Source organism: Vibrio sp. 2134-1, from assembly GCF_033339495.1.
Map to the genome: position 1 here is coordinate 1 of NZ_JAWOUS010000008.1, position 56633 is coordinate 56633.

The 56633-nt window shown below is 45.6% G+C and carries 60 protein-coding genes (1 of these 60 running past the window's edge); 33 read left to right on the forward strand and 27 right to left on the reverse strand.

Annotated elements, in window-relative coordinates:
- Positions 1–119 precede the first annotated feature (119 nt).
- The 3 genes from R7R78_RS10985 to R7R78_RS10995 all read right to left on the reverse strand — a co-directional run bounded on the left by R7R78_RS10985 (position 120) and on the right by R7R78_RS10995 (position 3926).
- On the reverse strand, positions 120–1256 hold the full coding sequence (locus tag R7R78_RS10985; RefSeq protein ID WP_225473551.1) for a glycerate kinase: 1137 nt from the start codon (positions 1254–1256) through the stop codon (positions 120–122).
- A 16-nt stretch (positions 1257–1272) separates the two neighbouring features.
- Entirely contained in the window at positions 1273–2625 is a 1353-nt protein-coding gene (locus R7R78_RS10990; protein WP_017634362.1) for a GntP family permease, read from the reverse strand.
- 158 nt (positions 2626–2783) lie between these two features.
- The gene (locus tag R7R78_RS10995; protein ID WP_005374330.1) at positions 2784–3926 is read right to left on the reverse strand and encodes a sugar diacid recognition domain-containing protein; all 1143 of its coding nucleotides are present in this window, start codon (positions 3924–3926) and stop codon (positions 2784–2786) included.
- Between the two features lie 234 nt (positions 3927–4160).
- On the opposite strand from R7R78_RS10995, the gene R7R78_RS11000 reads away from it, so the two are divergent.
- Entirely contained in the window at positions 4161–4334 is a 174-nt protein-coding gene (locus R7R78_RS11000; RefSeq protein ID WP_141135655.1) for a hypothetical protein, read from the forward strand.
- 69 nt (positions 4335–4403) lie between these two features.
- Here R7R78_RS11000 and R7R78_RS11005 read toward each other — a convergent pair whose 3' ends face one another.
- Positions 4404–4766, reverse strand: a complete 363-nt coding sequence (locus tag R7R78_RS11005) for a hypothetical protein (RefSeq protein WP_151515197.1) — start codon at positions 4764–4766, stop codon at positions 4404–4406.
- 276 nt (positions 4767–5042) lie between these two features.
- Between R7R78_RS11005 and R7R78_RS11010 the strand changes: the two genes are divergently transcribed.
- From R7R78_RS11010 to R7R78_RS11030, 5 genes are all read left to right on the forward strand, one after another.
- On the forward strand, positions 5043–6890 hold the full coding sequence (locus R7R78_RS11010; protein WP_225473553.1) for a M3 family metallopeptidase: 1848 nt from the start codon (positions 5043–5045) through the stop codon (positions 6888–6890).
- 69 nt (positions 6891–6959) lie between these two features.
- On the forward strand, positions 6960–7496 hold the full coding sequence (locus tag R7R78_RS11015; RefSeq protein ID WP_017634367.1) for a DUF924 family protein: 537 nt from the start codon (positions 6960–6962) through the stop codon (positions 7494–7496).
- 24 nt (positions 7497–7520) lie between these two features.
- Positions 7521–7850: a DUF4144 domain-containing protein gene (locus R7R78_RS11020; protein ID WP_017634368.1), complete on the forward strand. Its 330-nt coding sequence runs from the start codon at positions 7521–7523 to the stop codon at positions 7848–7850.
- 139 nt (positions 7851–7989) lie between these two features.
- A complete protein-coding gene (locus R7R78_RS11025; protein WP_025768760.1) occupies positions 7990–8475 on the forward strand; it encodes a VOC family protein in 486 nt (161 codons plus the stop codon).
- Positions 8476–8649: 174 nt separating this feature from the next.
- Complete coding sequence (locus R7R78_RS11030; RefSeq protein WP_017634369.1) at positions 8650–9075, forward strand: VOC family protein; 426 nt, start codon at positions 8650–8652, stop codon at positions 9073–9075.
- Positions 9076–9152: 77 nt separating this feature from the next.
- Here R7R78_RS11030 and R7R78_RS11035 read toward each other — a convergent pair whose 3' ends face one another.
- The gene (locus R7R78_RS11035; protein ID WP_054576493.1) at positions 9153–10289 is read right to left on the reverse strand and encodes an MBL fold metallo-hydrolase; all 1137 of its coding nucleotides are present in this window, start codon (positions 10287–10289) and stop codon (positions 9153–9155) included.
- A 180-nt stretch (positions 10290–10469) separates the two neighbouring features.
- Here R7R78_RS11035 and R7R78_RS11040 point away from each other — a divergent pair, with 180 nt between their 5' ends.
- Positions 10470–10715 carry a Rho-binding antiterminator gene (locus R7R78_RS11040; RefSeq protein WP_005460845.1) on the forward strand — a complete coding sequence of 82 codons (246 nt, stop codon included), beginning with the start codon at positions 10470–10472 and terminating at the stop codon, positions 10713–10715.
- Between the two features lie 96 nt (positions 10716–10811).
- On the opposite strand, the gene R7R78_RS11045 is transcribed toward R7R78_RS11040, so the two are convergent.
- From R7R78_RS11045 to ompW, 3 genes are all read right to left on the reverse strand, one after another.
- Entirely contained in the window at positions 10812–12302 is a 1491-nt protein-coding gene (locus R7R78_RS11045; protein WP_225473555.1) for an MDR family MFS transporter, read from the reverse strand.
- Complete coding sequence (locus R7R78_RS11050) at positions 12299–13324, reverse strand: HlyD family secretion protein (protein ID WP_225473557.1); 1026 nt, start codon at positions 13322–13324, stop codon at positions 12299–12301. Before R7R78_RS11050 ends, R7R78_RS11045 begins: the two co-directional genes overlap by 4 nt.
- A 214-nt stretch (positions 13325–13538) precedes the next feature.
- The gene (ompW, locus tag R7R78_RS11055; protein ID WP_054576497.1) at positions 13539–14183 is read right to left on the reverse strand and encodes an outer membrane protein OmpW; all 645 of its coding nucleotides are present in this window, start codon (positions 14181–14183) and stop codon (positions 13539–13541) included.
- 495 nt (positions 14184–14678) lie between these two features.
- Here ompW and R7R78_RS11060 point away from each other — a divergent pair, with 495 nt between their 5' ends.
- From R7R78_RS11060 to R7R78_RS11070, 3 genes are read left to right on the forward strand one after another with little or no spacing between them, the layout of a single operon-like run.
- Complete coding sequence (locus tag R7R78_RS11060; protein ID WP_005374358.1) at positions 14679–15329, forward strand: Qnr family pentapeptide repeat protein; 651 nt, start codon at positions 14679–14681, stop codon at positions 15327–15329.
- Positions 15330–15338: 9 nt separating this feature from the next.
- The gene (locus R7R78_RS11065; protein ID WP_005374359.1) at positions 15339–15650 is read left to right on the forward strand and encodes a cupin domain-containing protein; all 312 of its coding nucleotides are present in this window, start codon (positions 15339–15341) and stop codon (positions 15648–15650) included.
- A 38-nt stretch (positions 15651–15688) separates the two neighbouring features.
- On the forward strand, positions 15689–16309 hold the full coding sequence (locus R7R78_RS11070; RefSeq protein WP_031778857.1) for an HAD-IB family hydrolase: 621 nt from the start codon (positions 15689–15691) through the stop codon (positions 16307–16309).
- Positions 16310–16425: 116 nt separating this feature from the next.
- On the opposite strand, the gene R7R78_RS11075 is transcribed toward R7R78_RS11070, so the two are convergent.
- Positions 16426–17604 (reverse strand): lytic polysaccharide monooxygenase, encoded by a 1179-nt coding sequence (locus tag R7R78_RS11075; RefSeq protein ID WP_054578559.1) that lies wholly within the window; start codon positions 17602–17604, stop codon positions 16426–16428.
- Positions 17605–17818: 214 nt separating this feature from the next.
- Positions 17819–18259: an Lrp/AsnC family transcriptional regulator gene (locus R7R78_RS11080; protein ID WP_005374369.1), complete on the reverse strand. Its 441-nt coding sequence runs from the start codon at positions 18257–18259 to the stop codon at positions 17819–17821.
- A 114-nt stretch (positions 18260–18373) separates the two neighbouring features.
- On the opposite strand from R7R78_RS11080, the gene R7R78_RS11085 reads away from it, so the two are divergent.
- Together R7R78_RS11085 and R7R78_RS11090 are read left to right on the forward strand one after the other, a co-directional pair.
- Positions 18374–18958: a LysE family translocator gene (locus R7R78_RS11085; protein WP_054578560.1), complete on the forward strand. Its 585-nt coding sequence runs from the start codon at positions 18374–18376 to the stop codon at positions 18956–18958.
- Positions 18959–19137: 179 nt separating this feature from the next.
- Positions 19138–19911, forward strand: coding sequence for a siderophore-interacting protein (locus R7R78_RS11090; protein ID WP_053303996.1), 774 nt, complete (start codon positions 19138–19140; stop codon positions 19909–19911).
- 99 nt (positions 19912–20010) lie between these two features.
- Here R7R78_RS11090 and R7R78_RS11095 read toward each other — a convergent pair whose 3' ends face one another.
- Both R7R78_RS11095 and R7R78_RS11100 read right to left on the reverse strand, forming a co-directional pair.
- Positions 20011–20883: a LysR family transcriptional regulator gene (locus R7R78_RS11095; RefSeq protein WP_017633836.1), complete on the reverse strand. Its 873-nt coding sequence runs from the start codon at positions 20881–20883 to the stop codon at positions 20011–20013.
- 80 nt (positions 20884–20963) lie between these two features.
- Complete coding sequence (locus R7R78_RS11100) at positions 20964–21770, reverse strand: arylamine N-acetyltransferase family protein (protein ID WP_017821026.1); 807 nt, start codon at positions 21768–21770, stop codon at positions 20964–20966.
- 293 nt (positions 21771–22063) lie between these two features.
- On the opposite strand from R7R78_RS11100, the gene R7R78_RS11105 reads away from it, so the two are divergent.
- The 5 genes from R7R78_RS11105 to R7R78_RS11125 all read left to right on the forward strand — a co-directional run bounded on the left by R7R78_RS11105 (position 22064) and on the right by R7R78_RS11125 (position 26531).
- A complete protein-coding gene (locus R7R78_RS11105; protein ID WP_017821027.1) occupies positions 22064–23212 on the forward strand; it encodes an S-(hydroxymethyl)glutathione dehydrogenase/class III alcohol dehydrogenase in 1149 nt (382 codons plus the stop codon).
- Between the two features lie 62 nt (positions 23213–23274).
- Positions 23275–24114 carry an S-formylglutathione hydrolase gene (gene fghA, locus R7R78_RS11110; RefSeq protein ID WP_005374382.1) on the forward strand — a complete coding sequence of 280 codons (840 nt, stop codon included), beginning with the start codon at positions 23275–23277 and terminating at the stop codon, positions 24112–24114.
- Between the two features lie 444 nt (positions 24115–24558).
- Positions 24559–25014 carry an oxidoreductase gene (locus R7R78_RS11115; protein WP_225473640.1) on the forward strand — a complete coding sequence of 152 codons (456 nt, stop codon included), beginning with the start codon at positions 24559–24561 and terminating at the stop codon, positions 25012–25014.
- A gap of 5 nt (positions 25015–25019) precedes the next feature.
- On the forward strand, positions 25020–26117 hold the full coding sequence (locus R7R78_RS11120; RefSeq protein ID WP_005383270.1) for a GGDEF domain-containing protein: 1098 nt from the start codon (positions 25020–25022) through the stop codon (positions 26115–26117).
- Positions 26118–26141: 24 nt separating this feature from the next.
- Positions 26142–26531, forward strand: coding sequence for a hypothetical protein (locus R7R78_RS11125; RefSeq protein WP_225473559.1), 390 nt, complete (start codon positions 26142–26144; stop codon positions 26529–26531).
- 93 nt (positions 26532–26624) lie between these two features.
- On the opposite strand, the gene R7R78_RS11130 is transcribed toward R7R78_RS11125, so the two are convergent.
- Together R7R78_RS11130 and R7R78_RS11135 are read right to left on the reverse strand one after the other, a co-directional pair.
- Positions 26625–27428 carry a Cof-type HAD-IIB family hydrolase gene (locus tag R7R78_RS11130; protein WP_053303993.1) on the reverse strand — a complete coding sequence of 268 codons (804 nt, stop codon included), beginning with the start codon at positions 27426–27428 and terminating at the stop codon, positions 26625–26627.
- Between the two features lie 94 nt (positions 27429–27522).
- Positions 27523–28410 (reverse strand): LysR family transcriptional regulator, encoded by an 888-nt coding sequence (locus R7R78_RS11135; RefSeq protein ID WP_225473562.1) that lies wholly within the window; start codon positions 28408–28410, stop codon positions 27523–27525.
- A gap of 126 nt (positions 28411–28536) precedes the next feature.
- On the opposite strand from R7R78_RS11135, the gene R7R78_RS11140 reads away from it, so the two are divergent.
- The 3 genes from R7R78_RS11140 to R7R78_RS11150 all read left to right on the forward strand — a co-directional run bounded on the left by R7R78_RS11140 (position 28537) and on the right by R7R78_RS11150 (position 31814).
- A complete protein-coding gene (locus R7R78_RS11140) occupies positions 28537–29403 on the forward strand; it encodes an MBL fold metallo-hydrolase (protein WP_176311395.1) in 867 nt (288 codons plus the stop codon).
- Complete coding sequence (locus R7R78_RS11145) at positions 29397–30017, forward strand: DsbA family protein (RefSeq protein ID WP_021484323.1); 621 nt, start codon at positions 29397–29399, stop codon at positions 30015–30017. The genes R7R78_RS11140 and R7R78_RS11145 overlap by 7 nt, the downstream gene beginning before the upstream one ends.
- A 117-nt stretch (positions 30018–30134) precedes the next feature.
- On the forward strand, positions 30135–31814 hold the full coding sequence (locus tag R7R78_RS11150; protein WP_225473564.1) for an RluA family pseudouridine synthase: 1680 nt from the start codon (positions 30135–30137) through the stop codon (positions 31812–31814).
- A 98-nt stretch (positions 31815–31912) separates the two neighbouring features.
- Here the strand turns inward: R7R78_RS11150 and R7R78_RS11155 are convergent, their stop codons facing one another.
- Positions 31913–33253 (reverse strand): MATE family efflux transporter, encoded by a 1341-nt coding sequence (locus R7R78_RS11155; RefSeq protein ID WP_017633826.1) that lies wholly within the window; start codon positions 33251–33253, stop codon positions 31913–31915.
- 507 nt (positions 33254–33760) lie between these two features.
- Between R7R78_RS11155 and R7R78_RS11160 the strand changes: the two genes are divergently transcribed.
- The gene (locus R7R78_RS11160) at positions 33761–34909 is read left to right on the forward strand and encodes a GGDEF domain-containing protein (protein ID WP_053308037.1); all 1149 of its coding nucleotides are present in this window, start codon (positions 33761–33763) and stop codon (positions 34907–34909) included.
- A 3-nt stretch (positions 34910–34912) separates the two neighbouring features.
- Here R7R78_RS11160 and R7R78_RS11165 read toward each other — a convergent pair whose 3' ends face one another.
- The gene (locus tag R7R78_RS11165; RefSeq protein WP_005374405.1) at positions 34913–35194 is read right to left on the reverse strand and encodes a hypothetical protein; all 282 of its coding nucleotides are present in this window, start codon (positions 35192–35194) and stop codon (positions 34913–34915) included.
- A gap of 132 nt (positions 35195–35326) precedes the next feature.
- Complete coding sequence (locus R7R78_RS11170) at positions 35327–35611, reverse strand: pyrimidine/purine nucleoside phosphorylase (RefSeq protein WP_132936197.1); 285 nt, start codon at positions 35609–35611, stop codon at positions 35327–35329.
- Positions 35612–35939: 328 nt separating this feature from the next.
- Between R7R78_RS11170 and R7R78_RS11175 the strand changes: the two genes are divergently transcribed.
- On the forward strand, positions 35940–36443 hold the full coding sequence (locus tag R7R78_RS11175; RefSeq protein WP_005374408.1) for a DUF2850 domain-containing protein: 504 nt from the start codon (positions 35940–35942) through the stop codon (positions 36441–36443).
- A gap of 369 nt (positions 36444–36812) precedes the next feature.
- Positions 36813–39359, forward strand: coding sequence for a glycosyl hydrolase family 18 protein (locus R7R78_RS11180; protein WP_213871344.1), 2547 nt, complete (start codon positions 36813–36815; stop codon positions 39357–39359).
- Between the two features lie 168 nt (positions 39360–39527).
- Here the strand turns inward: R7R78_RS11180 and R7R78_RS11185 are convergent, their stop codons facing one another.
- Together R7R78_RS11185 and R7R78_RS11190 are read right to left on the reverse strand one after the other, a co-directional pair.
- Positions 39528–40385: an alpha/beta fold hydrolase gene (locus tag R7R78_RS11185; RefSeq protein ID WP_065275584.1), complete on the reverse strand. Its 858-nt coding sequence runs from the start codon at positions 40383–40385 to the stop codon at positions 39528–39530.
- Positions 40386–40513: 128 nt separating this feature from the next.
- A complete protein-coding gene (locus R7R78_RS11190; RefSeq protein ID WP_005374416.1) occupies positions 40514–41104 on the reverse strand; it encodes a TetR/AcrR family transcriptional regulator in 591 nt (196 codons plus the stop codon).
- 250 nt (positions 41105–41354) lie between these two features.
- Here R7R78_RS11190 and R7R78_RS11195 point away from each other — a divergent pair, with 250 nt between their 5' ends.
- Both R7R78_RS11195 and nhaD read left to right on the forward strand, forming a co-directional pair.
- Positions 41355–42380 (forward strand): acyltransferase, encoded by a 1026-nt coding sequence (locus R7R78_RS11195; RefSeq protein ID WP_158173319.1) that lies wholly within the window; start codon positions 41355–41357, stop codon positions 42378–42380.
- Between the two features lie 420 nt (positions 42381–42800).
- The gene (gene nhaD / locus R7R78_RS11200; protein ID WP_017633821.1) at positions 42801–44231 is read left to right on the forward strand and encodes a sodium:proton antiporter NhaD; all 1431 of its coding nucleotides are present in this window, start codon (positions 42801–42803) and stop codon (positions 44229–44231) included.
- Between the two features lie 37 nt (positions 44232–44268).
- Here the strand turns inward: nhaD and R7R78_RS11205 are convergent, their stop codons facing one another.
- The gene (locus R7R78_RS11205) at positions 44269–44664 is read right to left on the reverse strand and encodes a GFA family protein (RefSeq protein ID WP_053308033.1); all 396 of its coding nucleotides are present in this window, start codon (positions 44662–44664) and stop codon (positions 44269–44271) included.
- Positions 44665–44865: 201 nt separating this feature from the next.
- On the opposite strand from R7R78_RS11205, the gene R7R78_RS11210 reads away from it, so the two are divergent.
- Entirely contained in the window at positions 44866–45474 is a 609-nt protein-coding gene (locus tag R7R78_RS11210) for a YitT family protein (protein ID WP_225473566.1), read from the forward strand.
- Positions 45475–45545: 71 nt separating this feature from the next.
- Here the strand turns inward: R7R78_RS11210 and R7R78_RS11215 are convergent, their stop codons facing one another.
- The 3 genes from R7R78_RS11215 to R7R78_RS11225 all read right to left on the reverse strand — a co-directional run bounded on the left by R7R78_RS11215 (position 45546) and on the right by R7R78_RS11225 (position 48311).
- Positions 45546–46364, reverse strand: a complete 819-nt coding sequence (locus R7R78_RS11215; RefSeq protein WP_225473568.1) for a hypothetical protein — start codon at positions 46362–46364, stop codon at positions 45546–45548.
- 100 nt (positions 46365–46464) lie between these two features.
- Positions 46465–46947, reverse strand: coding sequence for a methylated-DNA--[protein]-cysteine S-methyltransferase (locus R7R78_RS11220; RefSeq protein ID WP_053809746.1), 483 nt, complete (start codon positions 46945–46947; stop codon positions 46465–46467).
- Complete coding sequence (locus R7R78_RS11225) at positions 46944–48311, reverse strand: AlkA N-terminal domain-containing protein (RefSeq protein WP_225473569.1); 1368 nt, start codon at positions 48309–48311, stop codon at positions 46944–46946. Before R7R78_RS11225 ends, R7R78_RS11220 begins: the two co-directional genes overlap by 4 nt.
- A gap of 194 nt (positions 48312–48505) precedes the next feature.
- Between R7R78_RS11225 and R7R78_RS11230 the strand changes: the two genes are divergently transcribed.
- The 3 genes from R7R78_RS11230 to R7R78_RS11240 all read left to right on the forward strand — a co-directional run bounded on the left by R7R78_RS11230 (position 48506) and on the right by R7R78_RS11240 (position 50183).
- Positions 48506–48709 carry a hypothetical protein gene (locus R7R78_RS11230; protein ID WP_017633816.1) on the forward strand — a complete coding sequence of 68 codons (204 nt, stop codon included), beginning with the start codon at positions 48506–48508 and terminating at the stop codon, positions 48707–48709.
- A gap of 325 nt (positions 48710–49034) precedes the next feature.
- Entirely contained in the window at positions 49035–49478 is a 444-nt protein-coding gene (locus R7R78_RS11235) for a DoxX family protein (protein WP_017821042.1), read from the forward strand.
- A gap of 9 nt (positions 49479–49487) precedes the next feature.
- Positions 49488–50183, forward strand: a complete 696-nt coding sequence (locus tag R7R78_RS11240; RefSeq protein WP_017821043.1) for a pirin family protein — start codon at positions 49488–49490, stop codon at positions 50181–50183.
- 81 nt (positions 50184–50264) lie between these two features.
- On the opposite strand, the gene R7R78_RS11245 is transcribed toward R7R78_RS11240, so the two are convergent.
- Complete coding sequence (locus R7R78_RS11245; protein WP_005374436.1) at positions 50265–51158, reverse strand: LysR family transcriptional regulator; 894 nt, start codon at positions 51156–51158, stop codon at positions 50265–50267.
- A 149-nt stretch (positions 51159–51307) separates the two neighbouring features.
- Here R7R78_RS11245 and R7R78_RS11250 point away from each other — a divergent pair, with 149 nt between their 5' ends.
- The gene (locus R7R78_RS11250) at positions 51308–51661 is read left to right on the forward strand and encodes a DUF413 domain-containing protein (RefSeq protein WP_005374439.1); all 354 of its coding nucleotides are present in this window, start codon (positions 51308–51310) and stop codon (positions 51659–51661) included.
- A 147-nt stretch (positions 51662–51808) separates the two neighbouring features.
- Here the strand turns inward: R7R78_RS11250 and R7R78_RS11255 are convergent, their stop codons facing one another.
- A complete protein-coding gene (locus R7R78_RS11255) occupies positions 51809–52060 on the reverse strand; it encodes a DUF3081 domain-containing protein (protein ID WP_005374440.1) in 252 nt (83 codons plus the stop codon).
- A 374-nt stretch (positions 52061–52434) separates the two neighbouring features.
- On the opposite strand from R7R78_RS11255, the gene nagB reads away from it, so the two are divergent.
- Positions 52435–53235 carry a glucosamine-6-phosphate deaminase gene (nagB, locus tag R7R78_RS11260; protein WP_005374441.1) on the forward strand — a complete coding sequence of 267 codons (801 nt, stop codon included), beginning with the start codon at positions 52435–52437 and terminating at the stop codon, positions 53233–53235.
- A gap of 90 nt (positions 53236–53325) precedes the next feature.
- Here the strand turns inward: nagB and R7R78_RS11265 are convergent, their stop codons facing one another.
- Together R7R78_RS11265 and gltS are read right to left on the reverse strand one after the other, a co-directional pair.
- On the reverse strand, positions 53326–54192 hold the full coding sequence (locus R7R78_RS11265; RefSeq protein ID WP_191116169.1) for a glycerol kinase: 867 nt from the start codon (positions 54190–54192) through the stop codon (positions 53326–53328).
- A 154-nt stretch (positions 54193–54346) separates the two neighbouring features.
- Positions 54347–55573, reverse strand: coding sequence for a sodium/glutamate symporter (gltS, locus tag R7R78_RS11270; RefSeq protein WP_064369536.1), 1227 nt, complete (start codon positions 55571–55573; stop codon positions 54347–54349).
- Positions 55574–55986: 413 nt separating this feature from the next.
- On the opposite strand from gltS, the gene R7R78_RS11275 reads away from it, so the two are divergent.
- Positions 55987–56358 (forward strand): GntR family transcriptional regulator, encoded by a 372-nt coding sequence (locus R7R78_RS11275; protein WP_225473570.1) that lies wholly within the window; start codon positions 55987–55989, stop codon positions 56356–56358.
- Positions 56355–56633, forward strand: partial view of an ABC transporter ATP-binding protein gene (locus R7R78_RS11280; RefSeq protein WP_225473571.1) — the 5' end (the start) only. Its footprint extends 579 nt past the window's final position; 279 of the gene's 858 nt are visible here — the first part of the coding sequence; the start codon lies at positions 56355–56357; the stop codon falls past the right edge of the window. The genes R7R78_RS11275 and R7R78_RS11280 overlap by 4 nt, the downstream gene beginning before the upstream one ends.

The following is a 56633-nucleotide window of genomic DNA, read 5'->3' on the forward strand; positions in this document are numbered from 1 at the left end:
ATGAGTAGTTTTACAGGCAAAGCCGAAACGGATGATAACCACCTACTGAAGTAGGTGGTTTAGGGCTGAAAACAAAAAACTCCACGCAAAGGTGGAGTTTTCTCGTATCGTTATCGCCCTCAGTGCGACTTAATTTGCCACATTCTCGCGACGTTTTCGGCTAAATTAGCAACGTTGACGTCGGCCTCTTTCATGGCCTCAGGTAAGCTCATCGCCCTTGGTACACAAGCAAACACCGCATCAATACCGCACTCATAAACCGCCTGATAGTTGTCACCCACACAGCCTGCTAATGCAATGACTGGTAAATTACACTGCTTGGCCACCTGAGCAACGCCCATCGGCGTTTTGCCATGTGCGGTTTGATGATCGATTCGACCCTCGCCTGTAAATACGATATCCGCATCCGCAACATGCTGAGCAAGTTTGACCGTTTCAAGCACAATCTCAATTCCCGGTTGCAAACGTGCTGGCGTGTACCCAAGCAAGGCTGCGCCCATACCACCAGCAGCACCCGCCCCTTCACGAGTCAGTACATGCTTACCCGTCGCTTGTTCCGTCAACTCGCCAAACTTGCGCAATGCGTTATCGAGCAGAGTGACGTCTGATACGGTCGCTCCCTTTTGAGGGCCAAAGATAACCGACGCGCCTTTGTCACCACAGAGTGGGTTATCAACATCGCACGCTACCAACACTTCGCAAGTTGCTAAACGAGGGTCAAGACCAGAAATATCGATGGACGCAAGCGCCGCTAACCCGCCTCCATTTGGGGTAATTGCATGACCAGACTCATCAAGAAACGCCACCCCCAACGCGGTCAACATGCCCACGCCACCATCATTGGTAGCGCTGCCGCCCAAACCAATGATTAAGCGTTGAATACCTCTATCTAGCGCGTGTTTGATCAGCTGTCCAGTACCAATGCTACTGGTCAGTTTTGGGTCGCGAGCATCACTCGGCACAAGGTGCAGACCACTGGCCTCCGCCATTTCAATAACCGCGGTTTCGCCGTCGCCGAGGATGCCATAAAACGCTTCAACATCATCCCCTAATGGCGCGGTCACCGTTGTGAAGACTTGTTCGCCTTGAGTTGCATCTATCAAAGATTGAACCGTGCCTTCGCCACCATCTGCGACCGGAACCGTAACAAACTCGGCATCATGCCATACGCGAGCAAGACCCGTTTTGATCGCCTCGCTCACTTGTTTGGCGGTTAAGCTTTCTTTAAATGAATCAGGTGCAATTACCACTTTCATACGTATTTCCAGAGACTTATAAGAGAACGAGGCTCAAAATGTACACCAATGCCATTGCCGTGACACCTTGAACGAGCGTAGCCATGGTTTGCGCGCGGTACGCTAAGCCCACCGACATGCGGCTAAACTGCGAAACTACCCAGAAGAAACTGTCGTTTGCATGAGAAACCGTCATCGCACCAGCACCGATCGCCATCACCGTTAATACGCGGCCCATTTCTGAATCGAGCCCCAATTGCGTGAGCATAGGCGCAACCAAAGCCGATGTGGTCACCAATGCAACCGTTGATGAACCTTGCGCCGACTTTAGCGCAGCCGCAACGATAAATGGCATGAAAATACCCACGCCCAGCGCCGATAGCGTCGTACCTAAGTATTCACCTAGCGGCGTGGCTTTTAATACCGCGCCAAATGCGCCACCAGCACCAGTAATCAAAAGAATAGGCGCAGCAGCCGTAATACCTTGGCTGATTCGCTCGCCAAATTCTTCAATCTTGTTGTCTGATTTGAGTAGGCGAACAGAAAGGAACAGGCCAATCACCAATGCCGTTAGTGGCTGCCCTAAGAAAGTCAGAACATCAAACACAAAACCTTCGCCCAGCGGTAGGCTTGGGAATTTCGCGATAGAGCCAAAACAGATCAATAAGATAGGAACAAAAATAGGAGCGAATGCTTGGCTCGCCGTTGGCAATTTGCCGTAAGACGCTTTGAGTGCTTGCCAGTCTTGCTGAATTTCTTCTGCGGCTTCAATGCCATCTGGTTCAACATGTTGGAATCGGTTCGCCCACAACATACCCGCTAACGCCGCAACCGCTGCAACAAACACACCCACACCAATCACTAAACCAAGGTTAGATTCCAGGCCTAAGTTACCCGCAGCGGCAATCGGGCCAGGAGTTGGCGGCACAAACGTGTGCGTCGCGTATAGGCCAGTTGCCAACGCCACACTCATTGCAACGCTTGAGGTTTTTAAACGCTTCGCGAGTGATTCTTTGAGCGAGTTCAGAATGACAAAGCCTGAATCACAAAATACCGGAACAGAAACGATGTAACCTATGATGCTCATAGTCAATGTTGGGAAACGCTCACCCAACACTTTGATGACCGTATCGGCCATGGTGATCGCCGCACCACTTTTTTCCAAAATAACACCGATGATGGTACCTAAAACGATAACCAAACCAATGTAACCAAGGATGCCGCCAAAGCCAGAAGCAATGGTTTTGGCAATGCTATCTGCCGGTAAGCCGTAAGCAAATGCCGCAAGGAACGCCGCGATGATCAGCGCTAAAAAGGGATGTAATTTGAATTTGGTGGTCGTGAGCACAATAAATGCGATCACCCCAAGCAGGATTAATATAAGGTTCATGATAACTCCATTTATTCTTATTTTGCTGAGCGAGTCCGTGTTGGCTCACTCAACATGTAGGGACGCATGAATTATTAATCGTTTGCTTTCGAATTCCTTTAGGCGGAGTGACAAATGATGTGATCAAAAAATAACGCGTATTGTGCAAATGCACAACATCACGACATTTTTGAGAGCCGAGTCGCAATATAAAGCTCCGCTAACCCCACAAAATTGGTTGTTGGTAGCCCTGTTATCTCGGTGATTTTCTCTAACCGATAGCGCAGAGTGTTCCGGTGAATAAACAGCATTTTAGAGCATTCTGTTACATTGCCATTGCATTCAAACAGTGCATCTAGGGTTTTCAGTAATTGCCCAGATTTGTCTTTCTCTTTCAACCGTTTCACACCATCAATAATTTGTTCACCTTGCCAAATATCCGCCAACGGCGCTAACAAAACAGGCAAACGAAGTTCATCGAACAGGTACTTACGTTTCTCTGGGTAGAACTGCTTGCCAATAGCTAATACCTGCTTCGCACTTTGGTATGACAACGCGACATCTTTAGGCTCATTAAACAGCTGCCCTAGCGCAATGTGAAACGTATGCGAATCGTGATCGCTTAAACGCGACATCAACTTATCAATGCGCTCACTTTCAACTTGGCTATCCCACTGCTTGGCGGAATGACACGGTTTCAACACCACAATTTCATTCACTGAGACAATCGCAACTAGGTTGTTACGCTCTGGGTATTCAAGCAGCTCAACAATATTGCGCACACTCTTCATGCTTTTCGAGGCCGACGGCGTCGAGACTTCAATCACCGTTGCCACCCGTGGTTGAGTAACATCGATAGAAAGACGCATCGCCCAATCTTTCAGCTCTTCATCGGTCAATTTCCCATTGATCCAAGCCAGAATAAACTCTTCGCGATGACGTCTGTCCCACTGAAATTTTTCCACCAGCGCGGCTTGCTCGATTGTCAATTCAGCGGTCATTTTAACCAGTTTGGCAAAATCTCGGATTTTCTCCGGCTCGCCTGTGACACCAACAATACCGACCACGTCACCATGCAATTTCAACAGCATATTGATACCGGGTTTGACACCCTGCAACGTCAAACATTGCTGCTCATTAAGCTCTAGCGAATCGCCATGATTCAGCGCCAGTACCGCGCCATCATGCACTTGCCCAACACGTTTAGGGTCGCCACTGCCAATGATGATGCCTGCCGAGTTCATCACATTCACATTGTGACCAATGATGGACATGGTTCGATCAACAATTTGTTGTGCTAAAGCGTGGTCGAGTATCACCATTTCGAGTTTCCAAATTGACCGTTTAATCACTCAATAAATCACAAATGGCAAACTATCGCGATGCTGCGGTTCTAAATAACGGAAGCAGCTCAAAGCATTATCCAATTACCCATATTTAAAAAGTGGATTAAACCTTCATTTTTAGCAGAGGGTTATATACTTAGAACAAAGGTTACCAATGCATTCTTCACTGTGCATTGATGCCACTCGTCTACCTACAGAGGAGAGATCAACATGGAGTTACGGAATAAATCGGGGGAAGTTGCAAATATTGCTGATAACCTCACTTTGAAGGAAATCACAGAAATGGGCTACACCATAGATTTATGCGATGAAGCATTTGCCCCTGGAGAGCATTGGAAAGCGGAAGGTAAAACGCAAGGTATGGGCGAGTATCCAGAGGAGTAAACGTCCTGACTAACCAGCGCACAAAGCGCTCCACAAACAGAAAAGCCGAGCGACTTAACGCTCGGTTTTCTACTTTTGAACTTCTTGAATAAACAAGCCCATCTCTTCAAGATAATTGCCGTTTGAGCATCCCCAATCGGTGACTTCAATCAACTCTGTAACTAACTGTCCAGACTCATCATCTTGCACTCTCTGCACAAACGCTTCAAAACGTTCCAGTTGTGCCTGACTCTTAACGCCATGCACGGCATATTCTACAAGCAAGCCGTTGTACGTCTGCCAGCGCTGATCGCCCGCAACATCATTGCTTAAAATCACAGAACACTTTTGTTGAATGCTTTCAACCGCATCATTTCTTGGTGGCGCGACTGTGGAACATCCAACTAAAATCGTACCTACCGCCAATAACGTAACTTTTGTCTTATTTATCATATCGTTTCCAACTGTATCGCCACGATATGGAAATCTTATTACACCTGATAAGGATCATCGATAGCGCACCGCAGATTAATTACTTAATAAACTGTAAACTCCATACCAGTCTTAACACTGCAAGCTCATAACTCCTATTAACTCACCCAAATGTAAACAAATAGTAAAATCACCTTTACGCGATGCAAAATCGACAAATGAGATTAGCGTTCCTTTCTCGCGACCAAGCGTGCAATAATCAACTGTCTACATAACGAAACCATTTGAAGGATCAAAATGACCGCAACGGATTACCTCAACGACCTCAATCAACGTTACCTTGCGATTCACCGCACCAAAGAAGATTTCTTTTGGGAAACTTACATGGGGATCAGCGATGACCATGATGGCTCGACGCAAGCACAAACGGCATGGACAAGCTTTTTAAGCAACGCCGAGCAAATTACTGCCATCAAACAACAGCTTGAAGCCGCGGACTCAATTACCGACCCACAAGAGAAACAACAAACCATTACGGGTCTATCTGGTTGGCTGGCGATGTTTGAATCTCACGCTATCGAGGGCGAAAAAGCACAAGCGTTGAAAAATCAGCTCATTGCCTTTGAAGCTGAGCTCTTCGAGAAAAAACAGAACCACGTACAAACATTTACCGATGAGAACGGCGAGCAAGTAGAAGGTTCACTTCCAGTATTAAGCTCAACCATTCGCACCAGCAATCATGAAGAAGTTCGCCAATCGGCTCATCAAGCGTTGCTGAACCTTGAACAATGGCTACTGCAAAACGGCTTTATTGAACTGATCAAACTGCGCAACCAGTTCGCTCGCTCACTGGGTTATGCGACTTTCTTTGATTACTCCGTGCAAAAAACGGAAAAGATGAGCACTGAGCAGCTATTCGAAATTTTGGAAGATTTCGAACAACGCACGCGAGATGCGCATCTAAACAGCTTAGAAAACTTGGCGAAAGAGAAAGGCGCAAGCGCACTAGCAGGCTACAACTTTGTTTACTCATTCGCGGGTAACGTTATGCGTGACCTTGACCCATACGTGCCGTTCTCAAAATCTCTGAGACGCTGGGTAGAATCATTTGGTCGCCTAAATATTGATTACTCTGGCGCGACGCTAACGCTGGATTTACTAGATCGCAAAGGTAAGTACCCGAATGGGTTCTGCCACGGCCCTATCCCTTCTTTCTATAATCAAGGCGAATGGGTCGCAGCGCAGGTGAACTTCACCAGTAATGCCAAACCAGACCAAGTGGGCAGCGGCTACGATGGCATTAACACGCTGTTCCACGAAGGTGGCCACGCAGCACACTTTGCGAACGTAAAAATGAACGCACCTTGTTTCTCGCAGGAGTTTGCGCCGACGTCAATGGCTTATGCAGAAACTCAGTCGATGTTCTGTGACAGCCTGTTAACCGATGCCGATTGGCTAAAACAATACGCACTGGATGATGAAGGGAATTCGGTTCCTGATGAGATCATTCAAGCGATGATCAACAGCCGTCAGCCATTCAAAGCTTATGAAGAACGTAGCATCTTGGTTGTACCATATTTTGAGCGCGCGTTGTATCAACTGAGCGATGACGAGTTAACGCCAGAGCGCATCACTAAGCTGGCTCGCGATTGTGAAAAGCAGATCCTTGGTTTGGAATGCAGCCCTCGCCCACTGATGGCGATTCCACATTTGCTATCCGACGAAGCGGCTTGTGCGTATCAAGGTTATCTACTCGCGCACATGGCGGTGTATCAGACCCGTGCATACTTCCTTGAGAAGTTTGGTTACCTGACGGATAACCCAGAAATTGGCCCACTGCTGGCAAAACACTACTGGCACGCAGGCAATCACTTGTCGCACAACGAAACCATTGTCAGCCTGACTGGCGAAGGCTTCAATGCCAAATACCTTGCAGACGTGTGTAACCTGTCGCCAGAACAGGCATGGGAAGTGCAGCAGAAGAAAATCGACTCACTTGCGACGCGAGAGCGAGCATCAGTCGCTTCACTGAACGCCGCGATTAAAGTCGTCGACGGCAGTAAAGAGCTGGCAAGCAACGCCATCTCTGACGAACAAATGTGTGACGATTTTGAACGTTACATCGTAGAGACTTACGGTCGATAACACGCATAAAGCCAGGAGCTCGCCTTCTGGCTTTTTATTCTTTAGCTAATGCAATAAGAAGGAAGATCCATGTACCAAGAAGTCATCAAATTTTGGTTCGAGGAGCTATCGCCCCAAAATTGGTTTGAAAACAACCCAGAACTGGACAAGTGTATTGCATCGCGATTTGCCTCGGTATTAGAACAAGCCGCTCGTTGTGAACTGTTTAATTGGCGTAACAGCGCACAAGGACGATTGGCCGAAATCATCGTCCTCGACCAGTTTTCACGTAATGTGTATCGCAACACCCAAAAAGCGTTTGCACAAGACCCACTCGCATTAGCATTGGCTCAAGAGGCAATTCGGTTAGGTCACGACAAAGAATTCGCGCCTGAGCAGCTAAGCTTTTTGTACATGCCGTTTATGCACAGCGAATCTCGCCTCATTCATGTCCAAGCTGAAAAATTGTTCCGCGCATCAGGGCTTGAAAATAACTACGATTTTGAGCTAAAACACAAAGCCATCATCGACCAGTTTGGGCGCTATCCTCATCGCAATGCGATACTGGGAAGAGAGAGCACTCCCGAAGAGTTAGCGTTTTTGCAACAACCTGGGTCAAGTTTCTAAATAACAATGAATAATGATTTAACCATGAGAGACCACGCAGTATGCTGGCCATGCTTGCTAAAACTAGACGGCGACGATGAGCTGATCTACACGCATTCCCAGTCCGACTTAGACTCTGAATGCGAAGCCCTCATTTTTGGGCAAGATGATTACGTTATTGACTCAAATGGCAACACGTTTGAATTGAAAAACAATGGTTCGAACACCACTCTTTTACACCTAAAAGAACGAACGCTGTCCGTAGAAGAGGTTACGTCATTAATCCAATCGCATGAATTCAGCCTCGCGCAACGGTGTATTATCAAGATTCATTTCACCTCGGTGAGGCAAGCTGTTGAGGCCTTAGCTCACTAACTCAATCCCAACATGCATAGCATTAAATAAAATTATCATTTTTATAATTTATGATAATTTCATGTAATCAACATCACGCCATATACTCTCCCACATCGAAACAAGACAACGTTCAAACACACATGTTGGGAGCAAACAAATGAAAATGAATCATGTCGGTATTATGGTCGGAGATATGGACAAAGCGGTTGAGTTTTACACGCAAGCGCTAGGTCTAAAAGTCGTTATGGGCAACACGAAAGTGATTGAAGAACGCGAAACGGCAATTGGCAGAATGTGTATTGCGGTCTTTGGGGAAGGCTTTAAAGGCTTCAACATTGCGCACCTTGTGACAAGTGATGGCATCGGCCTTGAGTTATTCGAAATGAAAGAACGTCAAGAGCGCCATGAAGTGGATTTTTCTCGCATCGGTATCTTCCATTTCTGTTTACAGACAGACGATTTTGAAGGTGCTATCAAACGCACCGAAGCACTAGGTGGCAAAGTTCGCATGGACATCATGCGTTACCACCCAGAAGACGATAATAAGCCTGCGAAAATGGTTTACCTAGAAGACCCATTCGGCAACCTATTCGAGCTTTACTCACACTCTTACGAAGAAACTTACGCTTCTGATTACGAGTAATAGCCCCATCCATATCCCAAAAGGCTAGCAATACGCTAGCCTTTTTTGTTTGCTTTGAGTTGCAGTGTTTCTGCACTCGCTCTAGCAAAAAAACATCTGGAATTTGATCATTTCTCTCACCACTTTTAAGGTCACTTTATACTTACCTCAACACAATGCAAAAAGGAGTGAAGCATGCCCACCAAAAATCCAATCGCCATCAAAGCGCTTGATCATGTTGTTTTAAGGACCTGTAACCTCGATGCTATGTTGCATTTCTATCGAGACATTTTGGGCTGCCCTGTCGAACGCGAAGTAACGGAACTTGGTTTAACTCAACTTAGGGCAGGTAACGCATTGATTGATGTAGTGACGGTAGACAGCGAATTGGGCCAACTCGGCGGTAAGCCACCAGTTCAAAATGGTCGTAATATTGACCATTTTTGCCTGCAATTGGCGCCTTTTTCCGAGGATGAATTACTGGAATATCTGCGTGCGCGCGGCATTGAAACCGAAGAGTTTGCGAAGCGGTATGGCGCACAAGGGTTCGGTAGATCACTCTATATACATGATCCGGAAGGAAATGTCGTCGAGTTAAAACCTCAAGTGATTGATGAGTAAGCGAGTAAAAAACCTTGTTATATTCTGAAAATAACAAGGTTAACTTCTAAAATAATTATTGAAGTAAGAACATATTATTAAGTCAAAATTATATCTGGCTCACCTATTTCTTTTTCTCGCCACCATTGTTTATTTATATGTTCTTGATGAACGTAAAAACTCTCCCCCGGCATTGGCGTCAGCAGCGTTATATGTTCTTTTTGACAATGGGTAAGCAAATCTAAAATCGGTTCGTCCCAGCGGTGAGTAAATAGCTCGTATGTAGCCCAATGCACGGGCAACAGTTTTTTCGCATTTAAATCGCGAAACGCTTGCACGGTATGATGAGCCTGCATGTGCCCCCAGTTTTCGACCGGATAACCTTGGCCTTTCACATCAGCAGCCACTTCCAAACAGGCAATGTCGATTGGTCCACATCGCAGTGCGATCTCGGAAAAGTGCGAATCGTAAGCTGAATCGCCACTAAAATAGAGCGTCTCTTCTTTGCCTTTGATGACCCAAGAAGCCCACAGGGTCGAGTTTTTATCGAAATAAGTACGACCCGAATTATGGTTAGCAGGCGTACAAATCAGTTCGATTCCGGCATAGTGCACGCTATCCCACCAATCGAATTCCACGATGTTGTCTGCGCAAACGCCCCACTTTATCAGATGCTTGCCAACCCCTAAGGGTACATAAAAAGTCACGGGTTTATCGGCGTAGAAACGTATGGTCGATGCTTCTAAATGGTCGTAATGATCGTGCGAAATCACGATAATTTCAGGAATCGGCAAACAATCTCTGGCATGGGTATTGGGAATATTGCGTTCAAACCACGCTTTTGCGATGAACGGAGAAGCGTAATCAAATACCGGATCAGTCAGAATTCGAATGCCATCGACCTCCACCAGCATGGTGGAATGGCCCAGCCAAGTAACGCGCATCGATTCACTTCTCTGCGCAAACTGCGTAGGTTGAATTGGGAAATGTGGCAGATGTTCGTTAGGACTCAATGGCGTTCTACCACCAAGATAGCTCCAACACACCTGCCAGAATGATTGCGGGCTAGGGATATTTGGCATCTCGTTTTTAACGCGGCCGTTTTCAAATTGAGGTGAGTGGTGAACACGGTGCGCCAACTGCGCATGGTAGGTTTGAGGGGAAATCAGTGAACTTGGCTTTTGTGTCTTTTGTTCACTCGTTAGGTATGTGCGCTTAAGTATCGTTTCAGACATATCGTAGTTTTGTCTCGCTTGCGAACGCTCAACAGTAGGTTTATTAAAACGTGCGTGTATGTCTATTTCGTGACCAAAATGAGGTGTAAGATGAAGATTCAGTTTCAATCAAACGTCTTCTATTTAAGGATACGGTTCTCAAACCTTCTGAATACTGCGTCGGTTTGAAAGGAGAAAACTATGGTGACTTGCAGCCAATACGATTTTATTGAAATCGCCTGTATGTTTAAGCTCCCTATCGAGATCACACTAAAAAATGGTGAAACTCATCAGGGCAACGCGTTCGACACAGGCTACGACATGCAGCGACAAGAGTGCTTGTTTTTAGATATGGATGGTGAGCACACCGCCTTCCCGACTGAACAATTAGTCGCAATGCGCGCGCTCAAAGCCAATCCGCATTTTGACGAAGTGACGTTTGAGTAAACGTCCTTCTTTCACTGACGCCGTCCAATAAAAAACGCCTCTCAAGCTGTCACAACTTGAGAGGCGTTCTCTTACACGGTTCACCTGAACTTGTTGTTATTCACGCGACCGGATGAAAACCAGCATCGGCATCATGATCACGAACATCACTCCCACAAGCTGGAAGGTGTGCACAAACGCGACCATTTGCGATTGCTGCTGCAACATCTGTTGGTATTGGTCTAACGCAACCGGGTCGGTAATAGAAAGCCCCTGATTGGCCGCCCAGTCATGCAAGTTAGGATTATAAGGATTAATACCCTCTCCCAGCGCATGCCATTGCTGCTGACTATCACGATATTGGAACGTGGTGGCGATAGAAATACCAAACGAGCTACCAATGGTACGGAACAGATTGTAAATACTCGCCGCCGCAACAGATTGCTCTTTCGGAATCGTTAAATACGCCAAGGTGGATAGCGTCGAGAAGGTTAAACCAAGCCCCATCCCCTGAATCATACTCGGCATCACAATCCAAAATGTATCGATCTGCAGTGAGTATTGCGTCATCAAATAACTACCAATCCCGATGCAGCTTAAGCCAAAGACTATTTTGATTCTGGGATCGAATTGCGGATTGAGCTTAATCACTAAAATCAACATCGCCGCCGACGCCAACCCTCGCGGTGCCATTAATAAGCCAGTGGTTGAGACCGGATAATCCAGCAAGCTTTCCAACAGCATTGGTTGTTGAGTCGTCAGACCAAACATCGCCATCGACACCACGGCAATCATCAATGACGAGACCATAAGGTTTCGGTCTTTCAGTAGCCACAATGGCGCTATTGGACTTTTGGTTTTCCAACTGCGATAGATCCACATCACCAATCCCATGACTGCGAGAAATATCGCCGTCTGAATCATACGTGAGTCGAGCCAGTCGTCTTCATTCCCTTTATCCAACACAAACTGCAACGCGCCCACACCTAACGCCATGTAACCGATGATCCACCAGTCAAAGTTAGGTTTGGATTTGTTGTCGATATGGATATAGCGATAAATCAAAGAGGTACAGATCAAACCGAATGGCAAGTTGATGTAAAAAATCCAGCGCCAGTTAATGTTGTCGGTGATCACACCACCCACAACTGGGCCCAAAATAGGACCAAGCAAAATGCCGATGGAGAAAATCGCCATCGCTTTGCCTTTTTGCTCATACGGATAAATCTGCACTAACGTCGACTGCGCCAATGGAATCACCGACGCGCCGAAAGCGCCTTGGATAATGCGAAATAGCACCATCTCTTCAAGAGACTGTGCTTGCCCACAAAGCGCACTGGCAATCACAAAACCGACCACGGCAACCAGCATGACTTTGCGTTCACCAAAGCGCGACACCCAGAAACTGGTCATCGGAATGAAGATCGCTTCCGCCATGCTGTAACCCGTCAGCACCCAAGTAATTTGGTCTGCCGTTGCGCCCAACGCGCCCATCATGTGCGATAGCGACACGTTCGCAACGGTCATATCGATTAACACCATGATGGCAGAAAGCATCACGGCGACGGTGGCAATCCCCCGTTTGTCTGCCGTAATTTGATGGCTCATTGCACGCTACTTTGCAAATCAATGGTGACTTCTGAGCTCGCACCCACGCGAAGTTGCGGCGCATCGGCCGGTACTTCTAATGCCAAACGTACAGGGAAACGCTGTTTGATTTTAACCCAGTTACCCGATGCGTTTTCTGGTGGCATCAAGGAGAACGATGTACCACTCGCAGGCGACAGTTGCTCTACCGTTGCTTTCCACACCACGTCTGGGTACATATCAATCACCACGTCCGCATGCATGCCAGGTTTAATATGAGTAAGATCGGTTTCTTTAAAGTTCGCGCGTACCCAATAGCTGTCTTTTAAAATCACAGGGAACAGCGTTTGACCCACGCTAACGACCGAGCCTACGTGCGTATTGATTTCACCGGTAATGCCATCCACTGGTGACGTAATGTCGGTGTAACTCAAGTTCAGCTCCGCTTGCGCTAACTGTGCTGCCGCTTGTTGAACGACCGCAGCCTCTACGCCTTCTTCACCACGGTTCGCAATGGCTTTTTCTACCGTTGCGCGCGCTTGCTCCAGGCTCGCTTGGGCATTGGCGAGTTTGTTTTTTGCCGTATCTAAATCTTGGTCCGACGCCAGTTTGCGTTTCACTAGGGAATCCGTACGTTTGTACTCTACTTGCGCTTCTGTCAGGTTAGAGCGCGCCGCATCTAAGCCCGCAACAGCTTCAGTTACCTGCTTATCGGCAACGTCATGTTGCTGGACCGCCAATTGGTATGCCGCTTTTGCTTGCTTCACGGCCAACAAATATGGGCGTGAATCTATCTTTAGCAGTAGGTCACCTTTATTAACAGATTGGAAATCTTTAACATCCACAGAAACCACTTGGCCTTTTACCTGAGGCGCTACCGACAAAATTTTTGCCCTAACGTAGGCATCTTCCGTGCTTGGGTGACTGTCTGAATACTGCCAAGACCAATACATCGCACCAAATGCGATAACACAGAGAGTAAAGAAAAGAGTTTTTACCAGCTTAGATCTGGAGGAAGAATGCTTTGCGATGTCGTCGCTCATTTATATTGTCCACTTGTTCAATTATGTGATCAGTGTAGGACTTTTCGATCTTCCGACAATAAAATGATCTGCAAGGTAAAGATCCAATTTTGCATGTTGCTAAGTGGAGTAAATGATGTGCAATCAAAACGAGGATAAAAAAGAGGGGCAGTCCCCGTAACCGCCCCCAAAGTCATGCCAATAATAGTAATGTGCGTGTAACTACTGGTTTTTCTTAGAACTTGTAACCGCCGCTGATCATAAATACCCAAGGGTTAATTTTGACGTCGGTTTTTTGCTTCACTCCACCTGCTTTATAAGTTGCTTCTGTCTCAATGTTTGCGTACCACGCAGCGGCGTTGAGGAACCATTGATCGTTGATCATGTAATCCACACCAATATTCGCTGCTAGACCGAATGAATCATCCAACTTAAGATCTGAAAGACCAGCGCCTTTACCCGTGCTATTGAAGCCCTCATCAAAGAACATGGTGTAGTTGAGACCTGCACCCACGTATGGACGGAACTTACTTTGTGGCTCGCCAAAGTAGTACTGCACCATAAGCGTTGGTGGAAGGTGTTTGGTGTCCGCGATATCACCAAGACCTAACAAGTCTGTTGAAATATCGTGGCTGAATGGTGTTGCTGCTAGAAGCTCTAAACTGATGTTGTCTGTAAACATGTAGCCAAACGTCAAACCAAGCTGCGTATTTGAGTCAACTTCTAACTCTTCTTGAGAACCAAGAATCTTATCACTGCTGTCATTTGGAACGACAGACGCCGCACCAACACGAAGAACGAAGTCACCTTGTTTATGAGCGAAAACACTTGGTGACACGAGTGCAGCAACCACTGCTAGACTGCAGATTGTTTTTTTCATTTTTATTTCCTTTCGTAGGGCTTCGTTATGTCGTACCCAAAGGGGTGCCTGCTAACTGATCTGAGATTTCAAGTAAACTCAGCGCCTTGAAGCACACGGGTATCTATATCTTTTTGAGCTGTGCGCAATCTAGCACATAGAAACCCTACTATTTTGATGGAAATCAATTTGTGAAAAATATAGGTTTTTTGTATGGAGAAACGCCATATTGATCAACAAATTATGCAAATAGGATACAATTCTGTAATGCAAACTGTGCGTGTGAGTTGCCATGCATACCCATAAATGCGAATCCTCTCGTTAAGGCTCGTAGCCAGCAAAAACTTTTTTCGCCCTCTACGTCTTCTATTTTCAAAAAACAACCCACTTAAAAAGCTCGTTTGACCCCTTAAAATCGCGATTTGAGGGGTTTGTAAAACACTGAAATACAAGAAGTTATTTTTCTGGAAAATCAGTCACTTGGAGTGCTAGTCTGCTCGCAACTAAGGAGAAGACATGTTAAAAACCGATCTCATTTTTGAACGAGAAAACTTTTCTCATCACGATTTTCAGAATGCTACCTTTAAAAACTGCCACTTTTATATGTGCTGTTTCGACCATGCCGATCTGCGCGATGCTAAGTTCATCGACTGTCGCTTTATCGAATCCAAAGCGCTAGAAGGGTGTAGTTTTCGCTTCGCGAACTTAAAAGACGCTAGCTTTACGAACTGCATGTTGGCGATGAGCCTGTTTAACGGCGCAAATTGTATGGGCTTGGAGCTACGTAAGTGCGATCTCAAAGGGGCAAACTTCCAAGGTGCGAACTTTGCTAATCGCGTCAGTAACACCATGTTTTTCTGTTCTGCTTTTATTACTGGCTGCAACCTCACCTACTGTAACTTCGAGCGAGTGTTACTAGAAAAATGTGACCTCTTTGAAAACCGTTGGAACGGTGCGAACCTCGCAGGGGCAACTCTCAAAGGCTCGGATTTATCTCGCTGCGAATTCTCGCCAGAACAATGGGGAACCTTTAACGTTGAGCAGTGTGATCTGACTCATGTCGAACTAGACGGGCTGGATGTTCGCCGCGTTTCTCTGTTTGGTGTTAAAATTTGTGATTGGCAACAAGAGCAATTGCTTGCGCCTTTTGGACTGATCATTCTCTAAGGAAAGGCCATGAACCTGTTTAAAGACTTACCGAATAACCTCGACGAGGAAGTGTTCGAAGACCTGCTGACCCACAAAAACCTGCGTATAGAACGCATTCTCTCAACGGGGCAAACCTCTCCCGAAAGTGGCTGGTACGATCAAGAAGAACATGAATGGGTCTTGGTTCTTAAAGGAGCAGGTGAGCTGACTTTTGAATCAGGTGTCGTGCAACGACTTGAGGCAGGCGATCACGTTACGATTCCAGCTCATACCAAACACAAAGTGAGCTGGACTGACCCAACGCAAGAAACCATCTGGTTGGCGGTGTTTTATCAATAAACACAAAACGATCTTAAACCAAAAAATAGGCGCTGAGTTTGCTCGATACTACTAAGCCGTCACTGGCACTGTTTGATTTTGATGGCACCATCACCCGAGAGGATATGTTTAGCCTTTTCCTCCACTATTCTGCTTATGGCCTGCGCAAACGAGTGGGAAAGGTCGCTATCATGCCATTTTATGCGCTGTACAAACTCGGAGTGTTACCCGCTCGTGTTATGCGTCCTCTCAGCAGTTTTATTGCATTTTCAGGGAAAGAAACGCAGAAAATTGAAGCGATTGGCGCTCAGTTTGCCCACGAAGTGATCCCGCTGTACTTACGGCCAGAAGCGATGGAAAGGTTGGCGTGGCATCAGCACAGAGGCGATACCATTGTGGTGGTGTCGGCATCACTCAATGCGTATCTCAAGCCTTGGTGTGAAGCGAACGGTTACCACTTGCTGTGCAGTGAACTGATCTCAGAACAGCCAAAACTGAGTGGCTTTTACCAGCAAGGTGATTGCAGTTTAGAAAAAAAAGTCTCGCGCGTTAGGGCCACGTTTTCGCTCGACGAATTTGCGTCTGTTTATGCCTACGGTGATACGCACGAAGACATTCCGATGCTCAAACTGGCAGACTACGCGATGCTCAACTGGAACGAGTGGAGAGCAAGCGAATAACGATATGTGCTCTGATTTTCAAGACAACCACTCGACCAAAGTGGTCGTTTTAGACTGAAAAAACAAACCCTTCTCACATGAGAAGGGTTTTATTGTTCAGAGCCAGAATAAATGGCTTAACGCCATACACCCCATTGACCCGTTGTGCCAGGTTCCTCACCAGACGTCCACCACTGGGCAGTCCATTCTTTGCCGTTGTGCGTCACCACATCACCTTGGTTGTAAACGGCTGTCTTGTCCCACAAATTGGTTGGTTCAACTGGTGGCGTGACATCCGCTTTGAGCAGTGACAACGCATAACTGAAGTCTGCACTTGGCGCTAATACTTGATTCGCATTCACGTTGTTACTGTCGAACATGTAGTGATTCATCTCTTGATGCCAAATACCCACATACCAATCGCCCGTTTGCTGCGCGTTAAATTGATCAGCAATTTCTGCCGCCCAAGTCGTCGTATTGTTTGCGCTGATTGGCAGTGAAATATCGACAATTTCATTGCCTGTCGCATTAAACGTACGGAAACGAATGGTGTCACCCGCTTCTACTGGTCCGAAACCTTGCTGAACAAAGTAGCCTAGAGATGTCAGATTATTGCCCGGTTCGGTTGGATCAACGGGGTCAGTCGGCGGCGTCGTACCTGTTCCGTTTAACGTAATGTCACTACAGTTGTAGAAACCTTCACCAGCCACATCAATGCGCTGCCAACGAGTATAAAGCACTGCATCGCCGGAACGATCAGCAGGGAAAGTCACCTGAATACGGTAGCGTTTTTCCGCATCAACATACACGTCACCTGCGGTGTCGATCAGCTCTAAATCACTCCAAGTAAGCGGTTTTGAATCATCATAAGTCGGCTTGGTGAGATAGAATTCCCAGTACGATGGGTTGTGCGGCGCCTTGCCGTAAAACACCAATTCAATCTGGTTGTTTGCATCTGGCGTAACATTGGTGCGCTGCCAGTTTGGAGAAGGAATGTTCAAACCTTTCTTAGCGGCATCGCCGGCAGAACACAGTTCGCCGTCACGGACTACGGCTTTAACATGCTCCATATCTCGGTAATTTGGTACGTTTGCTGCAATTTCACTGCGTTGCACAAACGGGTAAGCACCAGATTCTTCAAAAGCCGCTTTACACGCTTGGTTGGGGATCTCATTGGTCCAAAAACCACCGTCTAAATAACACGTATTCTGACGAGCACTTGGAAATTCTACCCAGCCGTGGGCGTTGACGTTAAATGAGCTCAATGCGGCAACAGCGCTTAAGCTCAAAAGAGGAAGTGTTACATGTGATTTCATCGTTCATCCTTAAATTTGCTGACTCGCCGCTCATGAACACAAGCGGTTTAAGCAAAACTAGCAGGATGAGATTATTTCGAAGGTGAGAATAAAGGTGGAAATTGTAAGAGTGCCATCTGCTTTCCAGCATTTGTTGTGTACTTATCTCATACTCGACTGACTCTTTCGAGTCACTTCAAATTCATGTGCCACAAAAACTGTCACTCTCGTTTGGCTATCGCTCGTCTTTTGGTGTGTCCATCACCACCATCGTTGTGATCGACTTGACGTGTTCGCACTCACCCAACACATCAGCATGGAACGCTTTATAAGCGGCGAGATCTTGCGTCTCTACGCGTATGAGATATTCGTTAGATCCCGTAATGTTGTGACATTCCACCACCTCGTTTACAAAACGCACATGCTCTTCGAAACCCAGCTGCGCCTGCTTAGAGTGCGAGGCCAAACCAATCGACACATAAGCAACAAAACCCACGCCAAGTTGCTGATTATCCAGTACTGCTCGGTAGCCTTTGATCACGCCTTTACGCTCTAAATCTTGCACTCGGCGTAAGGTTGCAGATGGAGATAAACCAACGCGTTCCGACAGCTCTACATTGGAGATTCTTCCATCTCGTTTGAGCACTTGCAATATTCTTTCGTCAAATCTATCCATGATGATGTTTTATTGCTTATTTAGTTTCTAATCATCAAATAAAAGCACAATATTGACCTCAGTTCTACTTATAGTTGTTCTCAACTTATCGAGAACTGATTCAAGGAACAATCTATGGAATATCATCAACTGGGTGCTTTGGCGTTGTTCGCTTTTGTCTCCACTTTTACGCCGGGTCCCAATAACATTATGTTGATGACCTCAGGGGCAAATGTCGGCTTTAAACGCACTATCCCACACATGTTGGGCATTACCTTCGGCTTTGGTGCCATGCTAATTTTGGTGGGTATTGGCTTGATGAGCCTGTTCCATGCCTACCCGCTAACCCACTCCATTTTGAAAGTATTGAGCTTGAGTTATTTGCTGTACTTGACGTACAAAATCGCCACCAGCGACAAAACCGAAGCAAAACACGATTTTCGCCCAATGTCTTTTTTAGGGGCTGTCGCATTCCAATGGGTGAACCCGAAGGGTTGGTCGATGGCGTTGACGGCCATTACGGTATACAGCAGTGGCGGTGCATGGCTCGAACTGACTTTTATCGCCGGTATCTTCTGTTTAGCTAACTTGCCATCGGTGACATTTTGGACGGCGGCAGGTATGCAATTGCAGCGTTGGTTGACCACCGATAAACGCGTTAAGGGGTTCAACTACAGTATGGCTGCGCTGTTGCTTTTGTCTACGATTCCAATGATATAAGTCCATTTATGGTTAAAAAACGACTCACTTTACGTGGTTAGAGAAAGGATAGAGGTAATATTTTTCTTGAGGCTTTGGCGTTAATTCACAGTGTAAATTTGTTTAAAGACGCTACCCTCTTGTTAGGGAACTTGATAATCTTTAAATGAGAAAGAGAATAATTATCGAGTAAAGTAACAATGAAAAAGAAGCCTCAACCTAAAACGCTTGTTGTCACAGACACAGAAACCATCACTCCAAACATGCAGCGCATTACCTTGCAAGGTGAGGCGCTGAGCCACTTTCCTCGTGACTGCGAAGGCAGTTACATCAAATTACTGTTTAACGATATGGGCGGCGCGGATCTGAGCATCCTGTCAGAAGACGACCGACCAATCATGCGCACCTACACTATTCGACGCTTTCATCCAGAAACCAGTTCAATCGAAGTGGATTTCGTCCGACACGTAACGCAAGATCTGCAATGCGGATTTGCAGCGCGTTGGGCAATGGCCGCGCAAAAAGGCGACACGATCAGCATTGTTGGGCCAGGTAGCATCTCCAACTTAAATACTGAGGCGGATTGGTTCTTCATGGCTGCCGATATGACAGCACTTCCAGCACTTTCTGCGAAAATTCGTACGCTGCCAGAAGAGGCCAAAGGCTACGCTGTGATCAGCGTGATGTCTCCAGCCGACATTCAACCCCTAAACACGCCAGCCGGTATGGAGTTGATTTGGCTAACCGAACAGCAAACCTTGGCTGATAGCGTTCGCGAACTCGAGTGGTTAGATGGTAACGCTTCGGTATGGTGTGCGTGTGAGTTCGATTCAATGCGTGCGCTGCGCCAATATTTCCGCAACGAAAAAGAAGTCGATCGCGAGAATATCTACATCAGCAGCTATTGGAAGCAAGGCGTATCTGAAGATGGGCACAAAGTGATTAAACGTGAAGACGCGGAATCCAACCAATAGTGATTCATGTCTTTTCGATTCCAGCTCTCATCCTAATAAAAACGCCCGGCATCACCGGGCGTTTTAGCGACTTCAGTTGTATTAAAGTTCATGAAAACTCTAATCCGCTAGTTCCTGCGCTAAAAAGTCGATTAACAACCTCACTTTGGGCGATAAATTTCGGCTTTGTGGATACAGTGCCCAAATGCCTTCACGGTCGTCTCGGTAATCGGTCAGCACCTCGACTAGCTCACCGTTATCTAGAGCTTCTTGAACGTAATAGTCCGGCAACTGCACTAAACCCAAACCACGTTTTGCGGCGCCCATTAGCGCAAAACCACTATTGCATTTAATTCTCCCCGATACGCGCAAAGACTTATCGCGTTTATTTTCCTTAAAATGCCAATAATCGACCGAACCAACTAGGCACTGATGTCGAGCCAGTTCGGATAATGTGTGAGGCTCGCCAAATCGCTCCAAATACATAGGGCTAGCACACACGTAATTTTGACGCGACGAAAGACGCTTTGCGATCATGCTGGAATCTTGCAGGCGGCCAAGACGAATCGCCACGTCTACCCCTTGCTCTATCAAATCCAGTTTTTGATTGGTCAGAACTAAATCGAGGTCCACACGCGGGTACTTCTCCAAAAACTGATGCAAGAGCGGCGCGAGGTTCATTTCCCCATAGGTCACAGGCGCTGTCACACGCAGCAAACCTCGCGGTTCGGTCTGCATTTGCGTTACGGCAAGCTCGGCCAGTTCTAGCCCTTCGACCAAATGTTTGCACTGCTGATAATAAAGCTGTCCAGCTTCAGACAGAGAAACTTTTCTCGTCGTGCGATGCAGTAACTTAACCGCAAGACGCTCTTCAAGTGCCGATACGCGGCGACTGATTTGTGCCACTGACGTTTTCAGTTTAGCCGCGGCAGCTGTAAAGCTGTTAGTTTCCGCTACGGCAACAAACTCGCTGACTCCTTCCCAATTCGCCATGCTGTATTCCTGTCGACCTCTTCTAGACAAATAGTGATTACATTGTTCTCGTCGCGCTACGCTTTGAAAACGGGAAAACTTTACGCGTCAGGTAACGGACGAAGTTCGTCGTATTGCGCATCAAGCTCAATGCCAAAATATTCTTTCAACGCATCCAGGTAGGTTTGACCTGGCTCTAGCTCTATTTCTGTTAGCTCTTCATGATTGGTGCATCTGAGTGTGTAGTTAAGCAGCGTCACCAACCCACTTTCTGTCGCTCTAGCAGCGACTCTTGCGCTAGTAAAACGCGAATTAGGCGAAGTCGAGGTAAAGAAGTTGCTACATGCAATGTCACCAGCACACACGAACTCTAGGTCAAAGCTGTATAGATTGTTCCACACGTCTGTTCCATCGGTAGAAAGCACTTGGAGGAAATAACCAAACTGAGCATCTTTGACAAAACGGAAGGTTTGTAAATCCGTCTGAATCACTTGGTCAAGGATAAATGGCAATGGCGCTCGAGGGGTATTGGAGCCAAAACCCACATCGACAATCCATGTTTGTTCCTCTAACGTCACTAACGTGATTTGATGACTACGACCTGTTGGTGTACCAGACACATGTACACGCCCTAACAAACTTCGCGCTTCAAACCCAAGAGTGTTGAGCACATCAAGCATTAAACCATTTAATTCAAAGCAGTAACCACCGCGAGAGTGGTACACGGTTTTTTGAATAATATCTTCAATCTCAACAGAGACGCCTCGCTGCAATGCGATGTCAAAATTCTCAAACGGCAGGCAACGATGCTGCGCCACGTGAACTCTGTGCAATGACTCCAAATCGGCGGGCAATTCACTAGGCAAGCCTAGCTTGGTTAAATAGGCACTCAGATCCGTCTTATTCATAATCACTCTTACCTAGCTGATGGTTTGACTGTTTTCTACTTTAGCCCCTCTATCTAACTTCAGGTCAATCACCTTTTCCATTTCCCTTCCGCTTTAAGGAGGCATAGCACTCTTTTTACACGCTCACCTTATCATTATTACGCATATGTAAAAATCATTTTCAATATGGACGGATTATCATTTTTACTGAAACACCTAAAATGAGCACCAACAAAACGACGCAGCGCGGTAAGCAAACCTTAACTACGCTTATTACGTCACTCCATATACTGAAAATATAAAGGAAACATCCAATGTCGCTTGAAATCAAACCTGGTCAAACTCACATAAAATCAAAAGCAATGGTCGCTTGGGCTGCAGGTGAGCCGCTTAAGATGGAAGAAGTTGATGTTCAACTTCCAAAAGCCGGCGAAGTGCTAGTACGTATCGTAGCAACTGGTGTTTGCCACACTGACGCATTCACTCTATCAGGCGATGATCCTGAAGGTATCTTCCCTTCAATCCTTGGCCACGAAGGTGGTGGTATCGTTGAAATGGTTGGCGAAGGCGTAACAAGCGTTGAAGTTGGCGACCACGTTATCCCACTTTACACTGCTGAATGTGGTGAGTGTAAGTTCTGTAAATCTGGCAAAACGAACCTATGTCAGGCCGTTCGTGAAACGCAAGGTAAAGGTCTAATGCCAGATGGCACAAGCCGATTCTCTATCAACGGCGAAACTATCTTCCACTACATGGGTTGTTCTACTTTCTCTGAGTACACGGTTCTTCCAGAAATCTCACTAGCGAAAGTAAACAAAGAAGCACCACTTGAAGAAGTTTGTCTTCTAGGTTGTGGCGTAACCACTGGTATGGGTGCGGTATTAAACACAGCTAAAGTTGAAAAAGGCGACACAGTGGCAATCTTTGGTCTCGGCGGTATCGGTCTTTCTGCAATCATCGGTGCTCGCATGGCTGGTGCCAGCCGCATCATCGGTGTAGACATCAACGAAAGCAAATTCGACCTAGCGAAACAACTTGGTGCAACTGATTGCATCAACCCACAAAAATTCGACAAGCCAATTCAAGAAGTGATTGTTGAAATGACAGACGGTGGTGTTGACTACTCATTCGAATGTATCGGTAACGTAAACGTGATGCGTCAAGCACTTGAGTGTTGTCACAAAGGTTGGGGTGAGTCAGTCATCATTGGTGTTGCTGGTGCAGGTCAAGAGATCTCAACTCGTCCGTTCCAACTAGTAACTGGTCGCGTATGGCGTGGCAGCGCTTTCGGTGGCGTTAAAGGCCGCTCTGAGCTTCCAGAAATCGTGAACCGTTACATGGCTGGTGAGTTCGGCTTACAGGAGTTCATTACCCACACAATGGGATTAGCAGACGTCAACAAAGCGTTTGATCTGATGCATGAAGGTAAGAGCATCCGAACAGTTATCCATATGGATCAATAATGCTGCCTCAGGCTCTCCTTTTGGGGAGCCTGAATTCCTTCTGCTAATTAGAGAGTTTATTCATGACCATTGAAAATGTAAGCCAAGCCAAAGTGTTTGGCGGTTGGCACAAGCAATATACACACGAATCCAATGCCCTAAACTGCACCATGCGCTTCGCGATATTCTTGCCACCTAACGCAACGAAATCAAATCCCGTACCCGCGCTATACTGGCTCTCTGGTTTAACGTGTACCGATGAGAACTTTATGCAGAAAGCGGGCGCATTTCGTATGGCGGCCGAGCTTGGCATTGCGATCATTGCACCAGACACAAGTCCGAGAGGCGAAGGTATCGCTGACGACGAAAGCTATGACCTAGGAAAAGGAGCTGGCTTTTACCTTAATGCGACGCAAGCACCTTGGTCACTGCATTACTGTATGTACGACTATGTGACTGAGGAGTTGCCTGCGATCATCGAAAGTAACTTCCCAGTCTCTGACGTGAAGTCAATTTCCGGTCACAGTATGGGCGGCCACGGAGCGCTCACCATTGGTCTGAAAAATTCAGAACAGTACCGTTCTATTTCAGCGTTCAGTCCAATCAGTAACCCAATGCAATGCCCTTGGGGACAAAAAGCCTTTACTGCTTACTTAGGCAAGGAGCTTGAAAGCTGGAAGCAATACGATGCAAGTGAACTTCTAAAACAACAACAATCACCATTACCAATTTTGGTTGATCAAGGTGATGCTGATGGCTTCTTAAATGAGCAGCTTAGACCGGAAGCGCTGATTGCTGCGGCAAAAATACACGATTCAAACCTAACCTTGAGAATGCAACCAGGCTATGACCATAGCTATTACTTCATCTCAAGCTTTATTGAAGAGCACCTCAACTTCCATGCAAAATATTTGTTTGCATAGTTAATTTAAGTAAGCTCATGAAATAAAAAATAAAGTCACCAAAACTAGGTGACTTTATTTTCTTTACGTACTAACAAATACATATCTGAATATCGATGATTTAAATATGTAAAATAATGTAACTTAAGAACAAATTCGACATCCATTTCTCGCCTTATTAAATTCTCATTTCCGACACAGTATCTTTATTAAAAATGACACAAAGTTGCACTAAAAACCAATTAAATACCGCGAAATCATTACGAAACTCTACCATCATCCCAATACTCTGAGCTTTTAATTAAGAAGCAACTTAATAACCTTGACGTGACGTAAACCGACAGTTATTTTTGAAACATAACGTATTATAAAATCTCATCCGGTTGGCTCTATAATTATAAATAAATTACCGCTAGCACCTTTGTCCTAGCTAAGAAAAAAGAATAAAACTCAAAAGGGCATATGATGAAAAAGATAGTCGCGCTAGGTCTGTTTTTTGTTGCGCCATTCTTGTCTGCAAATACGATCGTATTTAGTAGTAGCCAGCAGTCTAGTGTCATACTGGAACTGGAAGAGATCCAAGCTTTACCTACCACTAGCTACACGATGACATTGCCTTGGCTTCCTGCTTCGTCAGAGTTTTTAGGCGTTAAACTCAGCACGCTTCTTACACACGTCTACGGAAAGGTACCAGAGCAGGTTGATATCAGCAGCTTAAACGACTATCACTCGACATTGTCCCGACAAGATATTCTTCGATATCAACCAATACTGGCTTATCAACAAGATCAGAATTACATAAAAGTCAGGAATAAAGGCCCTTTCTGGGTGATATATCCACTCAATCTCTATCCAGAGCTAAACTACAATAAATATCATGCGCAAATGGTATGGCAAGTAAATGAAATAAAAGAAAAATAATAAGAATGAAGTTATCAGAACCCTATTCTAAGAAACAAAGAATATTGCAATATTCTACCACCAGCAAAATGCTGCTGGTGGTGTTTGCCGTTTCTTTGCTTCTCGCGAATGTCGTGCTTTTACAGCAAACACGTTCACTCTCACAAAATTTTAATAACGAACAAAAACAAGCGACTTGGTTTTTATTCCAACTCTCCAAAGAACTATCAGAACTTGTCGGCGAGGCCAGACGGTTAGATGAAAACGTATTGAATATTGATGGTGCAGAGCTTCAATACGAGTTAGCGTGGAGTCGCTTTGACTTATTGACCAGTAGCACGAAAGCCAATAAGTTCTTTTCTCGGAACAACATGCACCTTTACTTCATTAATCTTTTTGAAGAATTCAAAGAGCTAGAAAAACAACTAGTAGAAGCTAGAACAGGTGACAGCCAAGCTGCTGCTGCATTTTATCGTTCAACTCAAACACTATATTTAGGCTTAATAGACTTCGTTAATCAAAACTTCCGCCTAAGCAGTAAAGCTTATGAAGCACAAAAAGGTCAAACCCAGCGCTTAATGCAAGCACAATATATGTTGTTTGCGACGTTCGTTTTGTCGATTATCTCTCTAACTTATTTCTTTTATCGTGAATCCCATTTTCATAGAAAATTGGCGCTCAGCGACCCTTTGACGAACCTAGGGAACCGCAATGCACTATTCATAACCCTAAACAAATTTACTCAAGAAAAAAGGCCCTTTTCTCTCTGGATTCTAGATTTAAATGGTTTTAAAGAAGTCAACGACACACACGGACACCAAGTTGGCGACACTGTACTGCGGGAAATCGCTAGGCGGCTTAATTCTATGGCACTCAATGATTTTACTGTTTATCGCATGGGAGGAGATGAGTTCGCGGTTATCCTTGAAGGTGAACATCTCAATGAAGAGAACGTACGTGAGCAGATAAATACCGTCTTTGATGCACAAATATTAAACTCCGATAAAGTCTCAACACTTTCAACAAGCATGGGCTTAGCGCAATACCCTAAAGACAGTGACAATGTTGACTTTCTTATCAGCATAGCGGATAAGCGCATGTACAAAATGAAATTTCAACGTTAAACGGTATATATGATGAGAAAGTTCATGCAAGTACTGCTTCTACTGGCAGTCATTGCGGCAGGTGTGTTGGCTTGGGTATTTATTCCATCGCACGAAACCATCGGGCAAAAAACGCTTGAGCAGGCACTCAACGACGACTACAGCCTAGTTGGGCATCGAATCTACTCAACCGATCCGGATGCTGGCAACCGATTCGGCTACTTCGTATTGGCAACGGGCCAGAGCATTGAAGAGCAAGAGCCGTTTTTGGTCACTTCGGATCAGTTTATTCGCATGGAGCAAACGGGTGATAATATCTTGTCTGTGAGCATCAATGGCCGTATTTACCATTATCATAACGACTTGTGGGTGCCAAAATCAGACGGGAAATTGCAACACTTTTTAGTCAGCGCAACCGCCAAGTACGTACGCTAAAACGGGAACCTTACTCCCCCCAAAAAAACAAAGCCCCGCAGTGTATGCGGGGCTTTTTACGTGAAGAAGAAAATAACATCGAAAGAATGAGCGTTACTTCGCTAATACTTTCTCTTTAATCACTTTGAGTACCCCAGCCTCTTGGTTGCTTGGCGCAGAATAACGAGCAATTTTCTTAATCTCTTCGTGCGCGTTGGCAACCGCGTACGAATGCTCACTGACTTGCAGCATTTCGAGGTCATTGAGATAGTCACCAAACGTCATGGTTTCTGCCGGAGTAAAATTCATCGTCTCTTGAAGATGCTGAATGGCCGCACCTTTAGAGGCCTCGGCATTCATCACATCCAGCCAGATTTTTGCACTCACCACGACTTTATGCGTTGCGCCAAACTTCGCGTTCATGGTCGGAAACAGGAGCTCTTCCGAACCGTCAAAGTGACAAATTGCTACCTTAATAAACTCGTCTTCGACCTCAAGCAAATCCGGCACATATTCACAGCGGTGGTAGTACTTTTGAAATTCTTCCAGCGATTGCTGATCATGCGTTTCGATGTACGCCGAGCGCTTGCCACACAATACGATGTTCGCTCCGTCAATTTCACGAGCCGCTTTCACAATCTCCAACACTTCCGCTTTAGGAATGGTACAACTGTAGAGCTCTTTGTCTTGGTACATCACTAAGGTGCCGTTTTCAGCCACATACAACAGTCTGTCTTTGATTGGCGCGAACGTGTCTCGCAGACTGTAATACTGACGACCAGACGCAGCGGAGAACAAAATACCTTGCTCTTCCAGTTGCAAAAACAGATCGAAAAACTCCGGATCCAAACGACCGTATTGGTCAAGCAATGTGCCATCCATATCGGAAGCAATAAATTTGATGCGAACTTGTGACATTAACTAAAACTCTAAATGACGCTGCGAAAATATATCCATGTAAGGTACAGGATCTTGTATGAATCTCAAGTCGGGATGACGACGCCTTTCGCTATTACCAAGGATGCTGTTTAAAGTAATCTTCACTGTGATCGATGAAAGCTCTCACCGCAGGAGACAAGTGTTTACGTGATGAATACAGCGCGTAAATGTTGAGATCATTTGGCTTCCAATCCGGCAACACCGACTCAAGCTGACCTGATTTGAGATAGATATTGCTCAAGTAAGTTGGCAACATCGAAATACCCATGCCTTGTAAAGCGCCATGCAATAACGCCGTGGCCTCATTGCTGGTTAGGCGACACTCAATTCCCACCGATTCGAACTGGTCGCCCTGAGACAAATGCCACACGTGACGCTCAAAGTTTTTGTATCCCAAACAGTCGTGTGAAGATAAATCTCGCGGATGCGCGATCGCGTGGTGAGTTTGTAAATATTGCGGTGATGCTACCAACACCGATTCGCACACCGCAATCGGCTTACCAATCAAAGAAGGATCGGGATCTGACGCAATTCGGATCGCCAGATCGATACGTTGTTCGGTTAGATCACTCACTGAATCTTGCAGATCTATGTCGATATGCACTTTGGGGTGCTTTTGCATAAAACTGTTTACTACGGGGATCAACTGTGAGAATCCAAATGAAGTACTAGACGCAAGACGGATTTTTCCGGACAGCTCACCATCAGCGGCAATGTTCGACGTTAATGTATCGGCCTGTTTTAACCAGCGCTCAATCTGAGGCAAGCTGCGCTCCCCTGCGGTGGTGAGGGACACCTTGCGCGTGGTGCGGTGTAACAAACGAGTTTGCAGCCAGTTCTCCATCGACTCTACATAACGAGTTACCATTGGCCGAGACATGTCTAACCGCTCGGCGGTCGCGGTAAAACTGCCAGAATACACCACATCTACAAATACTCTTGCTGCCGTTACTCTATCCATACATTTGCTCGAAATAAGAAATAGTGATGCACATTATTGTGTATTTTTCCGAGCGTATCAATTTCCTAATATAGCTCCCGTTCCCAAGCCATCGTCGCTTGGCCCCAAATTCTTTAGGAGCTTATTATGAAAAAATTCACTTTGATTACTGCATCCATTTTAATGGCAAGCCCTGTTCTAGCGGCAAACCACTCTCCCCTTACTCTTGAGGTTTACAACGCCGACGGTAACAGCTTCCACGTAAACTCAACCTTGGTATACGGTGAGACTGACGCCATGGTTATCGACACTGGATTCACCAAAGCTGACGCGATGCGCATTGCCGCTAAAGTTCTGGACTCAGGCAAAACACTTAAAACCATTTTTATCAGCCAAGCGGACCCAGACTACTACTTTGGCGCAGAGGCCTTACACCAACAGTTCCCTGATGCGCAGATCATCACAACGCCTGCGGTTCAAAAAATTATTAAAGAGAAATTGGCTGGAAAGCTGGCGTACTGGGGACCAAAGCTTGGCGCAAACGCACCGGTAAAACCAGTGATCCCTGTCGCGTACGATAAAGCATCATTAGAGCTAGAAGGTCATAAGATTGAAATCCGTGGTAACCATGGCACATCAGCACACCGCCCTTACCTATGGATTCCAGATAACAAAGCGATTCTAGGTAACGTAGCCGTGTACTCAAACGTACATTTGTGGATGGCAGATGCCGCAGACCAAACCGCCATCAATGCTTGGGAGCAGCAACTTAGCGAGATGCTTGCGCTTAAACCTCAAGTGGTCATTCCTGGTCACATGAAAGCAGGCACAAAGCTGAACGCAGACACCATTCGCTACTCGCAACAATACTTGCAGGATTTTCAGCAAGCGAAAAAACACAGCAATAACAGCGTTCAACTCATTGACACCATGTCTGCGAAATACCCAGAAGCTCAATTGCCAATCGCGCTAGAAATCGGTGCGAAAGTGCATACTGGTGAAATGTCATGGTAACCGTGCATTACTTCTTCGATCCCATGTGTGGTTGGTGCTACGGGGCATCACCACTCATCGAAGCCTTGATGGACACCTCTCAATTTAAGGTAGAGCTTCATCCCGGCGGTATGATTGAGAAACGCGCGATTGAATCTGAATTTCGTCAGCACATCATCAACAGTGACGCTCGTATCGCAACCGAAACCGGAGCAACGTTTGGTGAAGCATATCTGCAACGCGTGAAAAGCGAAGATGCGTTTGTTCTTGATTCTTATCTACCAACACAAGCGATCTTGAGTGCGGAGAAAATGGGGCTCAATCCATGGCACATGCTAAAGGCCATCCAATCCGCGCATTATCAGCTCGGGTTAAAAGTGAATGAAGCATCGACGCTCAAAGCCATTGCAGAATCGCTAGGTTTAGCAAGTGATGCGTGGGAGCAAAACATGACGTTAAGCGAAGCCGAGCTAAACGAGAGAATTCGCTCTAGCCGACAATTGATGCGCCAGTTGCACGTTGGTGGTTATCCAACCCTGATTGCAGAAGTAAATGGCGAGTACCTGACCTTGCCGCACTCGGCCTACTACGACAAACCGGCACAGTGGAAGCTTGCATTACAAAAACTGCAATAAGCTCTTCCCCACTCGCTCTTGTTCTTAATCCAAGAGCGAGTGCCAACACCGACATGGCAATCCTGACTCAAACAGGTACAATCCTCGCTCGAATTTTTACTCGCGCGGATACCCACCATGCACTCGCCTGAACATTGTTTTACTCGTTTTACTGCTGATACTTCTGACTATGAATTACCAACGCAGTTTACGTTTCCGTTCTACTACACGCCGCATCCGCTTTGCGTTATGGCCGCAAAGCAATTGCAACAGCACTTATTAGCGCAAACCGACTTCGAACACGATTTTGGTTTGGTTAATGAAGAAACGGGGCGAGGCAAAATGTTTGGCGTATTGCTGGTAGAAAGCCCTCAAGGCGAGCTCGGCTTTTTAAGTGCATTTTCTGGCAAAATTGCTGACCAAAACTTGATTCCAGGATTTGTCCCTCCTGTGTACGACATGCTGACCGATGAAGGCTTCTTCCGCGCAGAAACGGATGCCATCAACGCCGCCAATGCGGAGTACAAAACCTGTGCCGCGAATCCGGAATTAGCGGATCTTAAAGCGCAAATCCAAGCCGACCGAGCCGCTTATCAGCAAGAGGAGCAAACACAGCGCCAAGCGATGATTGATGGCCGAGCAGCACGCAAGCGACAGCGCCAACAGGGCGAGCAAACGCTCAATGCCGATGATCTCAAAATCTTGTTGGATGAGTTGGGTAAGCAAAGTGTCGCCGAGAAAAACGTTCTCAAATACTTAAAGCAAGCGTGGGATGAAAAGCTTGCAATCAAAGAAGCGCGCTTGGCCGAGTTAGAGCAGCAACTTGCTCATCTGAAAGAGCAGCGCAAGACACTCTCCAACGCTTTACAGCACAAACTGCATAAACAATACCGCTTCCTAAACAGCCATGGCGAAGCACGCGACTTGGTGGACATTTTTGCGGACACCACAAACCCAATACCACCAGCAGGTGCAGGGGAATGTGCTGCGCCAAAACTGCTCCAATACGCGTTTAAACACGAATTCAAACCGCTGGCGTTGGCAGAATTTTGGTGGGGTGTTTCGCCAAAGTCTGAAGTTCGCCAACACAAAAAATTCTACCCATCGTGCAACAGCAAATGTCAGCCGATTTTAGGTCATATGATGCAAGGGCTGGATGTCGAACCTAACCCATTGGCGGAGAATTGGGCAGAAGACAAAGAGCTAGAGATAATCTACCAAGACGACGCTATGGTCGTCGTCAACAAGCCCTCGGGCTTACTTTCAGTGCCGGGTAAAACTATCAAGGACTCTGCTTATACGCGCCTACAAGCGATGTACCCTGATGTGGAAGGGCCGTTTGTGATTCATCGCCTCGACATGGCGACCTCTGGCATTTTGGTGTTTGCCTTAACCAAGCGCGCGAACAAAAGTCTGCAAAAACAGTTTATGGCTCGCGGCGTAAAAAAACGTTATATGGCACTGCTCGAAGGCGTATTAAACGAGCCTGAAGGGGAAATTTCACTGCCAATGCGTGGTGACCCCGACGACCGCCCACGTCAACTGGTGTGTTTTGAACACGGGAAACATGCAGAAACCTACTGGCAACTGATTGAAGTCAAAGATGGACGCAGCAAGGTATACATGTATCCGAAAACAGGGAGAACTCACCAACTACGTGTACACAGTGCTCATCACATGGGGTTAAACATGCCGATGGTTGGTGATGGTTTATACGGCGAAAAAGCGAATCGCTTGCACCTGCATGCTGAGATGCTAGAGCTGGATCATCCATACAGCAAAGAGCGCATGGTGTTCAAAGCTGAGTGCGAATTCTAACGTCTTCCCGATTTTAAATAACAAAAAGGCACTGACTAACAGTGCCTTTTTTTGTTTTCTAACAACAGAATAAGCGTGATGCGCGATACCGAAAACCGTTAGCTCACCTTAAACTTGGTCCACACCTGAGAGCGCCAACGTCTTGCCATGATGATACCACGTACCCATTCATCGAGTGCGATTGCCATCCAAGCCCCTAAAACGCCATAACCCAAGTGGATGCCAAAGATGTAAGAGAAAAGCACGCCTAATCCCCACATACTCAAAATCCCCATTTGCACTGGGAACTTGATGTCACCCGCGCCTTTGAGCCCCGCGATAAAAATCAGGTTAAACACACGTCCGGCTTCGAGCAAAATTGAGCCCATGACTAACGAGCTTGCCAATGCGAGTATTTCCGGTTGATCGGTAAACACGCGTAGAATCTCTTCTCTAAACAGGTAAATCAGTGTGGTTGCCGCCGTTGATGCCACAAACCCCACTAAGAAGTAGATTTGTACGCGTTTTAAAATGCTACTCACCCAACCTTTACCGATGTAGTAACCAGTCTGAATTTGCGCTGCCTGACCAATTGCCAACGCGAAAGCAAACGAGAAACGGGCAATGTTTTGTGCATAAGTGAAAGCCGCCAACGATGCCGTCCCCATTTGCACCACAAAATACACAATGCAGATTTGCGCCACGTTGTAAGACAGCACTTCACCCGCGTTCATGCCGCCGATTTTTAAGATCTTTTTGTAAATCTCTGCGGGCACTTGTTTCATGGTCGACATCGGTAGTTCAATGCTGCTGCGAGCGAGAATAAACCATAACATTAACGTACCGATGACTTGGCTGACGACGGTTGCTATTGCTACACCTTGCACACCATACACAGGTAAACCGAATGGCTGGTAAAGCGCAATATAGTTACCAATGATGTTGAACACACCCGAGATCAAATTCACCACCATTGGGGAACGTGAATAACCATGACTACGCAGAATAGTTGTAAAAACAACGCCAATCGTAACGTTAAACGTCATCGCACCGCTTATCAGCAGATATTCATGAGCGTACTGCTCAACTTGCGCTTCCAAGCCGTAATACGGGAGTAGGTATATCGCACCAAGTACGGCAATCACACTCAATAGCACACCGACGAGCACAGACAGCGCAATACTCGCAACACCAACGCTCACTGACTCTTGCTCGCGTCCAGCGCCATTGTATTGGGCAATCAAAATCCCCGTACCGCTACTGACAAACGTCGAAACGATGATTAAAAAGAAGGTAATCTGCGTGATCACACCAACAGCGGATACGGCTTTGTCTGAGTAGCCACTCAGCATGAACACGTCACTGGTTCCTAAAGCCGTCCGTAGCAAAATTTCGACAAGAATTGGCCAAGCTAATGCCACGATGGACATTCGTTGGTTGATGTTTTGGCTTTTAGGCATGCTTGTAACCTTTCCTACAACTAAAAACTGCCTCACAATATTTGTGAAGCAGTTTAAAAATAGTGACTCGAACGAAGCTCGATATGAGGTTGTGATTTAGCGCGGATTCTAGTCGCATATTGGTCATAACGACAACAATATTTCGCCCTGTTTCGGAAAAATATTTCTAATGCATTTTCGAAACGACATATGCCTTGACGATACGTAGAGCAGAGATTGGTGAACAATACTCTCAATCAACGAGCACCGAACAGAATCAGGATAATCAATAGAAATGCGTCTAACTAGATACATTACTTTGAATTATCAGTCCAACCATATAGAGCCATGAAGAACCGTCATGAAAACCTGCATGCGCCACCATTCCTCTTTGAACACTCGCACCAAATCACACTGATGGCTTTGCACTAAAAATGACTGATATCACATTTGGAAACTTTGTTGTTCTATTTATCGCGAAAATACCGCCTAGAATAAGCGTACACGTTAATTAAGCAAGGATACGTAATGTCGACATTGGCTGGGGCGCGCTTAGAAGAAATGGCGGACATCCGCTCAACAAGAAAAAAGAAAATTGTCTTTTTATGCTCCAGTATCGCCGCTGCCTGTTTAACTTATGGTTCCATTGCTCAATCACTTGAGAATAACTGGGGTTTAAGCTTTTTCCATGCTTTGTGTGCCTTGGCATGCTTAGCAATCAGTTATGTAATAAAAGTCCAGCGGCACCATCAATACGCCGACTTATGGCTAAGTGCTGTCTTAATGTTCGAAGGGTTATTGTTACTTCTGTATAACGATGCTCCGTCAGGCAAAATGTTATGGCTATATCCTATTGTCGCCACTCTGGTATTAATTAATGAGTTTAAGGTCGGTCTGTTGTTCAGTGGCACCTACATTTTACTGATCTTTTTTGGGGTCGCTTTTTTAGATCGACTGCCAGCAGCCACAGAAATCATAGAGCGGAGATTGATGCTGACCCTGATAGCGACCGCGTTTGTGTGTCACACGTTCTCGTATTACTACACGAAAGTCCTCAATTACATTCAAACACTGTATCGTGAGGGGATTGAGGAGTTAGCATATTTTGACCAGCTCACTGGGCTTGCCAATCGCTGGAGCTTTGAGACTTGGGCGCGCGCAAAGCTCGATGAAATCAAGCACTCATCTGATGACAGCATCACCGCATTGGTCTTTCTCGATATCGATAACTTCAAGCACATCAACGACACCTACGGGCACGATATTGGTGACCAAGTACTTCAAGCCTTCGCCACTCGATTAAAAAATAACATTCGCAACAAAGACAGAAAAACAGATAAACACGACTACTCCATCGCTCGATTTGCGGGCGACGAGTTTGTAATCATGCTTTACGATGTAAAAAGTAAAGATGACCTCGACAGCATCCTAAAACGGATCGTAAATCTGTTTCCAACAGGTTACCGAAGCTACGATATGATTAACGAGTTAACGATGAGTGTAGGTGCTGCTATCTATAAGCAAGATGCAAAGGATTTGTCTGAATTGACTCGATGTGCAGATAAAGCAATGTACGCAGCTAAACATACTGGTAAAAACCAGTACGCCTTTTATGAGCACTGCAATACTGAAGAACAGTCAACATCTGATGCACCAGCGGTACCAGAAGCTTGCTAATGACTAAGCGAACACATGCATCACCCAAAGCCCCACAACGAGGAATACGATTAACCACACTACTTGCAACGTTCTGTTCGGCTTGTCTTGCTGACGAGTGGGGTGATCTTTAAACGCACGGCCCTTCATTTTGCCCATTAAGCTCTTCCCTAGAGCACGTCGATAAAATTCACGTCTCTTATGAGCGGCGTTGGCAACTTCGGTAAAGCGCTGTCTTTGCTCATTGGTGAGATCTTTATCCTCGTAACGAGGAGGGAGATCAGAATGCTTGCGTTGTACTGCCATCACTTCCTCCCTGGTCGATGGGTACATTTTTATTAAGTATATACCCAAATAACCAAAAAGATGCGTTATAAGTGAAGCACATAGACGAAAAAACCACCCGAAGGTGGTTTTATGACGAGCAACAAATGAACGCTAGAAGTACTCACATAAATACGCAGTCGCTTCTTTCACTTGAAGCTCAAATGAAGAACTACCTTCCACTTCAAAAAACTCACCACTTTGATAAGTCGTCCAATCGCTCTCGCCAACACGCTTGACCACAAGCGCACCTTTTACAACCGTCATACGCTCTGGTGCTTGAGTACCAAACGTGTACTCACCAGGAAGCATCACACCAACGCTAACATCCTGATCTTTCTGGTTAAAGCCTAGTGATTTTACACTACCAGCAAAATAGCTATTTTCCTTAATATTCATTATTGGTTTCCTTATCAAAAGTCCGCTCTTTTTTACCTTGTTTCTTTCCGTTACTCAAGCTTTGAAAGCCATTAAACTCAACGTAATAACGCACATCCTTTGCTACTGAGCGAGAACCTCTTTTCACGAGGATTAATCAGGCGACCTAAACCGAGCAAGAAAACCTGCGAAGTAATGAATGTGAGCAAACAACAAAACCATCAATAAGATGTGTATCTGAATGTAAAAGTGGACATTAGATCATAGTTTCGTCGTCTCAATGGCGGGATTGTTTGTTTTTAAAAAGGAAGGTTTCCACCATGTTAAAAAAGTGGAGAAAATTAGATCTATGACGGACTCGACTCGCCGAAGGCGAAAAGCACGACAAGAACCAAAACTTTCATTTTTGGCTCGCCACCAATCCAAAATCCTCAAGAGTACATTTGTCTGCTTCGGGATGGGTCTGTTGACGTTTTTTGGCTATCAAATCCACCTCTCCTATCAAGACCACATTGATCCGGAAAAGGTGTACGGCGAATGGATTGAGATTGGCGCGCCACCCTACCAAACAGAACGTCTCGTTTTCACTGAAGATGGGGTATACCGAAACCATCGACTTATTACGACGGAATTTGAATTCGATGGCAAGGTCATCACGTTGAATACCGGATTAGGAAAGACAGCGTATCAGATCTCAGGCTCTCATCTTTCACCTCAAATACGCCGTATTGAGCCTCTTATTCCAGATCAGCGATTCATTCGTAAAGGATTTGAGCATACCGTTCAGGGCTCAGAAACCGGCGCAGCCTCTAAACGTCGCGCCGCGTTGAGTGAACACTTCAGCCGTGACTAGTATGTCTTCACGGCTATTTTTCCTTTCAATTCTCTTTCTATATCAATGAAACAAAACCTTAATAAACAACAAAATAAGGCCTTCATCGCATTTAACCAACTCGTTACTGAGTAAACAATAATTTTAGTTTCTGCTGAGATTTTATAAATTATTGACTCAGTCTGACACTTTCTGTGTAACAGAGTGCGAGTTTTAGTTAAGTTCTCTCAAGTGCCTCGAAAACCGTCTTAATTTTTTTTGACGAAAAAAAACTCTCTGAAATGCTGAGTGTGATGCTTTTGCACGTGGAGTAAATCCAATCATCTTATCTGGTGCAAGAGCAGCCTATGTTCTAGGTAGAACATGAATCCAAGGATTGAGAGAGAAGTTATGATTCGATTTAACCTATGTGCAGCTGGAGTTGCTTTAGCGCTATCAGGTGCTGCAGTTGCGGCTCCAACCGCACCAAGTATCGATATGTACGGTTCCAACAACCTTCAGTTTTCTAAAATTGAACTCGCGATGGAAACCACGTCAGGCTACTACGACATGGTGAAATACCATGAGCAAGCGAAGATCACTGTTAAGTTTAACCAGTGGAGTGGCACACCTGGTGACACTTACAACGTCTATTTTGATGGTGTAAAAGTAGCAAGCGGCCCTATCACTGGTAGCCAAACAACAGCTTCGTTTGAATACGGCCAAGGTGGCTTATACCAAATGGAAATCGAAGCATGTGATGCGACAGGTTGTGCGAAAAGCGCACCAGCTGAAATCACAATTGCAGATACCGATGGTTCTCACCTGAAGCCACTAACGATGAATGTTGATCCAAACAACAAAACCTACAATACCGATCCAAGCGTCGTGATGGGTACGTATTTTGTTGAATGGGGCATCTATGGCCGTGACTACACCGTCGATAATATGCCGGTCGACAACTTGACTCACATCCTTTACGGTTTTATCCCAATTTGTGGCCCAAATGAGTCTGTGAAGTCTGTTGGCGGCAACAGTTTCAACGCGCTACAAACTGCTTGTACAGGTGTGCCTGATTATGAAGTCGTTATCCATGACCCTTGGGCTGCTTATCAGAAGAGCTTCCCACAAGCTGGTCATGAATACAGCACGCCTATCAAGGGTAACTACGCAATGCTAATGGCATTGAAACAACGTAACCCTGATCTAAAAATCATCCCATCGATCGGTGGTTGGACACTGTCTGACCCATTCTTCGATTTCGTGGACAAGAAAAACCGAGACACATTCGTCGCATCAGTTAAGAAGTTCCTGAAAACTTGGAAATTCTACGATGGTGTTGATATCGACTGGGAATTCCCTGGCGGCGGCGGTGCAGCAGCCGATAAGGGCGACCCTGTAAACGATGGCCCAGCATACATCGCACTGATGCGTGAACTGCGCGTAATGCTTGATGAATTAGAAGCTGAGACAGGCCGTACTTACGAGCTAACGTCCGCTATCGGTGTCGGTTACGACAAGATTGAAGACGTAGACTACGCAGATGCGGTTCAGTACATGGATTACATCTTCGCAATGACTTACGACTTCTACGGCGGCTGGAACAACGTTCCTGGTCACCAGACTGCGCTTTACTGTGGTTCATTCATGCGTCCTGGTCAGTGTGACGGTAGTGGCGTTGATGAGAACGGCGAACCGTACAAAGGTCCTGCTTACACAGCAGATAACGGCATCCAACTTCTTCTTGCTCAAGGCGTTCCTGCGAACAAGCTAGTACTTGGTACAGCAATGTACGGTCGTGGCTGGGAAGGCGTAACTCCAGATACGCTAACCGATCCAAACGACCCAATGACAGGTACTGCTACAGGTAAACTGAAGGGCAGCACAGCGCAAGGTGTTTGGGAAGATGGCGTAATTGACTACAAAGGCATTAAGTCATTCATGCTAGGTGCAAACAACACTGGTATTAACGGCTTCGAGTACGGCTACGATGCACAAGCAGAAGCACCATGGGTATGGAACCGTACTACGGGCGAGTTGATCACATTTGATGACCACCGTTCAGTGCTAGCAAAAGGTAGCTACGCGAAGTCTCTTGGTCTTGCTGGTCTATTCTCTTGGGAAATTGACGCGGATAACGGTGACATTCTAAACGCGATGCACGAAGGTATGGCTGGTGGTGTGGTTCCTCAACCAAACCGTAAACCAACCGCAGCCGCTGGCGCAGATCAATCGGTAACAGGTCCTGCAAATGTGGTTCTAGATGGCAGCCTGTCAAAAGACTCTGACGGCACCATCGCAAGCTACGCTTGGGAACAAGTATCTGGCACAGCAGTGGTACTAACAGGTGCAAACACAGCGAAAGCAAGCTTTGATGCAGCAGAAGTTATTGTTGAAGAGCAATTAACTTTCAAGCTGACGGTGTCTGATAACGAAGGTGCAACGGCATCTGACCTCGTTGTAGTAACAGTGAAACCAGCAGGTGTTGTTGACCCAGTGAACAGCGCACCAATAGCGCAAGTTGTTGCTCCAGCAACAGCAAACGCTGGTGACGTTGTGGTTGTAGATGCATCTGCGTCTAGCGATGCAGACAACGATACCCTGACATTCAACTGGACTCTACCTCAAGGTCTGAATGCAACGGTTGAAGGCTCCAAAGTCACGTTCACTGCTGCGGAATACCCGCAAGACACAAGCTTAAGCTTCACTGTAAGTGTGAGCGACGGTAAAGCGTCTTCATCGGCAAGCGCGACAGTGGTTGTTGCACAGCACACAACCGATCCGAACCCTGGTACTTGTGACAACGCATGGGATGCGAGCGCAGTGTACACAGGTGGTAACCAAGTGACTCACGCAGGTAAAACGTGGGAAGCGAAATGGTGGACTCAGGGTGACGATCCTAGCCAATCTGGCGAATGGGGCGTTTGGAAAGAAGTTGGCGTAGCTAACTGTAACTAATTTCAGCCTTGCAGACGTTCTGCTAAATAAACAAAGGACAGCTTCGGCTGTCCTTTTTGGATTTAACCTCTTAACGAGGAGAGCAACACCAGAGACGAAAAAGTCTGAGGTGTTACTTTCAAACCGAATTAGCGCAAAACGGAGCGAATCAATCAGTAAAAGTAAGGGTTACCAAGCACTATCGAGCAAACGGTCAAAACTACTGAAGACTTGCTCACACTTCATCACTCGACCATGCCCCTGACCTTGTGTTGTCACTAACTCAACGTTTTTAATCTCTTCAGCCGCTTTTGCCGAGACACTGTATTTGGTGAACTTATCTTGCTCATCATGAATAATAATGGTGTGAGACGGACGCTCAGACAAACGCTTCATCGGATCAATGGACTGTAACGGATAGCCAAATTGGTCTTCAACTTCTGAAACCACAGCATTAAAAAGCTTCATCGAGTAACCGGAACGCGCAATGCTACCGAATAAGTTCTCTACGTAATTTAATACCGGAGCAATAAGCAGCAAAGGCTTGTTTTCTAATTTGCTGTGTCGGCACTCAAGAGCAGAAGCGGTGCCCATGCTGTGCCCAACTAGGCCAACAACATCCTCGACCGTATCCAACACATCTTCTAATCCTCTGACAAACCCCGGAATGTGCCCATACTGCCCCTCACTCTCACCATGTGCCGGATGATCGTACGCCAAAGCAGTAAACCCTTTCGACGCAATATGTTCCATCAGTGGATAAAACTGACTTGCCGTGCCAGACCAACCATGAGTTAGCACCCAAATAGGTCCAGAGCCCAAAGTATAGGTTTTGATGATGCCTGCATGCCCTTTAATTTCACCTTTGATAAGCCCTTGAGGTTCAATATTTTTAGGTTGCGTACGAGCAGGTGTCAGAAGAAGCTTGCGCGCGGTCTTCTTTGCATGTGACGGGGCCAGTGTATGGTGTAACCGAGTACTAATGTTCACCAAACTGCGCTTAATACTGAAACGTTGCGATGTATTAAAGTAAATTTTTTCACTCATAATCATGTCCTTAACTATCAGCTTTGCACAAAATAGAACGGTCGTGCTTTTTACGCTGATAAGAAAGAGCGAACTCAGCCGCTCTTTGTGATTTTATGTCTACGAATCTGGGAAGCGAATAACCGATATTAGCCTTTCCAGCGAGAAAATAAGTTGTCGATCCCTTGCCAAAACAGACGCAAGCTTTCTTGCTCACCTTTAATTGAGTAAAAAACATGCGCACTCAAATAAAGACCGTACAAATCAAACGTTGCTTGGCGTGTATCTAAGTCTGCTGCAAATTCTTGCTTCTCTTTGCCTTTCGCTATTTGGATCTCCAAATAGCTCAGCCAAGTGTCTATGGATTTACGCAGTCCGGCCTGAAGCGGGCAATCTTTATCTGCCGTATCATTCCAAGCGTCAAGAAACATACAACTTCCTTGGAATGCGTGATTCCAAGTCATCCAAGAGTCGAGCAACCCTCGAATTTTACGCTCGATATTGCCATCCCCGAGTTCTCGAGCAGGCTCAATAACCCGATCAGCGAACACTTTATTGGCGTGATCAAGCACCGATAGCTGTAAATTCAACTTCGAATTAAAGTGGGCAAACAGACCACTTTTCGACATACCGCATTGCTTGGCTAACTCTCCAATCGTAAGACTTTCTAATCCGTCTTCGCTGGCGATCTCAAAAGCCCGCTGCAGAATAAACTCTTTTGTCACTTTTCCTTTTTGCATAGTCTTATTTTTAGCACGATTGTTCTTTTTTGCAATCTCGAGTTAACTGGTCTAACCATTATTCAGTGCTATTTTCGACTCACGAATCAGGTATTGATTGCGTTAATAGGTTAATAATTAAGAAGTTTGAAGTAAGTCTTAATTTTCAAAACAGCTTCAATGTAAGCGCAAGTCTGTTGACTTTTTCACGTATTACTTCAGTAACAACCTGCTATTTTCACCTAAGTTTTTTATTTAGGTAAACAATGTAATGGCAAAGAAACAAAAAATAGCCAGCTTAGAGTTTGCACGTATCATTGCGATGCTTGCGATTGTGGGTTTGCATTGCCAGATGGCACTGACGTACTGGCAGTGGAATGGGATACCATGGGTTGGCTATATGCTCAACCAACTGGCTCGTTTTGCTGTTCCGCTGTTCTTTCTCATCTCGGGTTATCTAATCCAGCCGAAGTTGAGTCATTCACCTATCGATACTCTTAAGAACTACGCCAAACCGTTAATGAAGGTTTGGCTCATTTGGAGCATGATCAGTTTACTGATGCCATTCCAATGGCAGACGGTCGCTGAGGCTGGGTATCTCGCCGAAAGGCAAGGTTATTGGGGGTACCTAATGTCAACCCCGATCAATTCACTCATCGAAGGCGGACTCGTTCATCTGTGGTTTATTCCGGCTCTGGTCATTGCCGTAGCGTTAATTGCCTTTCTCGTGCATATCAATATGGCGCAACTGATACTGCCAACCGCAGTATTGCTATACATATACGGTGCCTTTGCTGGCAGTTACGCGACCATTACCGACCTGCCAGCGCCTTTCTTTACTCGTAACGGGCCTTTTTTCAGCACGTTGCTAGTTGCTCTAGGTTATTTCGCACGAGAAGTGCAGTGGCGGTGGTCGCGAAACAATACGGTTCGATGCATTATTCTTGGCATGGCACTGCATTTTGGTGAAGCTTACTGGCTGATGCAACATGACATCGCTTTCAACTCGCACGACTTCCTATTCGGTACCGTTATCTGGGCTGTAGGTGTCTTTATGTGGCTTTTGGCTCACCCTCATTTTGGCGACATGCCTTGGGTCTTCAAACTATCTCCTTGCGTGTTAGGAATATATGTTAGCCATCTGCTTATCATAATTGTCATGATGAATGTCGCTGAATTTATCGGGCTGCAACACCTCGCGAAAGATGTGTTTATTTATCCTGCAACGATTGTTGCAACCATACTGCTTGTGAAAGCAATTGACGCTTCACCGTTGAAAAAATGGCTCCTACGCTAAATGCATTCAGCTCTAGATATAGCTAGCTTTAACTCAAAAGGGTTAGAGCTAGCCAGTTAAAAATGAGATTTCTCTCTCACTGACCAATTTTTGACTTTCTAATCCTTCAGAATTTGCTTTCACTCACAAAAAACATTGTTCATTTCCTTTAAATTGGCTCGACTATTACAACATTGCTCATTAAACGGAGGCTGTATGTGGGCAGGTCAAGGACTCGTTCCTTTTTTAGAGATTAGTCACTGGTTAACTTACGGTTTATATGCCGCTGCGGTTTTATTCGGCGCAGCAAGCATTGCGTCACTCAGAAAATAGTGGCGCACACTATCATTTCCTAACTCCTACTGTTAATTCGAGCTCTCTCACAACTAACTCATTCATTTGTGGCTAATATTTCTCCAACCAGACAAAGGAGAAATGTCTATGCCAATCTATCCAATTGTGGCTTTCTGCTGTTTGTTGTTCTCTAGCGCCACCTTTGCTGCATCAACCAATGAACTGAACCTTGTTAATTCTGGTGTCGGTTACGCGGCTCTGATTATCTTTTCGATCGCTTACATACTGGTTATGTTGGAAGAGTATCTGAAAATGAGAAAATCCAAGCCAGTGCTGCTCGCTGCAGGATTAATTTGGATTCTGATTGGCTACACCTTTGCTCAACACAATCAGCCTGAAATCGCCAAATCCGCACTAGAACACAACTTGTTGGAATATGCCGAGTTGCTGCTGTTTTTGCTCGTGGCGATGACTTACATCAACGCAATGGAAGAACGCAAACTCTTCGATGCCTTACAGGCGTGGATGGTTGGTAAAGGTTTTGGATTCAAAAAGTTGTTCTGGCTGACGGGGTTTCTCGCTTTTGTCATTTCACCGATTGCCGATAACTTAACTACGGCCCTTTTGATGTGCGCTGTAGTGATGAAAGTCTCTGGTGATAATCCTAAGTTCGTCAATCTTGCTTGTATCAACATTGTTATCGCAGCCAACGCTGGCGGTGCATTCAGCCCATTTGGTGATATTACAACCCTGATGGTGTGGCAGGCCGGTCATGTCAGCTTTGCTGAGTTCATTCCGTTGTTTGTACCGTCATTGGTGAACTACTTGGTTCCCGCATTTTTGATGTCACTTTTTGTTCCAAACACAAAACCGAATACGATTCACCAACACGTTGAGCTAAAACGCGGGGCAAGGCGTATTGTCGCGTTGTTCATTTTGACGATTGCCACCGCAGTCTCTTTCCACGCCTTGCTGCACTTCCCACCCGTTATGGGCATGATGATGGGCTTGGCGTACTTACAGTTTTTCGGATATTTTTTGCGCCAAACTCTCAAACACTCACTCGCAAAAAAAGCAGCTATGGCAATTGCCAATGGCGATGATCAGGCATTGAAGCGCTTAGGCTCAGTGGTTCCGTTTGATGTGTTTCATCGTGTGTCTCGAGCCGAATGGGACACCTTGTTGTTCTTCTACGGTGTTGTAATGTGTGTTGGCGGTTTAAGTTTACTTGGCTACCTCGAACTGGTTTCAAACGTCATGTACACGCAATGGAACCCAGTCTGGGCAAACGTAATGGTTGGTGTCCTATCTGCAATCGTCGATAACATTCCGGTTATGTTTGCTGTACTGACCATGGAACCAAGCATGTCGATGGGCAACTGGCTACTGGTCACATTAACCGCAGGTGTCGGTGGCAGTTTGCTTTCCATTGGCTCCGCGGCAGGCGTCGCTTTAATGGGAGCTGCGCGTGGACAATACACCTTCTTTGGCCACCTAAAGTGGGCTCCCGTCATCGCCTTGGGTTATGCCGCCAGTATTGCGGTACACTTGTGGATGAATAGCGGCTTATTTACTTAAAAGCACCGATAATCAGGCACTTAAATCGCAATATAACCTAGCGGTCAGATGGATGGTTAACGCCATCCATCACTTCAATCGCTCCCAACTCATATGGGTTGACGCCCTCTAAGCAGCCGACATTATAGCCATACTCACTCGGGTCAGAACGACGCTGATGGTGCGTATAAATACCGCACTCGCCACAGAAAAAGTGCTTCGCAGTGTGTGTATTAAATTGATACTGCTTCAAGACGTCTTCGCCTTGCATAATACGAATACCGTTCAAAGGTACAGATGCGACAATCGCGCCACGACGTCGACACATAGAACAGTCACACCGTCTCGGTTTCTCAATACCATTGGGTAACGCCAGTTCCAACTCAACTTTTCCACAGTGGCAACTCAGTCGATGTAATGTGTTGATTTGGGTGTTGCCAACTTTCTTAATCATAACTTTTCCTTGTTGTTTTTCTATCTGTGTACATTATGTTAAACAGGTTAACATCATCATAATCTCGTCCAAAAACTCGACATCCATCACTTTTCGCAACATTTTATTGGCCGATTTGTTAGTTGCTATTTTGGCGACTGTCTATCGCGTCCGTGAGACGTATTATCTCCGGCGCGGTTTTTAAACCAAGGAAATTAATTTATGGACAAAGATCATAGCCTAAGAGAGAACCTCTTGGCTCTGACGCTCGGCAGTGCGTTGGTGTCACTTGGGGTGATATTTTTTAGCAAAGTAGGATTGCTCACTGGCGGTACGGCTGGTTTGGCGATCTTCCTAACCAAAGTGAGTGACTTCAGTTTTGGTCAGATATTTTTCGCTCTTAACCTCCCTTTTTATATTTTATCTGTGATGCGCATGGGTTGGCGCTTCACTATCAATACCTTTATTGCGGTTTCGATTGTCTCTTTTGCGGTCGATCATCTGCATCATGTGATTGAGATTTCACGAATCGAACCTCTCTATGCGGCACTTTTGGGTGGTGGGCTGATTGGAATCGGTATGTTGGTAATTTTCCGTCACAAAATGAGTTTGGGTGGCTTTAACATTCTAGCGTTGTACCTTCAGGAACGTTTTGGAGTTCGAGCGGGTAAAGTTCAAATGGGGTTAGATTGTGCCATCGTGGTGATGTCACTGTTCATTGTAGATGTGCACCTTATCGCTCTATCTGTTCTAGGTGCCATCGCTACGAACTTGATTTTGGCGATGAACCATAAACCAGGACGATACCAAGCAAAAGCGCAAGCAGCATAATCATCGCTGCATAGTCAACAACCCTAAAGCCCCCAGCCAGTCGCTCGGGGCTTTTTCATTCAACGCTAAGATCACGTCAAAGAGCTCGTTTTGCAGTGCTGCTGCATCTCTTCATCCAATTTAGCTTTATATTTCTGGCTAAGATGGAAGTGTACTTGCATCAACAAGTCATGTGCGTGGAACAGCTCAAACGCGTCGCTACCATTTTGCTGACAAATAGCCTCACAGCGCTCAGCATGCACTTTGGCTTCTTGCGGTTTATCCGCTTTAAGCAAGCTCATCGCTAAGCGATACTCTGCGCGCTCTTCTTGCATCCAACCCCCTGCCACTTTCCAATAGTCTAGCGCGAGTGTCGCTGCTTCTAACATCTTCGATTTTTCCATGCACGTGCGCTCAGCCAGCGCTTCGTACTGACATGCTAAGTTGTTTGCAGTGATCGCGATAGCGCGCGCTAATGGCCCTTCTGCATCGTTCGGCGTCATTCCTAACGCTGCCTTCACCAACCATTGACTCGCCAGTTCAAGCTGAACAAGTGCAGAAAGTTCATTCGAAATCAAAGCGTAAACTCGGCGTTGTTCTTGCTCTTCCAATAATTCCATATTGTCAGTGCCATCTACGAAATAGCGCACAACGGCAATACTGCGTTGAAATGCCAAACTCTCGGCAACCTTGCGTTCATCAAAGTGCTCTAAACAAGTAAGAAACTGTTCTGGGCACTGGAGATGCCCAATAGCGGTATGCAGCATCAATGCGAATATTCGCTCGATTTGGGTAACGTCTTCCACCTCGCTCAGAGCCGTTTCTAGCTTAGCATAAACTTGTTCGGGATTTTCCTCGTGATGCTGCCAACACTCACTTATGAAGGCATCAAAATCCGTTTTGAAAGGCATGTCCTTATTGTCCTTCTTCTATTCGTATAACGATTATGAAACTCTACACTATCGTTACCCCTGTGTAGCACGCTTAATCCCAATACGAGAATCGCCTCACTTAAAGCGGTGTACCTTGCTCCAACGCGAGCAAACGTTGCTTGCGCTCCACTCCACCTGCATACCCAGTCAGTTTTCCGCTTTTGCCAATAACGCGATGACAAGGCACCACGATAGAAATCGGATTCTTCCCGTTTGCTAACCCAACAGCACGCACAGCTTTAGGGTTACCTATCGCATTCGCGAGATCTTGATAGCTCCACGTTTCCCCATATGGAATGGTCGTTAGTGCCTGCCAAACTTGATTTTGAAAATCAGTGCCTGTCGCTGCAAGGGGCAAATCGAATTCGTTGCGCAGACCAGCAAAGTATTCATCCAGTTGGGTGACAGCTTGGCGCAAGACCGGATGCTGCTCGTCTCGCCCCCCCAGCTCACTCGGCTTAGTGGTGCATGTTTCAAACCAAATGCCAAGTAAGCCCTCAGCGTTCGATTGGATAGTCACCGTTCCTAGTGGACTCGGCATTTCGGTATAAAATGTTTTCATGATTGATTCCATAAGTGAAACGTCGCGTAGCTTCCCCAAGGGGCCGCAGTGTGCGTATTCAGTGATGGGTAACGCTGCATCGCCTTTTTCACCACTAAGTCTTTATCTAGAAAGCAATCGGGTTGAGATTGCCCTCGCAGTTGAGCATAACTGACGGTCCAAGGTCCAATGCCTTTCAAAGCTAGCCAGTGCTGGGGGTCAGCTTCTGAGTTGTCCTGCATAAACTGGGCGAAGCGCACTAGCGTCTCTTTACGGCTTTGCGGCATGCGCAAAAAGCTCACGTCGGCGTTCGCAATATCACTGGGAGTCGGGAAAAAACGTTTTTCTGACTCTCCACTAAGTGTGGCCACCAATAAGTTAAGTTGACCAATCGCAGCTTTAACCGACACTTGCTGGCCTAAAATCGCTCTAACCCCTGCTTCCCATGCACTCCATACACCAGGAATACGAATACCTTTACTCGACACGAGCCCAGGCGCAACATACTCCAAATGCTGCTCAACAGTACAAATATCAGCGTCAAGATCGAACATACGACGAATGTCAGACACCAAGTTTTGCAGCTTCGTTACGTCTTCAATTTCAAACGCCAGTTCTAAGTATCCTTCACCTTTTGTCGCTTTAAACCAGGCTTTGCTGTCATCCAAAAAAACGTTGCGCTGATAACTCTCATCACTCACCAGCTCAACCCCCTCAACCGCTCGCAAACGATAGAAGTCCAACATGTGCGACCAATTCAACTCACCTCGATAAGGTAAGGCAATTCGATTGCAACCCGCACCATCAAACTCTTTACGGCGTACTTGAGAAGGCGTTAGTTTGAGAAACTTTTGAAAAGCATCGTTAAAGCGGCGCGTACTGTTAAAACCTGACGCAAACCCCACGTCGGTGACCGACATAGAGCTGGAGTGAAGCAACTGTTTGGCGAACATTAGTTGCTGATATTGCGCATACTGCTTGGGTGACATACCTAGATACTGCTCAAACAACATACGTAAGTAACGGTCAGAAATCCCAACACGCTCAGCCAACTCAGACACCGAATGGTGATGCAACTCCCCTCTATCAATTAACGAAATCGCTCGTTGAAAGGTCGTCTCGACACCTTTCCATGCCCAAGATCCAGGCGCGCTATCAGGTCGACAGCGTAAACACGGACGGTACCCTGCTTGAAGGGCTTGCGTCTTATCAGCGAAATACTCAACATTTTCTTCTTTAGGCAAATTTGCCGGGCAAATCGGACGACAAAAGATTCCCGTTGTTTTTACCGCCACATAAAATCGCCCATCAAAACGACTGTCTCGCGCGACTCGCGCCTTGTGACACTGCTCGAAGGTCAGTGAGGTATGGGGGTGAATAAACATAGTGCTTTCCTTGCTCATGCCTTTTGTCATTTATTGTTCATAGGCATCGTTCAATATAGTGTTATTGTAGCTTGCTTAAGCGCCCACAATTAGCCATTTTCGGAACTCAATATTGAGATTTATTGGCATTAGCGCTTTTGTACACTAAAGTTAGATCCAGAACATCACAACAACGTCGGCTAAAGGGAATTGGCATGGACTTACATACTTGCGTAATTGTATTAAGAAACCAAAAGGTTATTACCAGTAAATCCGTAGATCATTCTATTGGAATTATCGAACGAGACTCAGATAACGAGATCTCAGAAATTCAGATTAATGCGACGGATGGACGTAATATTCGAACTTATCACTACAACAATGTAGAGGAGTCATTAGAGAGCTTAATGAACCTCTGACGGTTTTCTTTAACACACCTTTCTCCCTTGTTAAAAGCGAAAGCAATAGAGCACAGTACATGTGCTCTTTTTTTGTTTAACAGAAAAAATGTTTATCGAAAATAATGACAGACCTTGATTTAAAACAGACAATAATCTGCAAATAAACACTCGAATATAAAAATCAAGGCATTGATTTAAATAAATAAAAACCAACTATTCAATTTTTTAGAACGAGTTTATCAAAATCCTCCCGTTATTTTTATGTTCGCCTCTACCTAAACTGTTCTCAACAGCACGGGAGCACACGCTTCCCACTCATTGAAAAGAGTCAGAGGACAGAATCATGAAAGCACTATTACAGAAAATTACCACATCAAACGCAGGTTACAGCGCACTATCACTTCGCGTTCCAATCGGCATTATCTTTATGGCGCACGGCGCACAAAAACTATTTGGCTGGTTTGGTGGCTACGGCCTAGAAGGCACAGGTCAGTGGATGGCATCTATCGGTTTAGGTCCTGGCGTACTCATGGCGTTACTTGCGGGCAGCGCAGAGTTCTTTGGCGGCTTGTTCATTTTACTTGGTCTGCTAACTCGACCAGCAGCGGTTGCTTTGGCGTTCACGATGGTGGTAGCGATATTCTCTGTCCACTTTGAGAATGGCCTGTTCATGGCAAACAACGGTTACGAGTTTGGCTTGGCATTACTGGCAGCGAGCGTTTCTCTGGCGTTCTCTGGCGCAGGTAAAGCAGCGTTAGATAACTTATTAAACAAAAAGCTCTCTTAAGGAGGCCTTATGATTACGGTAAGACATGCAGCAGACCGAGGTCGAGCAAACTTTGGCTGGCTTGATAGCAAACATACGTTTTCTTTTGGTAGCTACTACGATCCTCAACATATGGGCTTTTCTGAGCTGAGAGTCATTAATGACGATGTAGTCAAGCCTGGCGCGGGTTTTGATACACATGGCCACCGTGATATGGAGATCATCAGCTATGTGTTGGAAGGTGTTATCGCACACAAAGACAGTGAAGGTAACGTCAAAACACTACCTGCAGGTGAATTCCAACTCATGTCGGCAGGGAAAGGGATTTACCACAGTGAGTACAATGCATCGAACCAAGATACGCTGCGGTTTCTACAGATTTGGATTCAACCGAACACATTTGGAACCAAACCAGGTTATCAGCAAAAAGATTTTGGTCGCAATCCTGGGTTAACGACTATCGCAACTCCAACTGGAGAAAACGGCACGCTACTTATTAAGCAAGATGCGACTTTGCATCAGTTAATTCTTGAGCCAAGTAGCGAACTAAACTTTGAGATTGAGTCGGGCCGAAATCTATTCATCCATCAAGTGACTGGGAGCCTTAGTGTCGACAATACCACTTTGACGGCTGGCGACGGCGCGAAGGTTGAACACCAGAGTAAGGTTGTTTTGCGCAATACATCAAACGAAAGCACAACAGCCCTGTTGTTTGACTTACCATAACTATCGATTCATCGAGATAAAAACAAAGCCGCCTTGATTTCTCAAGGCGGCTTTTTCGTTTTTCTGACTTTTCATTCAACGCTATTCGTCGGAAGTGCCAGAACCAATTTGCTGAAAACTGTAAGCGGTCAGTGGATCGATCTCTTTGACAATTTCTTCCACTTGCTTAATCGCGTCTACAGACGAGCTAGCTTTACGATAGCTCAAATAGATAGGGCGACACCAATCTTCTACTCCAGACACCTTGTGAAGCTGCCCATTAGCGATAAATGGCTCCACGAGAGAGATTGGTAAGTACGCGGCTCCACCCTTCTCTAAAATAAAGTCCAATGCGATACGCGCTGTTGAAGTGCGTAAATATGGAGCCGGAATCTTAGGGTGACGCTCAGAATGCTCTGAGGAGAAACGCGTCCCCCAGTCAACGTACACATATTTGTTTTCGAAAACGGTGTCTAAAGAATCTTTCTCAGTTGATACCAGAACGAGAACAACATCCGCCACTTTTTTACAGTTAAGCTCATCAGCTTTGATCTGATCGAACGCAAATGCCATATCTAACGTGCGCTCTAGCAAGCTACGACTGAGCATCTCACGTCCCATCACTTCTGCCATGAAGCCATAACCACCAAACGAATCTGTGACGACACTTAAACAATTCTGTAAATAAGCGTCCCAAATGTTTGGCGTGCCACCTAACGTTAGTTGCAGCGCTTTGCCATCTTCAAGCGATAATTCTAGCTTCGCTTGTTGCAATGTAGTGACCATTACCTCGGCATAGCTGATTAAGCGCTCACCTGCAGAGGTCAACTTTATGTTATTTCGATCACGAATAAACAATTGCGTATCGAAGTAACTTTCCAATTGTTTGATACGTGCGCTCACAGCGGCTTGGGTAATATAAAGGTTCTCAGCAGCACGTCCGAAGTGACGAACTCTTGCCAGCTCTAAAAATGTTCGAAAGACTTTTACATCCATAAACCATCTCCTGGTTAATATAAAACCAGATTAACAACTAATTAAAATCATGACGACAAAAAAGTTTTGTTTTTCTTTTGTTAGATTTAAGCCTAATTTTCGCCGTAAGTTCACTACATTCATCAATAACGGTTACAGAGGCTGTTGACATGTCTGACACTGAATTCCGTCATGGCAAAAAACGTTTTTACGATAACGTAAAATTCCCACGCGGCTTTGCAAAGTCTGGCGATTTTACTCTTTCAGAAGAGGAAATCCTAACAATTTATGGGGATACAATGCTTGGCTTAGAGTCAGGCGAATTAACACCTGAAAACAGCGAAGAGAAACACTTCATCAAGGTGTTAGAAAACCCGGGCAAAGCAAAAACAAAACTTGAGCGTACGTGGCTAAAGTACACCCAACTTGCTCGTGGTCGCAAGCGCTTCCATACGCTAAATGGTCGTAACAAGCCTGACGCCACAGAAGAATACATTGAAGAGAGTTTGGTTGAAGACGATTAATAACCAATAACCTAGTTCTCGCCTTTTTCTAGCAGTAGGCGAAAGCTCGTTTGACTTTACTGAGCGAGCAAGACAAGCTCATTTCTTCTCCTAAAGCCCAAGGGGGCATTCTCCCAAGGGCTTTTTTAATATTTGGGTGATGACCGTTTACTTGGCGAGCGTCGCAATCTTTTTCAGAAAGCTCTCTTTCAAATGCTCTTGGTCATATTCCAAGTGATAGGTGTTGTGGAAGCCAATTTTTAGCTCAACACCATTCCCTCTCAAGAAAACGTTGTACCCATCGTAGTCAGAAAACGCTTCTACACCTTCATACATTTTACCAAATTCGGTTGGTGTACCGTTGTTCATCACACATTCGTAAGCCTGTAGTACTTTGCTCGGATCTAACTCATTTTTCATACCGAATTCCTCACTGGTTTACACATTTCAATTATGGTTAAAGAATGAGCGCCATGCCATATCTAACCCATAATATTTGAAGTTCGTGTGCGATTTCGCACTCTGTAGGTTGTTAAAAAACAAGGTTAAGTGCGAAGGCAGAACTTAATTTAGATCATAAATTTTATCTATTGATTCGTCAGTTTCATAATGCAATTTCTTTGTAAAAAATCGTCTTATAAAAGCATTTAGATATAAAAATCGTCGACAAAACCAACATTGGTTAAAGAAAAAGCAAAATTTTGACCTAAAACAATAGCAGTTCGCCATTACTTATTTTATAATGCGAATTAATGTTTCAGTACATCGTCAATTCCAATAACTAGGGGCACAAAATGAGACTTATCCCGTTAACTCGAGCAGCACAAGTAGGTAAGTGGGCAGCTGCGCATATCGCTAAGCGTATCAACGACTTTAAACCTACTGCTGAGCGTCCATTCGTTCTGGGTCTACCAACTGGTGGCACTCCTCTAGCAACCTACAAAGCCCTAATCGAGCTTTACCAAGCCGGCGAAGTCAGCTTCAAAAACGTCGTGACTTTTAACATGGATGAGTACATTGGCATCCCTGCGGATCACCCAGAATCTTACCGCTCGTTCATGTACAACAACTTCTTTAATCACATTGATATTCAAGAAGAAAATATCAACCTACTGAACGGTAACACAGACGATCACGACGCAGAATGTAAGCGTTACGAAGACAAAATTAAGTCTTACGGCAAGATCAACCTGTTCATGGGCGGCGTGGGTAACGACGGTCACATCGCGTTCAACGAGCCAGCGTCATCTCTTTCTTCTCGTACTCGCATCAAGACCCTCACTGAAGACACTCGCATTGCGAACTCTCGCTTCTTTGACGGCGATATCAACCAAGTGCCTAAATACGCGCTGACTATCGGTGTTGGTACGCTTCTAGACTCAGAAGAAGTGATGATCTTGGTCACTGGTCATAACAAAGCTCAGGCACTTGAAGCAGCCGTGGAAGGTTGTGTAAACCATCTATGGACAGTTTCTGCTCTTCAGCTTCACCCTAAAGCGGTGATCGTATGCGACGAACCAGCTCAACAAGAACTGAAAGTGAAGACAGTGAAGTACTTCTCTGAGCTAGAAGCAGAAAACATCAAAGGCTTTTAACCCATAGGATTGCAGCCTAGAAATACACTAAAAATACAAAACCCGTGTTGAACACGGGTTTTTTCTTATCTGAACAGCGGGCTTAAGTCGTCAATAAGCTTTAATACCAAACTGACGAAGACGCTTAGGAAGCACTTCATCCAACTTGTCTAGTTCACTCGGTTCGACTTCGATAAGATTGAAATGATGCTGCTCATAAACAGTACGAATGGTCTCACGGTCGGCCTGAGCCATCTCCCCATCGTCACTTCCCCAAAATTGCAAATAGACTTTGCCACCTGGCAAGTAAAAATCGCTAGTGACATCTTGGTCAATCGGCAACTGACGCTCATAAGCGTGCACAACACCAGCCAAGTACAGCCAGTTGTCGATGAGCAACTCCCCCTTAGAGCGCACGTAATGCCCATCTAATGTTCGGTGCTTGGCTTCAAATTTTTGGCGAAAGCTTGAGTACGATTTATCCGTAGAATGTGACTCCGCGTCTTGCCCTAAAAACTCAATGACAGACTGCTTAAGACGCTTGTTACGCAGCACCACATCGTGCCATACGACAAAGGTATTTTGTGTTTCTTTATCGGTTCTTTGCTGCCCACCAGCGCGCACACCAGCTTCTGTGACACTCCATCCCTCTTCGGATTTGGTCAACCAACCCAGTTCACTCAAAAGCTGGTTCATGCGCTTCGCATTCAATTTCAGCTTTTCACCCAGTTGTGTCGCGCTCAATGTTTTCCCTGAGCTGGGAGTCAGCTCAATATGTAAGTTGGCCGGCCAGACGATGAACTGGCCAAATTTAGGGTGATCCACATACTCACCGCCAAACTTTGCCCCTTCTTCGGTCAAAATCCACTTTTCATCTTGGCGAACGATGTAGCCTGCACGTTTGAGATCGGCAAACAGCAGCTTAGCTTCTACCTTGCGCATTTTCGCTAATGCCGACGTCGATATTTTTTCAGACATGTGGGTACCTCATGCTGCTGCAAAATTGAACACTATGTCGTCATAGTAACGCATTGATTTCACGGCTTGAAGTCAGGCAAACAAGATTTCGTGTTACAAATAGCAAAGCCAGCGTATAGGTGCTGGCTTTGTTATTTCGGTAAAAAAGCGAATGTTATCGAATAAAAGCGATGCATCCTTGCAAAATCACTAAATTCACAATGTCGATGAAGAATGCACCGACAATTGGAACCACCATAAATGCTTGTGGTGATGGACCATATCGACTCACGATGGAGCCCATATTCATGACTGCAGTCGGTGTAGCACCTAATCCAAAACCGCAGTGTCCGCTAGCGATCACCGCCGCATCGTAGTTGCTTCCCATCATTCGGAATGTTACGTAGTAAGTGAACATCGCCAACACTGCCGACTGAATAGCAAGAATAATAAGGAATGGGATCGCAAGATCGAAAATATTCCACAATTTCAAACTCATCAAGGCCATGGCAAGAAATAGAGATAGTGCAACCGTGCCAAGAATATCAACGGTTTCTAAATCAACCTTGCGCGCCTTCGTCACTTCCATGATGTTAGTGATAACAACACCAATAAACAGCGCATAAACAAAATCGGGAATCATTAACCACTTGATGTCAAAACTGCTTACCCAACTCTCCAGATACTTCGCGCCTGTCACGCAAAGTAGAATGATGGACAAGCTTTCAACGACTCTTTTCGCTGTGACACGATCTTCCTCATGTTCGTTGTACGTCACCAGTTCAGGGAAACTCTGATGACTTTGATTGGTGCGTCCGTATTCCGATTCCAAGTTGTGTTTGTTTAGTAGCTTTTGTGCAACAGGGCTGCCAATAATCCCGCCCATCACCAAGCCAAATGTAGCAGAAGCCATTGCCACCTCTAGAACATTATGCAAACCATACATTTCTTGAAAAGTTTGCGACCACGCAGCTCCCGTTCCATGTCCGCCAGAAAGCGTAATGGATCCGGCGATCAACCCCATGAGTGGATCTAACCCCAACGCTGTTGCTAAGGACACGCCGACCGCATTTTGGATAAGAATGTAGACCGATGCCACAACTAGGAAGATGAAAACCTTCGCACCGCCTTTAATCAGTTGGGTGTAATTTGCCGCTAAGCCAACGGTTGCAAAAAACATCAGCATAAAGACGTTTTGCAGTGGTAAATCAAAGGAAACATCCACACCGTTTAAGTGCATCGTCGTGATGACGCAAGCGACCACTAGACCACCAACAATTGGCTCTGGAATATTAAATTTTTTTAAGGTTGGTAACTTGGTATTGATGAACTGCCCTAAAAACAACACGCAAATTGCGACGAGGAACGACTCCTGTGGGCCGATAGATATTACCTGATTCATGAGACCTCTTTACTCTACTCTTTCTCATTCATTGAGCACGCGCTCAACGTGAGATAGGTGCCTAAGCCAGTCAGATTGCCTCTCGAAACTTTTGTTTTCTAGGCCTCTTTGACCATTGATTCTCATCAAGTAAGAAATAGGCAGACCTAAAATTATGCTAATTATCATTCAGTGAGAATATTCATTTAGAACAGGCGATAAGTGTATTGATGGGAAGAGAAAAACAACACTTCTCAACTTATGAGAAGCAATTAATTTCCATATAAAACAAAACCTCAAAACAACGACCACATAGGTGGATATTTAGAGCGAATAAGACAGGCGGATACACTAGGTTTTAAATTATTACTTTCTCTCTAACGCACTAGGTGTTATACATATATATAACACCATCTCAACCAAGAGATTCACTCATGACTAATTGGCATGATCGCCAACCGATATTTCGACAGTTGGCAGACCAGCTCACGCAGCAAATACTGCAAGGTGTCTGGCAAGAAGGCGATGCTCTGCCCTCCGTCCGTAACATCTCTGCAGATATGAAAATTAACCACCTCACCGTTATGAAAGGCTATCAATTGCTTGTTGATGACGGGCTAGTGGAGAAAAAACGCGGTCAAGGTATGTTTGTCGCTTCAGGAGCAAAGCTCAAATTACTCGCAGACGAGAAGGCACGTTTTCTTCAGCAACAAATTCCGCAGATAGCCGACACAATACAGCGTCTGGATATGTCACTCGACGAATTCATTCAACAACTAAAACCACACTTGAAAGGTGACCAATGAGCGCATTAGTCAGTGTAAACAACGTCTCCAAGCAATATCAGCAACAAGGAGAAGCACTGCATGAAGTGAGTTTCGACCTACATGCAGGACAAGTACTTGGCTTACTCGGCCATAATGGCGCAGGTAAATCAACGCTTATTAATGCCCTACTCGGTGCACATGAATATCAGGGCACTATTCGTATCAACGGATTTGAACCCATTATGCAACGCGACAAGATAATGCAGAGCTTATCCTACATCTCGGATGTCAACGTTCTGCCAGATTGGATGACC

Coding starts and splice junctions, on each gene's coding strand:
- R7R78_RS10985 (WP_225473551.1), bottom strand. CDS start 1,256: ATGAAAGTGGTAATTGCACCTGATTCATTTAAAGAAAGCTTAACCGCC.
- R7R78_RS10990 (WP_017634362.1), bottom strand. CDS start 2,625: ATGAACCTTATATTAATCCTGCTTGGGGTGATCGCATTTATTGTGCTC.
- R7R78_RS10995 (WP_005374330.1), bottom strand. CDS start 3,926: ATGGTGATACTCGACCACGCTTTAGCACAACAAATTGTTGATCGAACC.
- R7R78_RS11000 (WP_141135655.1), top strand. CDS start 4,161: ATGGAGTTACGGAATAAATCGGGGGAAGTTGCAAATATTGCTGATAAC.
- R7R78_RS11005 (WP_151515197.1), bottom strand. CDS start 4,766: ATGATAAATAAGACAAAAGTTACGTTATTGGCGGTAGGTACGATTTTA.
- R7R78_RS11010 (WP_225473553.1), top strand. CDS start 5,043: ATGACCGCAACGGATTACCTCAACGACCTCAATCAACGTTACCTTGCG.
- R7R78_RS11015 (WP_017634367.1), top strand. CDS start 6,960: ATGTACCAAGAAGTCATCAAATTTTGGTTCGAGGAGCTATCGCCCCAA.
- R7R78_RS11020 (WP_017634368.1), top strand. CDS start 7,521: ATGAGAGACCACGCAGTATGCTGGCCATGCTTGCTAAAACTAGACGGC.
- R7R78_RS11025 (WP_025768760.1), top strand. CDS start 7,990: ATGAAAATGAATCATGTCGGTATTATGGTCGGAGATATGGACAAAGCG.
- R7R78_RS11030 (WP_017634369.1), top strand. CDS start 8,650: ATGCCCACCAAAAATCCAATCGCCATCAAAGCGCTTGATCATGTTGTT.
- R7R78_RS11035 (WP_054576493.1), bottom strand. CDS start 10,289: ATGTCTGAAACGATACTTAAGCGCACATACCTAACGAGTGAACAAAAG.
- R7R78_RS11040 (WP_005460845.1), top strand. CDS start 10,470: ATGGTGACTTGCAGCCAATACGATTTTATTGAAATCGCCTGTATGTTT.
- R7R78_RS11045 (WP_225473555.1), bottom strand. CDS start 12,302: ATGAGCCATCAAATTACGGCAGACAAACGGGGGATTGCCACCGTCGCC.
- R7R78_RS11050 (WP_225473557.1), bottom strand. CDS start 13,324: ATGAGCGACGACATCGCAAAGCATTCTTCCTCCAGATCTAAGCTGGTA.
- ompW (WP_054576497.1), bottom strand. CDS start 14,183: ATGAAAAAAACAATCTGCAGTCTAGCAGTGGTTGCTGCACTCGTGTCA.
- R7R78_RS11060 (WP_005374358.1), top strand. CDS start 14,679: ATGTTAAAAACCGATCTCATTTTTGAACGAGAAAACTTTTCTCATCAC.
- R7R78_RS11065 (WP_005374359.1), top strand. CDS start 15,339: ATGAACCTGTTTAAAGACTTACCGAATAACCTCGACGAGGAAGTGTTC.
- R7R78_RS11075 (WP_054578559.1), bottom strand. CDS start 17,604: ATGAAATCACATGTAACACTTCCTCTTTTGAGCTTAAGCGCTGTTGCC.
- R7R78_RS11080 (WP_005374369.1), bottom strand. CDS start 18,259: ATGGATAGATTTGACGAAAGAATATTGCAAGTGCTCAAACGAGATGGA.
- R7R78_RS11085 (WP_054578560.1), top strand. CDS start 18,374: ATGGAATATCATCAACTGGGTGCTTTGGCGTTGTTCGCTTTTGTCTCC.
- R7R78_RS11090 (WP_053303996.1), top strand. CDS start 19,138: ATGAAAAAGAAGCCTCAACCTAAAACGCTTGTTGTCACAGACACAGAA.
- R7R78_RS11095 (WP_017633836.1), bottom strand. CDS start 20,883: ATGGCGAATTGGGAAGGAGTCAGCGAGTTTGTTGCCGTAGCGGAAACT.
- R7R78_RS11100 (WP_017821026.1), bottom strand. CDS start 21,770: ATGAATAAGACGGATCTGAGTGCCTATTTAACCAAGCTAGGCTTGCCT.
- R7R78_RS11105 (WP_017821027.1), top strand. CDS start 22,064: ATGTCGCTTGAAATCAAACCTGGTCAAACTCACATAAAATCAAAAGCA.
- fghA (WP_005374382.1), top strand. CDS start 23,275: ATGACCATTGAAAATGTAAGCCAAGCCAAAGTGTTTGGCGGTTGGCAC.
- R7R78_RS11115 (WP_225473640.1), top strand. CDS start 24,559: ATGAAAAAGATAGTCGCGCTAGGTCTGTTTTTTGTTGCGCCATTCTTG.
- R7R78_RS11120 (WP_005383270.1), top strand. CDS start 25,020: ATGAAGTTATCAGAACCCTATTCTAAGAAACAAAGAATATTGCAATAT.
- R7R78_RS11125 (WP_225473559.1), top strand. CDS start 26,142: ATGCAAGTACTGCTTCTACTGGCAGTCATTGCGGCAGGTGTGTTGGCT.
- R7R78_RS11130 (WP_053303993.1), bottom strand. CDS start 27,428: ATGTCACAAGTTCGCATCAAATTTATTGCTTCCGATATGGATGGCACA.
- R7R78_RS11135 (WP_225473562.1), bottom strand. CDS start 28,410: ATGGATAGAGTAACGGCAGCAAGAGTATTTGTAGATGTGGTGTATTCT.
- R7R78_RS11140 (WP_176311395.1), top strand. CDS start 28,537: ATGAAAAAATTCACTTTGATTACTGCATCCATTTTAATGGCAAGCCCT.
- R7R78_RS11145 (WP_021484323.1), top strand. CDS start 29,397: ATGGTAACCGTGCATTACTTCTTCGATCCCATGTGTGGTTGGTGCTAC.
- R7R78_RS11150 (WP_225473564.1), top strand. CDS start 30,135: ATGCACTCGCCTGAACATTGTTTTACTCGTTTTACTGCTGATACTTCT.
- R7R78_RS11155 (WP_017633826.1), bottom strand. CDS start 33,253: ATGCCTAAAAGCCAAAACATCAACCAACGAATGTCCATCGTGGCATTA.
- R7R78_RS11160 (WP_053308037.1), top strand. CDS start 33,761: ATGTCGACATTGGCTGGGGCGCGCTTAGAAGAAATGGCGGACATCCGC.
- R7R78_RS11165 (WP_005374405.1), bottom strand. CDS start 35,194: ATGGCAGTACAACGCAAGCATTCTGATCTCCCTCCTCGTTACGAGGAT.
- R7R78_RS11170 (WP_132936197.1), bottom strand. CDS start 35,611: ATGAATATTAAGGAAAATAGCTATTTTGCTGGTAGTGTAAAATCACTA.
- R7R78_RS11175 (WP_005374408.1), top strand. CDS start 35,940: ATGACGGACTCGACTCGCCGAAGGCGAAAAGCACGACAAGAACCAAAA.
- R7R78_RS11180 (WP_213871344.1), top strand. CDS start 36,813: ATGATTCGATTTAACCTATGTGCAGCTGGAGTTGCTTTAGCGCTATCA.
- R7R78_RS11185 (WP_065275584.1), bottom strand. CDS start 40,385: ATGAGTGAAAAAATTTACTTTAATACATCGCAACGTTTCAGTATTAAG.
- R7R78_RS11190 (WP_005374416.1), bottom strand. CDS start 41,104: ATGCAAAAAGGAAAAGTGACAAAAGAGTTTATTCTGCAGCGGGCTTTT.
- R7R78_RS11195 (WP_158173319.1), top strand. CDS start 41,355: ATGGCAAAGAAACAAAAAATAGCCAGCTTAGAGTTTGCACGTATCATT.
- nhaD (WP_017633821.1), top strand. CDS start 42,801: ATGCCAATCTATCCAATTGTGGCTTTCTGCTGTTTGTTGTTCTCTAGC.
- R7R78_RS11205 (WP_053308033.1), bottom strand. CDS start 44,664: ATGATTAAGAAAGTTGGCAACACCCAAATCAACACATTACATCGACTG.
- R7R78_RS11210 (WP_225473566.1), top strand. CDS start 44,866: ATGGACAAAGATCATAGCCTAAGAGAGAACCTCTTGGCTCTGACGCTC.
- R7R78_RS11215 (WP_225473568.1), bottom strand. CDS start 46,364: ATGCCTTTCAAAACGGATTTTGATGCCTTCATAAGTGAGTGTTGGCAG.
- R7R78_RS11220 (WP_053809746.1), bottom strand. CDS start 46,947: ATGAAAACATTTTATACCGAAATGCCGAGTCCACTAGGAACGGTGACT.
- R7R78_RS11225 (WP_225473569.1), bottom strand. CDS start 48,311: ATGTTTATTCACCCCCATACCTCACTGACCTTCGAGCAGTGTCACAAG.
- R7R78_RS11230 (WP_017633816.1), top strand. CDS start 48,506: ATGGACTTACATACTTGCGTAATTGTATTAAGAAACCAAAAGGTTATT.
- R7R78_RS11235 (WP_017821042.1), top strand. CDS start 49,035: ATGAAAGCACTATTACAGAAAATTACCACATCAAACGCAGGTTACAGC.
- R7R78_RS11240 (WP_017821043.1), top strand. CDS start 49,488: ATGATTACGGTAAGACATGCAGCAGACCGAGGTCGAGCAAACTTTGGC.
- R7R78_RS11245 (WP_005374436.1), bottom strand. CDS start 51,158: ATGGATGTAAAAGTCTTTCGAACATTTTTAGAGCTGGCAAGAGTTCGT.
- R7R78_RS11250 (WP_005374439.1), top strand. CDS start 51,308: ATGTCTGACACTGAATTCCGTCATGGCAAAAAACGTTTTTACGATAAC.
- R7R78_RS11255 (WP_005374440.1), bottom strand. CDS start 52,060: ATGAAAAATGAGTTAGATCCGAGCAAAGTACTACAGGCTTACGAATGT.
- nagB (WP_005374441.1), top strand. CDS start 52,435: ATGAGACTTATCCCGTTAACTCGAGCAGCACAAGTAGGTAAGTGGGCA.
- R7R78_RS11265 (WP_191116169.1), bottom strand. CDS start 54,192: ATGTCTGAAAAAATATCGACGTCGGCATTAGCGAAAATGCGCAAGGTA.
- gltS (WP_064369536.1), bottom strand. CDS start 55,573: ATGAATCAGGTAATATCTATCGGCCCACAGGAGTCGTTCCTCGTCGCA.
- R7R78_RS11275 (WP_225473570.1), top strand. CDS start 55,987: ATGACTAATTGGCATGATCGCCAACCGATATTTCGACAGTTGGCAGAC.